General features: G+C 65.7%; 52 protein-coding genes, 1 tRNA gene and 1 pseudogene (2 of these 54 only partly in view). 28 read left to right on the forward strand and 26 right to left on the reverse strand.

All coding sequences use genetic code 11. The annotated features are described in order from the left end of the window. Positions 1–2,048, forward strand: partial view of a Tex family protein gene (locus ACYVD7_RS03640; RefSeq protein ID WP_460759174.1) — the 3' portion only. 361 nt of this gene lie to the left of the window's left edge; 2,048 of the gene's 2,409 nt are visible here — the last part of the coding sequence; the start codon falls outside the window, past its left edge; the stop codon is at positions 2,046–2,048. Positions 2,049–2,098: 50 nt separating this feature from the next. Here ACYVD7_RS03640 and ACYVD7_RS03645 read toward each other — a convergent pair. Then, positions 2,099–2,175: transfer RNA gene (locus ACYVD7_RS03645), tRNA-Met, on the reverse strand. A gap of 134 nt (positions 2,176–2,309) precedes the next feature. On the opposite strand from ACYVD7_RS03645, the gene ACYVD7_RS03650 reads away from it, so the two are divergent. The 3 genes from ACYVD7_RS03650 (at position 2,310) to bfr (ending at position 3,874) form a co-directional block, all read left to right on the forward strand. Then, entirely contained in the window at positions 2,310–2,936 is a 627-nt protein-coding gene (locus tag ACYVD7_RS03650; RefSeq protein ID WP_460759177.1) for an RNA pyrophosphohydrolase, read from the forward strand. Positions 2,937–3,031: 95 nt separating this feature from the next. Then, positions 3,032–3,229 carry a (2Fe-2S)-binding protein gene (locus tag ACYVD7_RS03655; RefSeq protein WP_460759179.1) on the forward strand — a complete coding sequence of 66 codons (198 nt, stop codon included), beginning with the start codon at positions 3,032–3,034 and terminating at the stop codon, positions 3,227–3,229. Between the two features lie 174 nt (positions 3,230–3,403). Next, positions 3,404–3,874: a bacterioferritin gene (bfr, locus tag ACYVD7_RS03660; RefSeq protein ID WP_460759182.1), complete on the forward strand. Its 471-nt coding sequence runs from the start codon at positions 3,404–3,406 to the stop codon at positions 3,872–3,874. A gap of 97 nt (positions 3,875–3,971) precedes the next feature. Here the strand turns inward: bfr and ACYVD7_RS03665 are convergent, their stop codons facing one another. Further along, on the reverse strand, positions 3,972–4,550 hold the full coding sequence (locus ACYVD7_RS03665; protein ID WP_460759185.1) for a DUF4126 domain-containing protein: 579 nt from the start codon (positions 4,548–4,550) through the stop codon (positions 3,972–3,974). Between the two features lie 170 nt (positions 4,551–4,720). On the opposite strand from ACYVD7_RS03665, the gene ACYVD7_RS03670 reads away from it, so the two are divergent. The 6 genes from ACYVD7_RS03670 to ACYVD7_RS03695 all read left to right on the forward strand — a co-directional run bounded on the left by ACYVD7_RS03670 (position 4,721) and on the right by ACYVD7_RS03695 (position 10,753). Then, entirely contained in the window at positions 4,721–5,149 is a 429-nt protein-coding gene (locus tag ACYVD7_RS03670; RefSeq protein WP_460759188.1) for a bactofilin family protein, read from the forward strand. Between the two features lie 62 nt (positions 5,150–5,211). Then, positions 5,212–5,931 (forward strand): DUF6776 family protein, encoded by a 720-nt coding sequence (locus tag ACYVD7_RS03675; RefSeq protein ID WP_460759191.1) that lies wholly within the window; start codon positions 5,212–5,214, stop codon positions 5,929–5,931. Between the two features lie 105 nt (positions 5,932–6,036). Continuing rightward, entirely contained in the window at positions 6,037–6,414 is a 378-nt protein-coding gene (gene erpA / locus ACYVD7_RS03680; protein WP_460759195.1) for an iron-sulfur cluster insertion protein ErpA, read from the forward strand. A gap of 367 nt (positions 6,415–6,781) precedes the next feature. Further along, positions 6,782–7,699: an NAD(+) diphosphatase gene (gene nudC / locus ACYVD7_RS03685; protein WP_460759197.1), complete on the forward strand. Its 918-nt coding sequence runs from the start codon at positions 6,782–6,784 to the stop codon at positions 7,697–7,699. 468 nt (positions 7,700–8,167) lie between these two features. After that, positions 8,168–9,097 carry a hypothetical protein gene (locus ACYVD7_RS03690; RefSeq protein WP_460759200.1) on the forward strand — a complete coding sequence of 310 codons (930 nt, stop codon included), beginning with the start codon at positions 8,168–8,170 and terminating at the stop codon, positions 9,095–9,097. A gap of 351 nt (positions 9,098–9,448) precedes the next feature. After that, positions 9,449–10,753, forward strand: a complete 1,305-nt coding sequence (locus ACYVD7_RS03695) for a hypothetical protein (RefSeq protein WP_460759203.1) — start codon at positions 9,449–9,451, stop codon at positions 10,751–10,753. A gap of 435 nt (positions 10,754–11,188) precedes the next feature. On the opposite strand, the gene ACYVD7_RS03700 is transcribed toward ACYVD7_RS03695, so the two are convergent. The 5 genes from ACYVD7_RS03700 to ACYVD7_RS03720 all read right to left on the reverse strand — a co-directional run bounded on the left by ACYVD7_RS03700 (position 11,189) and on the right by ACYVD7_RS03720 (position 19,364). After that, positions 11,189–13,087 (reverse strand): MFS transporter, encoded by a 1,899-nt coding sequence (locus tag ACYVD7_RS03700; RefSeq protein ID WP_460759797.1) that lies wholly within the window; start codon positions 13,085–13,087, stop codon positions 11,189–11,191. A 144-nt stretch (positions 13,088–13,231) separates the two neighbouring features. Continuing rightward, entirely contained in the window at positions 13,232–16,072 is a 2,841-nt protein-coding gene (locus ACYVD7_RS03705; RefSeq protein WP_460759206.1) for an RHS repeat domain-containing protein, read from the reverse strand. A gap of 205 nt (positions 16,073–16,277) precedes the next feature. Continuing rightward, positions 16,278–18,209, reverse strand: coding sequence for a hypothetical protein (locus tag ACYVD7_RS03710; protein WP_460759208.1), 1,932 nt, complete (start codon positions 18,207–18,209; stop codon positions 16,278–16,280). Positions 18,210–18,242: 33 nt separating this feature from the next. Beyond that, entirely contained in the window at positions 18,243–18,821 is a 579-nt protein-coding gene (locus ACYVD7_RS03715; RefSeq protein ID WP_460759211.1) for a hypothetical protein, read from the reverse strand. 60 nt (positions 18,822–18,881) lie between these two features. Beyond that, positions 18,882–19,364 carry a hypothetical protein gene (locus tag ACYVD7_RS03720; RefSeq protein WP_460759214.1) on the reverse strand — a complete coding sequence of 161 codons (483 nt, stop codon included), beginning with the start codon at positions 19,362–19,364 and terminating at the stop codon, positions 18,882–18,884. Between the two features lie 625 nt (positions 19,365–19,989). On the opposite strand from ACYVD7_RS03720, the gene ACYVD7_RS03725 reads away from it, so the two are divergent. The 8 genes from ACYVD7_RS03725 (at position 19,990) to ACYVD7_RS03760 (ending at position 29,213) form a co-directional block, all read left to right on the forward strand. Continuing rightward, a complete protein-coding gene (locus ACYVD7_RS03725; protein WP_460759216.1) occupies positions 19,990–20,265 on the forward strand; it encodes a hypothetical protein in 276 nt (91 codons plus the stop codon). 64 nt (positions 20,266–20,329) lie between these two features. After that, positions 20,330–21,244 carry an HNH endonuclease gene (locus tag ACYVD7_RS03730; protein WP_460759219.1) on the forward strand — a complete coding sequence of 305 codons (915 nt, stop codon included), beginning with the start codon at positions 20,330–20,332 and terminating at the stop codon, positions 21,242–21,244. A 7-nt stretch (positions 21,245–21,251) separates the two neighbouring features. After that, a complete protein-coding gene (locus ACYVD7_RS03735) occupies positions 21,252–21,596 on the forward strand; it encodes a nucleotide pyrophosphohydrolase (RefSeq protein ID WP_460759221.1) in 345 nt (114 codons plus the stop codon). A 33-nt stretch (positions 21,597–21,629) separates the two neighbouring features. Continuing rightward, entirely contained in the window at positions 21,630–24,068 is a 2,439-nt protein-coding gene (locus ACYVD7_RS03740) for a DNA/RNA helicase domain-containing protein (RefSeq protein ID WP_460759223.1), read from the forward strand. Positions 24,069–24,086: 18 nt separating this feature from the next. Further along, positions 24,087–25,685, forward strand: coding sequence for a hypothetical protein (locus tag ACYVD7_RS03745; RefSeq protein ID WP_460759226.1), 1,599 nt, complete (start codon positions 24,087–24,089; stop codon positions 25,683–25,685). A gap of 836 nt (positions 25,686–26,521) precedes the next feature. Then, positions 26,522–27,052: a MarR family transcriptional regulator gene (locus tag ACYVD7_RS03750; RefSeq protein WP_460759228.1), complete on the forward strand. Its 531-nt coding sequence runs from the start codon at positions 26,522–26,524 to the stop codon at positions 27,050–27,052. Between the two features lie 430 nt (positions 27,053–27,482). Then, positions 27,483–28,325, forward strand: a complete 843-nt coding sequence (locus ACYVD7_RS03755) for a class I SAM-dependent methyltransferase (protein ID WP_460759231.1) — start codon at positions 27,483–27,485, stop codon at positions 28,323–28,325. Positions 28,326–28,334: 9 nt separating this feature from the next. Continuing rightward, on the forward strand, positions 28,335–29,213 hold the full coding sequence (locus tag ACYVD7_RS03760; protein WP_460759234.1) for an RluA family pseudouridine synthase: 879 nt from the start codon (positions 28,335–28,337) through the stop codon (positions 29,211–29,213). A gap of 117 nt (positions 29,214–29,330) precedes the next feature. Here the strand turns inward: ACYVD7_RS03760 and ACYVD7_RS03765 are convergent, their stop codons facing one another. Both ACYVD7_RS03765 and ACYVD7_RS03770 read right to left on the reverse strand, forming a co-directional pair. Continuing rightward, on the reverse strand, positions 29,331–29,585 hold the full coding sequence (locus tag ACYVD7_RS03765) for a hypothetical protein (protein ID WP_460759237.1): 255 nt from the start codon (positions 29,583–29,585) through the stop codon (positions 29,331–29,333). Between the two features lie 229 nt (positions 29,586–29,814). Beyond that, positions 29,815–30,195 (reverse strand): hypothetical protein, encoded by a 381-nt coding sequence (locus tag ACYVD7_RS03770; protein WP_460759240.1) that lies wholly within the window; start codon positions 30,193–30,195, stop codon positions 29,815–29,817. A 204-nt stretch (positions 30,196–30,399) separates the two neighbouring features. Here ACYVD7_RS03770 and ACYVD7_RS03775 point away from each other — a divergent pair, with 204 nt between their 5' ends. The 7 genes from ACYVD7_RS03775 (at position 30,400) to ACYVD7_RS03805 (ending at position 37,974) form a co-directional block, all read left to right on the forward strand. Next, a complete protein-coding gene (locus ACYVD7_RS03775; RefSeq protein ID WP_460759242.1) occupies positions 30,400–30,873 on the forward strand; it encodes a hypothetical protein in 474 nt (157 codons plus the stop codon). A 28-nt stretch (positions 30,874–30,901) separates the two neighbouring features. Then, positions 30,902–32,572, forward strand: coding sequence for an XVIPCD domain-containing protein (locus ACYVD7_RS03780; protein ID WP_460759244.1), 1,671 nt, complete (start codon positions 30,902–30,904; stop codon positions 32,570–32,572). Between the two features lie 269 nt (positions 32,573–32,841). Next, positions 32,842–34,527, forward strand: a complete 1,686-nt coding sequence (locus ACYVD7_RS03785) for a type IV secretory system conjugative DNA transfer family protein (RefSeq protein ID WP_460759799.1) — start codon at positions 32,842–32,844, stop codon at positions 34,525–34,527. A 2-nt stretch (positions 34,528–34,529) separates the two neighbouring features. Beyond that, on the forward strand, positions 34,530–35,090 hold the full coding sequence (locus ACYVD7_RS03790) for a lysozyme inhibitor LprI family protein (RefSeq protein WP_460759247.1): 561 nt from the start codon (positions 34,530–34,532) through the stop codon (positions 35,088–35,090). After that, on the forward strand, positions 35,087–36,547 hold the full coding sequence (locus ACYVD7_RS03795; protein WP_460759249.1) for a hypothetical protein: 1,461 nt from the start codon (positions 35,087–35,089) through the stop codon (positions 36,545–36,547). Before ACYVD7_RS03790 ends, ACYVD7_RS03795 begins: the two co-directional genes overlap by 4 nt. Positions 36,548–36,675: 128 nt before the next feature. Beyond that, positions 36,676–36,966, forward strand: coding sequence for a hypothetical protein (locus ACYVD7_RS03800; RefSeq protein ID WP_460759252.1), 291 nt, complete (start codon positions 36,676–36,678; stop codon positions 36,964–36,966). A gap of 189 nt (positions 36,967–37,155) precedes the next feature. Next, positions 37,156–37,974: a COG4705 family protein gene (locus ACYVD7_RS03805; protein WP_460759254.1), complete on the forward strand. Its 819-nt coding sequence runs from the start codon at positions 37,156–37,158 to the stop codon at positions 37,972–37,974. A 98-nt stretch (positions 37,975–38,072) separates the two neighbouring features. On the opposite strand, the gene ACYVD7_RS03810 is transcribed toward ACYVD7_RS03805, so the two are convergent. The 8 genes from ACYVD7_RS03810 to ACYVD7_RS03845 form a co-directional block, all read right to left on the reverse strand. Beyond that, complete coding sequence (locus ACYVD7_RS03810) at positions 38,073–38,729, reverse strand: phosphatase PAP2 family protein (RefSeq protein ID WP_460759257.1); 657 nt, start codon at positions 38,727–38,729, stop codon at positions 38,073–38,075. 206 nt (positions 38,730–38,935) lie between these two features. Then, positions 38,936–40,225: a phosphoribosylamine--glycine ligase gene (gene purD, locus ACYVD7_RS03815; protein ID WP_460759260.1), complete on the reverse strand. Its 1,290-nt coding sequence runs from the start codon at positions 40,223–40,225 to the stop codon at positions 38,936–38,938. Between the two features lie 178 nt (positions 40,226–40,403). After that, a complete protein-coding gene (gene purH, locus ACYVD7_RS03820; protein ID WP_460759262.1) occupies positions 40,404–41,990 on the reverse strand; it encodes a bifunctional phosphoribosylaminoimidazolecarboxamide formyltransferase/IMP cyclohydrolase in 1,587 nt (528 codons plus the stop codon). Positions 41,991–42,484: 494 nt separating this feature from the next. Further along, positions 42,485–42,751 (reverse strand): DNA-binding transcriptional regulator Fis, encoded by a 267-nt coding sequence (gene fis / locus ACYVD7_RS03825; protein ID WP_460759265.1) that lies wholly within the window; start codon positions 42,749–42,751, stop codon positions 42,485–42,487. A gap of 98 nt (positions 42,752–42,849) precedes the next feature. Further along, positions 42,850–43,701: a DUF3426 domain-containing protein gene (locus tag ACYVD7_RS03830; protein ID WP_460759268.1), complete on the reverse strand. Its 852-nt coding sequence runs from the start codon at positions 43,699–43,701 to the stop codon at positions 42,850–42,852. A gap of 33 nt (positions 43,702–43,734) precedes the next feature. After that, positions 43,735–44,658, reverse strand: coding sequence for a 50S ribosomal protein L11 methyltransferase (gene prmA, locus ACYVD7_RS03835; protein WP_460759271.1), 924 nt, complete (start codon positions 44,656–44,658; stop codon positions 43,735–43,737). Between the two features lie 66 nt (positions 44,659–44,724). Beyond that, the gene (locus ACYVD7_RS03840) at positions 44,725–45,465 is read right to left on the reverse strand and encodes a hypothetical protein (RefSeq protein WP_460759273.1); all 741 of its coding nucleotides are present in this window, start codon (positions 45,463–45,465) and stop codon (positions 44,725–44,727) included. A gap of 166 nt (positions 45,466–45,631) precedes the next feature. After that, complete coding sequence (locus ACYVD7_RS03845; RefSeq protein ID WP_460759276.1) at positions 45,632–46,876, reverse strand: hypothetical protein; 1,245 nt, start codon at positions 46,874–46,876, stop codon at positions 45,632–45,634. Here ACYVD7_RS03845 and ACYVD7_RS03850 point away from each other — a divergent pair. Beyond that, positions 46,875–47,018 carry a hypothetical protein gene (locus ACYVD7_RS03850; protein ID WP_460759279.1) on the forward strand — a complete coding sequence of 48 codons (144 nt, stop codon included), beginning with the start codon at positions 46,875–46,877 and terminating at the stop codon, positions 47,016–47,018. The genes ACYVD7_RS03845 and ACYVD7_RS03850 overlap by 2 nt on opposite strands. On the opposite strand, the gene ACYVD7_RS03855 is transcribed toward ACYVD7_RS03850, so the two are convergent. The 9 genes and pseudogenes from ACYVD7_RS03855 to ACYVD7_RS03895 form a co-directional block, all read right to left on the reverse strand. Further along, positions 47,019–47,828, reverse strand: a complete 810-nt coding sequence (locus ACYVD7_RS03855) for a hypothetical protein (RefSeq protein ID WP_460759282.1) — start codon at positions 47,826–47,828, stop codon at positions 47,019–47,021. A 137-nt stretch (positions 47,829–47,965) separates the two neighbouring features. Then, positions 47,966–49,333 (reverse strand): acetyl-CoA carboxylase biotin carboxylase subunit, encoded by a 1,368-nt coding sequence (gene accC, locus ACYVD7_RS03860; protein ID WP_460759285.1) that lies wholly within the window; start codon positions 49,331–49,333, stop codon positions 47,966–47,968. 10 nt (positions 49,334–49,343) lie between these two features. Then, on the reverse strand, positions 49,344–49,817 hold the full coding sequence (gene accB / locus ACYVD7_RS03865) for an acetyl-CoA carboxylase biotin carboxyl carrier protein (RefSeq protein WP_460759288.1): 474 nt from the start codon (positions 49,815–49,817) through the stop codon (positions 49,344–49,346). Positions 49,818–49,927: 110 nt separating this feature from the next. Then, on the reverse strand, positions 49,928–50,374 hold the full coding sequence (gene aroQ, locus ACYVD7_RS03870; RefSeq protein WP_460759290.1) for a type II 3-dehydroquinate dehydratase: 447 nt from the start codon (positions 50,372–50,374) through the stop codon (positions 49,928–49,930). A 300-nt stretch (positions 50,375–50,674) separates the two neighbouring features. Continuing rightward, entirely contained in the window at positions 50,675–51,274 is a 600-nt protein-coding gene (locus ACYVD7_RS03875; protein WP_460759293.1) for a TlpA family protein disulfide reductase, read from the reverse strand. Beyond that, positions 51,271–53,682, reverse strand: coding sequence for a protein-disulfide reductase DsbD family protein (locus tag ACYVD7_RS03880; RefSeq protein ID WP_460759295.1), 2,412 nt, complete (start codon positions 53,680–53,682; stop codon positions 51,271–51,273). Before ACYVD7_RS03880 ends, ACYVD7_RS03875 begins: the two co-directional genes overlap by 4 nt. 58 nt (positions 53,683–53,740) lie before the next feature. After that, positions 53,741–54,067: a divalent-cation tolerance protein CutA gene (cutA, locus tag ACYVD7_RS03885; RefSeq protein WP_460759298.1), complete on the reverse strand. Its 327-nt coding sequence runs from the start codon at positions 54,065–54,067 to the stop codon at positions 53,741–53,743. A 149-nt stretch (positions 54,068–54,216) separates the two neighbouring features. Next, positions 54,217–54,499 (reverse strand): annotated as a pseudogene (locus ACYVD7_RS03890) (endonuclease); the annotation flags it as partial. 35 nt (positions 54,500–54,534) lie between these two features. Beyond that, positions 54,535–54,933: a helix-turn-helix domain-containing protein gene (locus tag ACYVD7_RS03895; RefSeq protein ID WP_460759300.1), complete on the reverse strand. Its 399-nt coding sequence runs from the start codon at positions 54,931–54,933 to the stop codon at positions 54,535–54,537. 638 nt (positions 54,934–55,571) lie between these two features. Here ACYVD7_RS03895 and groES point away from each other — a divergent pair. Together groES and groL are read left to right on the forward strand one after the other, a co-directional pair. Then, entirely contained in the window at positions 55,572–55,859 is a 288-nt protein-coding gene (gene groES, locus ACYVD7_RS03900) for a co-chaperone GroES (RefSeq protein ID WP_386746458.1), read from the forward strand. 76 nt (positions 55,860–55,935) lie between these two features. Further along, on the forward strand, positions 55,936–56,569 hold the 5' end (the start) of the coding sequence (gene groL, locus ACYVD7_RS03905) for a chaperonin GroEL (RefSeq protein ID WP_460759302.1). The gene runs 1,007 nt beyond the window's last position; only the first 634 of its 1,641 coding nucleotides appear in the window; it begins with the start codon at positions 55,936–55,938; the stop codon falls past the right edge of the window.

Genomic DNA, 56,569 nt, shown 5'->3' on the forward strand with positions numbered 1-56,569 from the left:
CGCAGATCGCGCGCGAAGCCGGACTGGAACCGCTCGCACTCGGCCTGCTCGCCGATCCATCGCAGGTACCGGAGGAGTTCGCGGCGACCTTCATCGATGCGGAAAAGGGCGTCGCCGACACCAAGGCCGCACTCGATGGTGCGCGCGCGATCCTGATGGAGCGCTGGGGCGAAGATGCGGCGCTGGTCGGCGACCTGCGCAACTGGCTGCACGATGTCGGCGTCATCCGCGCGCGCGTCGCCGAGGGCAAGGAAAACGAAGGCGCGAAATACCGCGACTACTTCGACCACAGCGAATCGCTGGCGAAGATTCCCTCGCATCGCCTGCTCGCACTGTTCCGCGCACGCCGCGAGGAGATCCTGTTCCTCGACCTCGATCCGGGCACCGATGCCGACGCCGGTCATCTGCTTGGCGAAGGCCGCGTCGCCCACCACGCCGGCGTGAAGGCACAGGGCCGACCCGCCGACAAGTGGCTGCAGGACACCTGCCGTCTCACCTGGAAGGCGAAGCTGCACCTGCACCTGCTGCTCGACCTGTTCGCGCAGGCGCGCGAGAAGGCCGAAGCCGAGGCGATCGACGTGTTCGGCAACAACCTCAAGGACCTGCTGCTGGCCGCACCCGCCGGCCCGAAGGCCGTACTCGGCCTCGACCCGGGCCTGCGTACCGGCGTGAAGGTCGCGGTGGTCGACAACACCGGCAAGTTCGTCGCGCACGACACCATCTATCCGCACGAACCCAAGCGCCAGTGGGACCAGTCGTTGCACACGCTGCGCGCGCTGTGCATCAAGCACGGCGTCGAACTGATCTCGATCGGCAACGGCACCGCTTCGCGCGAAACCGACAAGCTCGCCGCCGACCTGATCAAGCTCGCGCCGGAATTGAAGATGCAGAAGATCGTCGTCAGCGAGGCCGGCGCGTCGGTGTATTCCGCGTCCGAGTTCGCGGCGAAGGAATTCCCGAACCTCGACGTCAGCATCCGCGGCGCGGTGTCGATCGCGCGTCGCCTGCAGGATCCGCTGGCCGAGCTGGTGAAGATCGAACCCAAGGCGATTGGCGTGGGCCAGTACCAGCACGACGTCGACCAGTACCGCCTCGCGCGCGCGCTCGATGCGAAAGTCGAGGACTGCGTGAACGCGGTCGGTGTCGATGTGAACACCGCGTCGGCCGCGCTGCTCACGCGCGTGTCGGGCTTGTCGTCGACGGTGGCCGAGAACATCGTCGTCTACCGCGACAGCAACGGTGCCTTCAGGAGCCGCAAGGAACTGCTGAAAGTGCCGCGCCTGGGCGACAAGACCTTCGAGCAATGCGCCGGCTTCCTGCGCATCAACGAAGGCGACCAGCCGCTGGACGCGTCGTCGGTGCACCCCGAGGCCTATCCGGTGGTCGAGCGCATCCTCAAGCAGTGCGGTCGTGAGGTGAAGCAACTCATCGGTGACGCGCCGCTGCTGCGCGGGCTCAAGGCGGAGCAATTCACCGACGAAAAGTTTGGCGTGCCGACGGTGCGCGACATCCTGAAGGAACTCGAGAAGCCCGGACGCGACCCGCGCCCCGAGTTCAAGGCCGCGCGCTTCGCCGATGGCGTCGAGGACCTCAAGGACCTGCAGGTCGGGATGATCCTGGAGGGCGTGATCAGCAACGTCGCTGCGTTCGGCGCCTTCGTCGACATCGGCGTGCACCAGGACGGCCTGATTCACATCTCAGCGCTGTCGGACAAGTACGTGAAGGATCCGCGCGACGTGGTGAAGGCGGGCGACATCGTCAAGGTGAAGGTGCTGGAGGTCGACGTCGCCCGCAAGCGCATCGCGCTGACGCGACGCCTGGACGACGCCGTGCCGGTGCCGGGCGAGTCACGTACGTCGGCCCCGCCGCGTGGCGATCGCGACGTACGTCGCGATGCGCAACCCAACCGTGGCGGCGATCGTGCCAGTGGCGATCGTTCGGGTGGAAATCGTGCTGGTGGAGACCGCGGCGGCGCGAATCGCGGAGCATCGGCGGCACCGGCCAACAACGCGCTGGCGGCGGCGTTCGCGCGGGCCAAGCGGGACTGATGCGGACAACGAAAAAGCCCCGCTTTCGGCGGGGCTTTTCCTTGAATCGATGGTGGCTATGGGTGGACTCGAACCACCGACCCCAGCATTATGAGTGCTGTGCTCTAACCGGCTGAGCTACATAGCCATTCGGTGCGGTTTTGCCGCAGCGAGCCGCGAATTATTCCTGCCTCGGGACGTGGCGTCAATCGGCCGGGTCCTTGCTTGTCGGGCGCCGGGCGCCGTGGCAGAGTCGGGTCAGTGCATTCTGGAGTCCGCATCGTGATCGATCCGGACGGTTACCGACCCAATGTCGGCATTGTATTGATGCATCCGGACGGCCGGGTGTTCTGGGCCCGTCGTGTGCATCGCGATGGCTGGCAGTTCCCGCAGGGCGGGATGAACAGCGACGAGACGCCGCTGGAGGCCATGTATCGCGAGTTGCGCGAGGAAACCGGCCTGTTGCCCGAACATGTCGAGGTCCTGGCGGCGACGCCGGGCTGGCTGCGCTACCGGCTGCCGCCCCGGGCGGTCCGCCGCAGCGACCGCCTGGTCTGCATCGGCCAGAAACAGGTCTGGTTCCTGCTCCGGTTGACCGGGCAGGAGAGCGACCTGTGCCTGGACCTGACCGAGAAGCCCGAATTCGACCACTGGCGCTGGGTGGACTTCTGGTACCCGGTCGAGCACGTCGTCACCTTCAAGCGGGGCGTCTACAACAGCGCCCTGCGGCACCTGGCCCCGGTGGCGCGTGGGGTGGTGGGGGTGCTGGCAGTTCCGATGCCCGGCCCGGACCCCCGCGACCTGCACGATCCGCGGCGGTCGGCCGCGCGTAACCGGCAGCGCCCGCGGTCGTCGCGGCCGGATTCGGCGCGCGGCGGGAGCGGCTCGGAGCCCGGGTCGAGCTCCTGATCGGGCTTCCTGACGGTCTGTTAATTGACAATCATTCTCATTCGTGGCGGAATAGATCCGCAGCCAGTCCGGCTGCGTTTTCCGCCCCGACCTGCATGTACGTGTGCATCTGCAACGGCGTCACCGAACGCGACATCCGCCAGGCGGCCGAAGCCGGCTGCCGCAGCGTTCCGGAACTGACCATGCGTACCGGTGCCGGTGCCAACTGTGGCAGCTGCCTGGACATGGCGGCGGAACTGCTCAACCAGGCCCGCGCGACGATCGAACTTCCGGTACTGCAGCAGGCCGCGTGATTCGTCGTGACATCCCGCCGGGAACATCCGGCACTTCGCACCGCAGCTGATCGCACCATCGGGCCTGGCACTTCCGCCCAACCGACATCCGTTCGCAATCGCATTCGATTCGCGTTTCGTCACGCTACGTGGGCAAGGACTAGAGTCCGCGCATCGCAAGCACGGAGTCCCGCCATGAAAGGCGACGCCAAGGTCATCGAATTCCTCAACAAGGCGCTCTACAACGAGCTGACCGCCATCAACCAGTACTTCCTGCACGCCAAGATGCTGAAGAACTGGGGCCTGAAGGAACTCGCGGAACACGAGTACCACGAGTCCATCGACGAGATGAAGCACGCCGACAAACTGTCGGAACGCATCCTCTTCCTCGAAGGGCTGCCGAACTTCCAGGCGCTGGGCAAGCTGCGCATCGGCGAAGGCCCGCGCGAAGTGCTGACCTGCGACCTCGCGCTCGAGCTGGAAGCGCTCCCGATGCTGCGCGAAGCCATCATCTACTGCGAAAGCATCAAGGACATCGTCAGTCGCCAGCTGTTCGCCGACATCCTCGAGTCGGAAGAGGAGCACATCGACTGGATCGAGACGCAGCTGGCGCTGATGGATCGCGTGGGCGAGCAGAACTACCTGGCGACGAAGCTGGAAAGCTGATCGCAGTCAGCTGCAACAGTTCACGCGCGCCGGAGCATCAGCGCAAACGAAAAACGCCACCCGCAAGGTGGCGTTTTCGTTTGCATCCGGCTCGCGTCTAGGTCGCGGGCCGCGGCGTGCGCCGGAACACCTTCCGCCACACCCACCACAGCACCAGCGCGATGGTCAGCGAGATCACCACCACCGCCGACAGCGCGATCCACGGATGCGCGAACACCAGGGCCAGGCCGCCGATGGTCGCGACGTCTTCGGTCACGGAGGCCGTCCAGTTCGACAGCGGCTCCGGCGAGGTGTTGAGCAGCGCGCGCGAGCTGGCCTTCAGCACGTGGCTGGTCAGTGCCACGCCCGCGCCGGTCGCCAGCGCGCCCGCGCCCAGGTGGCCGTCGGGGGACAGCGTCGCGGCGGCCAGGAAGGCGCCGGCGGGCACGCGCAGCAGGGTGTGCAGCAGGTCCCAGCCCGAGTCCACGCCGGGGATCTTGTCGGCGAAGAATTCCGCCGCGGCCAATGCGCCGGATACCCCGATGACCCAGGGCGATTGGGTGACTTCCAGGGCGGGCGGCAGGTCCAGCCAGCCCAGAGCGCCGGCCAGGCCCACGCCGAAGACGGTCAGGTAGACGCGGATCCCGGCCAGCCAGGCCAGCACTACGCCAATTGCGAACAGGTGCGCATCCGACATGGCGGCTCCCCGGTAGACTTCGCGCCGAAGTATAGGGGAACGGGGCTTGTGTCCTTTCCGCCGGTCCTGGCCGTTGGCCGGGGTTCACCCGCTGGTGGCAGCACCGGCCGGGCGGTGGCCGTTCGCGCGTTGCTGCAAGGGAAAGCCGAATTCAGTTTGGGGACAATCCAGTGTTCAAGAAAGACAAGAAATCCGGTGTCCAGCCGGGCCAGGTCGACACCCTGATCGGGCCGCAGGTCGTCATCCGCGGGGACTTCCATTTCTCCGGCGGCCTGTATGTCGAAGGACGCATCGTCGGCAAGCTCATCGCCAACGGCGGTGAAGCCGCCGTGGTCACCATCGCCGAAACCGGCGTGGTCGAAGGCGAGCTGCGTGCACCGAACATCGTCATCAACGGCCAGCTGGTCGGCGACGCCTTCGGCGAGAACGTCGAACTGCAGCCCAAGGCGCGGGTTTCCGGCAACGTCCATTACAAGGTCGTGGAAATGATCGCCGGCGCCACGCTGACCGGCCGCCTGGTCCACACCGACGGCGCCACGGTCGCGCAGCTGGTGACCGACGCCAACCGGGACACCACGCCGGAAGCCGTCGCGGCCTGATCCGCGACGTGCGTTCATGGCCGGCACGGGTTGCCGGCCATCGATGCCGCTAATCTGACCGGATGCAAAGACAGCAACCCTCCTGGTTCCGCGAGCATTGGGGTGTCCTGGCCCTGATCGCGGTCTTCCTGGCGGCCCTCGCCTTCGGTGGCTGGGGCCTCTGGCAGGTCTACGGCCCGGTGTCGGGTGATCCGCGTGCGCAACTGGGCGCCAGCAAGCGCGAGAACGCCCGCCTGCAGTCCGAACAGGAGCAGCTGCGCCAGCGCATCGCCACCCTGACGCGCTCCGACCAGATCAGCCGTGATGCCAACCGCGACGTGCAGGGCGCGCTGGCCGACCGCGACGAGGAAATCGCCGGCCTCCGCGCCGACGTCGCCTTCTACGAGCGCCTCGTCGGCGCCACCGCGCAACGCCGCGGCCTCAGCGTGCACGCCATGAAGCTGCAGGCCCAACAGGGGCCCGCATGGCACTTCACCACCACGCTTACCCAGAACCTCAATCGCGGCGCCGTCAGCGACGGCACGCTGAGCCTGACGGTCGAAGGCACGCGCGCCGGCAAGCTGCAGAAGCTGAGCTGGAACGACCTGCGCCAGCAGCCGTCCGCGCAGGGCGTGGGGTACTCGTTCAAGTACTTCCAGCAGGTCGAGGGTGACGTGTTCCTGCCCGAAGGCCTCACCCCGGTGAAGGTGACCGTGCATCTGCAGCCCAGCGGCGGCTCCGCCATCGACCAGTCGTTCACCTGGGCCGAAGCCACCCGCGAAACCGGCGTCGATTCACCCTGACCGCCGCACGCCCGCTGCGTTCACCGTCGCTCCAGTGCTGGAAACCACGCCCCGCGTTCCATCGCCGGGGTTGAATGCGGCCACTCCGCGCCCCATCCTGCCTGCATGAGCCAGATCACCACCGAAGCCGCAGCGCCCGACTACCAGACGCTCGACCGTCCGCTGCAGTTCACCTCCGCCGCGGCCGCCAAGGTGCGCGAACTGATCGCGGAAGAAGGCAACGCGGCGCTCAAGCTGCGCGTCTACATCCAGGGCGGCGGTTGCTCGGGCTTCCAGTACGGCTTCGAGTTCGACGAACAGCAGGGCGAGGACGACCTGGCCGTGCAGACCGACGGCGTGACCCTGCTGGTCGACCCGCTGAGCCTGCAGTACCTGATGGGCGCGGAAGTCGACTACACCGAAAGCCTGCACGGCGCGCAGTTCGTGATCCGCAATCCGAACGCGAAGACGACCTGCGGTTGCGGATCGTCGTTCTCGGCGTAACGCCGCAGGTTCGCGTGACCACATCCGCAAGCGGAATTTCGCCAGGCAGGCGCAAGCGCAACCGCGCAAGCGAAACGCGAAGCACGCGCAAGCAGAACCGCAGGCGAAGAAAGCAAAGCAGCGAGTGAACACTCCCTCCCTCGCGAAGCGGGGGAGGGCTGGGGTGGGGGACGAGCGCCGCAGGCGCGAGTGCCGTTGCTCCCCCAACACCAGTAAGCAAGAACACCACGCCCTCCGACCCCGTATCGGCCTGAAGCCGCCCACCGGCCGCACCTCCGCCTCGCAATCGCGCCACGCCCGCGCACAAGGCAGAGAAAAGCTCTCGCATCGCCGATAATGCCGCCTTCGCCGCGCACTGGACTGCCTGATGGCCGCACCCCCGTTCGCCTTCGTCGAAGCCGACGCCAGTCGCGCATTGCTCGATCGTGCCGACCACCTGCGCAACGACCCCGACGCACTCGACCGCCTCTGGCCCACCGCGCGCGTGGTGCTGCTGGATGAAAACGGCCAGGCGCTGGCGGACGACGACCGGCGACTGCTCGCAGTGCGCGGCGCGCAACTGGAGCAGGGCGCGAACCACGCGGCGATCTTCCTCGGCATGGACGAAGCCGGCACCGGCTGGTTTTCCCTCGACGCCGAACGCACCGACATCGAAGCCCCGCGACGCAGCGACCTGCGCGGCGCCGCGACGCACTGGTCGCGCTTCGATGCCGCCGTCTTCGCGCAGGCACGCGCCGTGCAGCACTGGCGCCATCGCCACCGCTACTGCGGCGTGTGCGGCAGCACGCTCGCGTTCTCGCGTGGCGGCTGGCTGGGCAGCTGCGGCGAATGCGGCACCGAACACTACCCGCGCACCGACCCCGCCGTGATCGTGGCCGTCAGCGATGGCGAACGCATCCTCCTCGGCCGGCAGGCGAGCTGGCCGCCGCGCCGTTATTCGACCCTCGCCGGCTTCGTCGAACCCGGCGAATCGCTGGAGCACACCGTCGCACGCGAAGTGCTGGAGGAAACCGGCGTGCGGGTGACGTCATGCCGCTACCTGGCCTCGCAGCCGTGGCCGTTTCCCAGCTCGCTGATGCTCGGCTTCGTCGCCACCGCACATCCCGACGAACCCCAGGCCAGCGACGAACTCGAGGACGCCCGCTGGTTCACCCGCGAACAGGTGCGCCAGGCGCAGGCGCGCGAAGCCGATCCCGCACTCGATGACGGCGTCGGCCTGCTGGTGTCGCCGCGGCTGTCGATTGCGCGCTGGCTGATCGACAGCTGGGTCGAAGGCGCGCGCTAGCGACGGTCAGGACAACGCGGCCTTTGCTCGTCATTCCCGCCTTCGCGGGGATGACGGCATCATCCAGGCGCACGCTGGTCGCCTCGGGCATTAGGGAATCTCTGAACAATTCGGATGTCATTCCGAGCGCAGCGAGGGATCTGTTGTTAGCTGGAAAAAACAGATCCCTCGCTGCGCTCGGGATGACAAAACTGAGTTGTTCAGGCCTTCCTTAGGTCCCGGCAGGAATCCGCTCATCCTGAGCGTAAGCGCGCAGCGCTGAAGTCGAAGGACATGCATCCCACGCAACGCATGTCGTCGCGCACCATCGGCAGTGTCGACGGGACCCGCGCCGCTCCCGACCCGAACCGTGACCGCGACACCGCCGCAACGGCACAAACCGCTAGAATCAGGCCGCGGGGCGTTTCGTCCCACGTTGTTACCTGCAAACGGCAACCGCATCCCCGTACACGTTCGCAAGGATCCACCATGGCCGTCACCCTGATCGCCGTTGTCGCAGCGCTGGTCTTCGGCCACATGGCGCAGGCCATGGCCGCATCGGTGCGCCACTACGACTGGTACGGCAACTGGCTGGGCTGGCTGGACTCGCAATTCCCGGAAGGCAGTTTCTGGCGCGGCCGCTGGGGCATCGCCATCGCGCTGGTGCCGCCACTGCTCGCGGTCGGCCTGTTCCAGCTCGCCCTGCGCGAACCCATGTACGGACTGGTGGGCGTGGTGTTCGCGGCCTTCGTCCTGTTCTACGCCTGGGGCCCGCGCGACCTCGACCTCGATGTCGACGCCATCGCCAATGCCACCGACGCCAACGAGCGTCGCTTCGCGATGGCGACGCTGTGGCCCGATGACGCACCGGCCACTATCGATGGCGCCGCGCTGGTGTCGGCGGTATTCCAGAACGGGTTGCGCCGCTGGTTCGGCGTGCTGTTCTGGTTCCTGCTGCTCGGCCCGATCGGCGCGCTGCTCTATCGCCTCACCGTGGTTGCGTGCGAAGGCGAACTCGCCCGCCGCCTGCACGGCGAAACCGCACAAGGCGCACGCACGCTGCTGCAACTGCTCGACTGGCCGGTGGCGCAGCTGATGACGCTGGCGCTGGCGCTGGTCGGCAACTTCGACACCGTGCTCGGCGCGTGGCGTGAAGCCGACGGCGCATCGTTCAAGCTCGACCATCGTTTCCTCGACGCCGCCGCGCGCGCCAGCGTGCGCACCGAACTGGCCGAGGAAGCCGCCGACTACGCCGACGAACACGCGGCCGAAGGCGACCTCGATGACGCACCGCCCGCGCCCGCGGGCAGCGGATTGGACCTGCCCGAACTGCGCGATGCGATGAGTCTGGTCTGGCGCATCCTGCTGGTGTGGCTGGCAGTGCTGGCGCTGTTCGTGATCGCCGGCTTCGTGGCCTGACAGGTTCGCGTCCGTAGTGTCGAGCGTTGCCTGGCACGCCCTTCGTCTCCAATCCACGAACTGAGCAGACTCGGCTTTACAAGGCGCGAGGCCGCGCGTTCCAACCGGGTGCAACGCTCGGCTTTTGTAGTGCCGAACTAACTTTCGTCATTCCCGCCTTCGCGGGGATGACGACTTACAGCGCTACCGCGTCCATCCGTCCATCCGGATTTCCCCTGTTCAGCCCATCGCCGTCCGCGCGCCGCTGACCTGAAATCCGCCGCGTTCCCGTAATAGCCCCTTGGGTGTCCATGGTGGACGCCAGTACCGAGGGAATCCATGCGCAGGAACCAGCCAAAACTTCGCCCGACGATGCGCGCACTCGCGCTCGCGGCCTTGATGCTCACCGCCGGCGCCGCCAACGCCGACTACGTCTTCACCACCGTCAACTATCCCGGCGCCGTCATGACCGACGTGCGCGGCCTCAACAACGCCGGCGAGATCGTCGGCTACGCACGCGACGCCGCCGGCACCACCTTCTCCTTCCGCTATGCCGGCGGCGTGTTCACGCCATTGCCGCCGGCACCCGGTGGCATGGTAGTCACCGCGCACGGCATCAATGACGCCGGCGTCATCATCGGTAGCGCCAGCCCCGCCGACAATTCCTACAGCGTCGGCTTCATCCTCAACGGCACCACCTACACCTACTTCAGCTATCCCGGCCGCGTCTTCACCTACGGCCGCGCGATCGGCAACGATGGCCGCGTGACCGGTTACGCCGAGGACGATTCGGCGCTCAACAACCGCGGCTTCATCTACAACCCGGCGACCTCGTCGTTCACGCCGATCACGGTGGCCGGATCGCGCTTCATCATCGCCCAGGGCATCAACAATGCCGGGCAGGTGGTCGGCAGCGAAACCGGCGCGGTTCCCGGCGCCTATCGCGCCTTCCTGCGCTCGCCTTCCGGGGCGATGAACTTCTTCCAGATCGGCGGCAGCCACACCCGCGCACGCGGCATCAGCAACACCGGACTGATGACCGGCTTCCACTACGATGCCGCCGGTCGCGTCGCTGCCTTCGTCGGCACCTCCGCCGGCTACCAGTCGCTCTACGCCAACGCCACCGACGACACCTATGGCGAGGCCATCAACGACAGCGGCCAGATCAGCGGCCTGTTCTTCGGCACCGCGCCGGACGATCCGTGGCACGGCTTCATCGCCACCAACGCCGCCATGCCCACCGGTACCACCAGTGGCGGCGCGTACATCTTCGGCGTCGACGTGGTGGCCAACGTGCCGATCTACATCGATCCGGCAGTCGCGCTGGGCTATGAATACCGTACCGGCGCCGGCAACCCGACCATCGCCACCGCGCGCCTGCCGATCGGCATCGGCGACAACCGCTACACCGTGATCGTGCACGGCAAGCGCTACGACGTCGCCGCGGGCGAACTGTTCGACTTCCGCACGCATGGTTTTCCCGCAGGCGTCGAGCGTTTCCGCGTGAGCGGCATCGAAGGCGCCGCGGGACTCGACCCGACCGACCCCTACGCCTTCCCGACCCAGCTGAGCTTCACCGCCAGCGGCCGTTTCACCGGCACCATGCAGCCCCTGTGCGAACCGCCGTCGAAGGCAAGCCCGGCGCAGCGCCGCGCGTTGCTTCGCTGCACGAAGTAGGGCGGGTCTCGACCCGCCGCAGGCAATACGCAGCACCAAACAGAACGCCACGGCCAAAAGCCGTGGCGTTCTTGTCTTGCGGGACGCGGTTGCCGCTTTGCGACGCTGCTTCGTAGGGCGGGTTTTAACCCGCCATCGCCATCCCGTCGCTATTGCTACCTCATCGACGCACCGTGACCCACCGCAAGCATCATCGCGCGCGGTAGCGGGTTGAAACCCGCCCTACGCCGCACCCCCGCGCAACTCGCGCACCATCGCCTCCAGCTTCGTACGGCGGGTCTCGACCGCCGCCGCACCATCGCGCGCAACGACGGGTTGGCCTTAAGCAACAAACAGATGTCATCCCGAGCGCAGCGAGGGATCTGCTGTCTCGCCGCGAAAAACAGATCCCTCGCTGCGCTCGGGATGACAGAGACCGTAGGGTGTTGCCCCGCCCTACGCCGCACCCCCGCGCAACTCGCGCACCTTCGCCTCCAGCACCTCGGCCGTCGCCGCCTCGGGCGTCATCGGCGCATCCGCCATCACTTCCAGGTGCGCGCGGAAACGCCGCGGCACGCGCAGCCGACCCATGCGATTGTCACGATGGCTCCACATGCTCGCCCACATCCCGCGCAGCGCCATCGGAATCACCGGCACCGGCCTACGCTCCAGGATCTTCTCCACGCCCGACTTGAACTTCGCGATCTCGCCGTCCTTCGTCAGCGCGCCCTCGGGGAAGATGCCGACGATCTGCCCGTCGGCCAGCGCCGCGTCGATCTCGTCGAACGCGCGCTGCATCACCACCGGATCCTCCTTCGCCCCCGCGATCGGAATGGCCTTGGCCGTGCGGAAGATCCAGCTCATCACCGGGATCCGGAAGATCTTGTAATACATGACGAAGCGCACCGGCCGCGGAATGCTCGCCGACAGGATCAGCGCGTCCATGTAGCTGACGTGGTTGCACACCACCAGCGCCGGACCTTCGTCGGGAATGTGCTTCTCGATGCCGTGCAGCTTCAGCCGGTACATCGTGCGCACCAGCAGCCAGCTGACGAAGCGCATCGCGAACTCGGGCACGATCGTGAAGATCCAGATCGCCACCAGCGCATTGGCGATGGCGAGCGCCAGGAACAGCTGCGGGATCGTCCAGTGCAGCAGCTTCTGCGCCGCGATCCCCACGCCCGCCGCCAGCACGATGAAGAACGCATTCTGGATGTTCACGCCCGCGATCACCCGCGACAGCTCGCCCTTCGGTGTACGGCTCTGGATCAGCGCGAACAGCGGCACCAGGAAGAACCCCGCAAACAGACCAATGCCCACCAGATCCATCACGATTCGCCACGCCCCCGGCTCGCGCAGGAAGCCCATCGCATCCAGCCCCGACACCGGCGCCACGCCGCTGCGCGCGAAGTACAGGTCGAGCAGGAAGCCGGTCATGCCGATCGCGCCCATCGGCACCAGGCCGATTTCGACCGTGCGCGCCGACAACTTTTCGCACAGTAGCGAGCCCACGCCCGTACCGATCGAGAACAGCGCCAGTGCCAGGATGTAGATGGTGGCGTCGTCGCGCGGCGCGCCCAGGTTGAGCTCCGCGTACGTCGGCAGGTTGGAGGTGATCACCGTGCCGAAGAACCAGAACCACGACACCCCCAGCACCGAGTTGCGCACGCCCGGCTGGCGGCGCGTGAGCCGCATGATCGCCAGCGATTCGGGAATCGGATTCCAGTTGATCCGCAGGTCCGGCGCACCGGCTTCCGCACGCGGAATGAAACGACTGACGACATTGCCCGTGATCGCCAGCAGCACGATGGCAATGGCCGCCACCACCGGCCCATGCGCGCCCGCCACCTGGAAGATCAAACCGCCGAACAGCATCCCCGCCAGGATCGAAATGGACGTACCCATCTCCACCAGTCCATTGCCGCCGGTAAGTTCCTCCGGCTTGAGCACCGACGGCAGGATCGAATACTTCACCGGTCCGAACAGCGTCGACTGCACGCCCGTCGCGAACAGCGCGATCAGCAGCACGATCATGTTCTGGGTCAAAAAGCCGATCCCCGCGAACGACATGATCACGATTTCCATCGTGGTCGTGATGCGGATGAGTCGAGACTTCTCCAGCTTCTCCGCGATCTGCCCCGCCGTGGCCGAGAACAGGAAGTACGGCAGGATGAAGATCGCCGGCGCCAGGTTGGTGTAGAGCGTCTTGTCCGCCGGATCGACCGCCAGGTACCCCAGCAGGCCGATGATCGCCAGCCGATAGACGTTGTCGTTGAACGCACCCAGCGACTGGGTCAGGAAGAACGGCAGGAAGCGTCGCTGCCGCAGCAGGTCGAACTGCGAGTGATGGTCAATGCGTGGTGTGCCTGCGTCCATGGAGCCCCCGGTGTGTGCGCGAGGAGCCTAGCAAACGCCGCTTCGGATCGTCAGCGCACCTTGCGTCCCCAAAAAAGAAGGCCCCGCAATGCGGGGCCTCCAGGACTTCAACAAGGCTGCGACTTACCGCTCGCGCGGCCGCTTGATATGGAAATGCGTGTTGTGGATCGCGTTGTAGGTCAGCTGGGTCTGCGCGAACCCCCATGCCCCCAACCCGGTATCGAACGCATGCCCCGACGCACTCACCGTGCCGTTGACCAGCAGTCCCCGCGCCCAACCCTGCGGCAGCGCGATGCCCGAGGCCGTGTACGCCGTGCCGATGGCGTAGTAGATCGTCTGCGCATCGGTCGTCGACAGGATCGTCTGGAAGCGCGGACGCGTCTGCGAAACCCAGGCGGTGATCGCGGCGCGGTCGGCCTGGGTCTGGTCGGCCGGTTGCGAGAGCACGCGGATCACGGCATTGCGCAGGCGGTTGTAGTTGTCCTCGCCGCTGGTGGCGCCGGCGAACCGGTACACGTGGTACAGGTCGATGTCGGTGCCGACGTCGTGCGTGGCGTGGCCGATGTCGCGGCCGTGCTCGCCGGAGATGTCGTCGATCCGAGTCAACAGCGCACCGTGCTGGTCGATGAACTCCCAGGTGCGTGCCGCCAGCCAGTCGTCGCCGCCCGAATCGCGCTGTCCGTAGCGACGGGTGGGATCACGCCAGTACGCCTGCAACCGCCACAGCGCCCGCTTGGCCGAGCTGATGGCGTCGTCGGAGACTTCCGTCCCGTCCTGCAGGTTGGCGAACACCGTGAACTTGTAGGTGATGGCGTGTGCCGGCGGCGGAACCGTGTTGATGTTGCCTCCGGCGTGGTAGGTGACGCGCACGCGCAACGTCGTGTCGTTGACCACCTGCACGTTGGCGCCCGGGCCCTCCTCGAAGATCTGGCCCATCGTGCCGCTGCCATGCTGCAGCTCTGCGCGGACGCGCGTGACCTGCGCTCCATCGGGCTTGTCGATGGTGAGCGTGAACCAGCGTGCCAGCGTGTTGTTTTCACCCTGCAGCGGCACGCTGTAGGAATTGTGGTCGCCGTCGGTGCTGGCCAGGCGCTCGGCCGTGACCTCCTTGATGATCAACCGGTCCGGATCGTCGCTGAGGTCGGCATCGACGATCGTGGGCAGAAACTCATCGGCGACGTTGGTCGCGGTCGCCGCCAGCAGCAGTTCCGCCGGCGCCTGCGCCGTGAGCGCCGCCACGTCGAAGGTCTCCTCGATGTAGCCGGTGGACCCGTTGGCCAGCCAGATCGGCGCCTGCGTCAGCTGCGAGTTGACGTTGCGCGATGTGTTGAACAGCTGCTGCCCCGACTGGCGCGCGTGCACGCTCAGCGACCAGGTGTCGTTGTAGATGCTCTGCTGGCGGACGTAGACCGGATATTCCGCGGTCGTCACCAGGTAACGCAGCACCACGCGCTGTGTGCCCTGCGCGACGGTCAGCGTGCGACTGCCGCTCACCTGCGTGTCGGCGGCGCCCGCGCCGACGCGCAGGTTGACCGTGTCCAGCGTCGACAGGTTGCCGTCGGCGAAACCGCCGGCTGCGTGCAGGGCGCTACGCTGCGCGGCGGTCACCGGATCGATCGTCGGCGTGCCATTGCCGGCGTCCCCAGCCGCGTTGAACAACGGCAGCAGTTCGAACCGACGCACGCCGTTGGCGATGTCGTCGGCATGCGTCATCGTCACCCGCGCCAGGCTGGACCGCGTCAGGAAGAAGCTGGCCTGCCCGTAGTAGTAGCGGCCCGACTGCAGCGTGACGCTGTCCAGGTTGGCGTTGCCCAGCGGCACCGGACCAAACGACAGGTTGCCCGCGGCATCGCTGGTGCGCACCACGGTGAGGTCGGAGCCCATCAAACGATAGGTGACCTGGATCCCCGCCACCGGCAGCGACGGGTTCGACGGCGGCGCCACCAGGGTGACGTTGAGCGCGTGCTGGCCCAGGTACAGCGGCATCGTGCCCAGCAGCGTGAAGCCCAGCGCGTCCTCCGCCATCACCCGCAGCACCAGCGTGCGTCCGGGATAGCGAGCCACCGCATCGGCCACCGTCGCCAGCGTGACCGGTTCCAACCGGCCCAACGCATCGACCTGGAAGTCATCGGTGAGGCGCTCCAGCGTGTTGCCGATGTCATCCTCCAGCGTCACCTCCGCCACCGACACCGCCGCGCGCGGCGCACCGCCGTCGAGCAGGGTGACGGTGAAGCTGGTGAAGCCCGCCGGCAGCACGTTCTCGCTGACGCTGCTGACCGACAGTTGCACCGGCGAGGTCACTTCCTTGGAGTCGTCCAGCACCAGCTCCAGCGGTACCGTGGCGCCCGCCGCGGCCTGCACGCTCGCCTCGGCGATCGACGTCGACGGCACGATCGCCTGCACCGCGACCAGCCCCGCCGGCACCGTGACCGTCGCCTTGCCGTTGGCATCGGTAAGGGCCAGGTGCTTGCCGTCGACGAACACGTACACCCCTTCGCCCGCCGGCGCGCCCTTGCCGTCGGGCGTGGTCTCGTCAAAGCGGAACACGCTGATCGCCAGCGTCGACGTACCCACCGGCACTTCGCCATTGATGCAGCGGCGGAAGTCGGTGACCGCCTCGGCGACGAGGGTCTTGCTCTGCGCGCCCACGCCCTTGGTCGGGTTGCCGGCGAGCAACTGGCCGAGCGTGTCGAGATTGCCGTTGGCGATGGCCGGCAGCTTGTCTTTCCAGAACGCGCGCCACGCGTTGTCCAGCTTGGTCTGCAGCTTGTGCTGGTCGCCGTTGCTGGCGATCTCGGTGGCGATGATCAGGCTGGCCGCGTCGTACTGCGCCTCGCAACTGTGACCGGCGGGTGCCTGCGAAGAGTTGGCAGTGCTCGCGACCGTGGCCAGCGCTGCAACCGACAACAACAGCAGCGCCGCCTTGCTTCGCAAGCGGTGTAACAAAGATTTGCGACTGAACATGTGACCTCCGTGGTCATGGGGACTGCCTGTTTCCGTTGTCTTGCATGTCGTCGTGCGGGTTGTCCGTGGGTGTCATCTCCTGTGGCCAAGGGTGGGGCGAGCTGCATCTACTGGAACGGGCGAGCCAATGGTTGAGCAGGCGTTCGTGTTCGGCGTGGTGCGGCGGTGTCGTCACGAACCTGGTAGAGCGTGACACGGAAAAGCCTTACGCCATCCCCCTCGCACCGATGCCGGGCGTGGCCAGTGTTGGATGCCTTTCCATGCTGCGCGAGGCGTGCTGCTGGTCCAGCTGTTCGCATTGCCGCAGCGATTCGGTGAGCGGCGGTGCCGGCGCGGACAGGTCGACCTTGGCCCAGAAGCCTGGGGTCTTGCCCATCACGAAGGCGTTGCCGTCATGCACCGTGACTTTGTCCAGCCCGTTGACGGCGCGGACCCCTGCTTCCTTGACTAGCGCAAGAGCGTGCGCAGCTTGTGCATCGGGAGTACCTGCAGGCAACTGTCTGCGGATCGCGTCGAACAACGGATAGTCGCGATGGGTTTGCGGGAAGACCTGTGACGACTGCACGTGCGCGCCTTGCCCAAGCGGCGAAGCGGATGCCGCTGGCGGCGCGCCTGTGCGCACCGGCGTCGACTGGAGTGGCTGCCCTTCCCGCGTGGGTCCTGTGAGGTTGATCCCGAGCTGACCGCTCTGGAAGTCCTCGACAACGACACGCTCCCGAAGGGCAGGATCCGTAGCCAGGCTGTCGACAATAGAAAGGTTGCGGCCTTCCAATGTGTAGGTGAAGCGACCGTCTTCGCTGCGATAGATGTTTTCCGGATCGGCCGCTGTCCGGCAACCGCCAGTCAGCTGTTGACCTCCCCAACGCACCTCGCCTACGCCATCACTATCCAACACGGTGTCGCCCGCGCCGATGATGTAGGTGTCGCGTCCCTGGCCTCCCTCCAGACGGTCATGTCCCTGCCCACCGATCAGGATGTCGTCGCCGAGATGTGAGCGCAGGGTGTCGTTACCGCCTCGCCCGACGAGCACGTCATTGCCGGCAATCTCTCGCGGATTCTGTTCGCGCGACATCCGCTGCGAATCGATAGTGGCAGCGTGATTCGGGTCGACGTCCATCGTGGTGGAGTTTCCCTGCTCGCGTCTGAGTGCGAGGTTGCGACTGTTGGTGCGGCTACCATTGGTGTCCGTGGGGTACTGGCGGTCAACTTCGTCGCGGTTCCGCAAATCCCGCTCCGGGGCGACGTAGATGCGCCCAGCATTGAAGTTGGCGTCGGTCAGCCTGTCCGCCAGATCCGGGTACTCCCGTCGAAGCTCCCGCAGCAGCACGGTCCGCGCGGGTGCGAGCGCGTCGGCAATGTTCGGGACGTTCCCGTATTCATTGACAAGTGAGGGGTAGTCGCGATTTGCCTGCGCAATGCGATTGTGCCGGGCAATGTCACCCTCGGCCGTCACTCCGAAGCCACGCTCCACGCGATCGATTTCGTCGCGATGAAGTTGATACATGCGGTAGACGTTTCTGGCTTCGTCCGGCGTGACATTGTCCCGGTCGTCATAGAGGCCGAATACGTGAGCTTCGGCGAAGCGGCGTTTACGAAGGCCTGCCTCGGCGTCGTTGTTGCTGCCCCAGCAGTTGTAGCGCACCTGAAACCATGCTTCCGCGCGGTCTCCGTCGCGGATCGCATCCATGACCGGGTGCTCGGGAATACTGTTCCGCGGGATACCAGCCAGCATTCCTGTGCCGCGATTGTATGCAAGCGAAACCAGTGCAATCCGCTCATCCGACAGCGGCATGTGCAGGTCATCTGCGGGCCCGGCGAACTCTTCCAGTGAGGCTCGAAGCAACTGGTCGGAATCGGTCGCGTCCAGTTGCCGCGAGAACGTCAGGCCCACCCTGGTTTTGTCCGTGGCCGGAGCGGCATCGATCGCAGTCAGTGTCTGCCACTGCGCCGGCGTCAGTTCGATGCCGCTCTCCCTCCAGATCGCAACATTGTTGTTCCGGTTGAAGGTGTAGCCCCATCCGATCGTCGCGCGGTTGTCGCCTACATCCTGCACGTTTGCGTGCAGGCCCTCAGACTGGACTATCACCATCCGCAGCTTGCGATCGTATTCAGCCTGTTCCAGCTCCCTATAGTTCATTCGCACACCTCCGTTGTGTGGACTGGTCTTGCATCAGTCTCGTGCCCTTGTCGGAATGCCGCGACAGTCAACTTCTTTCTTGCCAGCAACTTTTCCCGAGGATTGCTTCTTCGTCAGCACGTCATCCATCGCAATGATGTCGATGTCCTGCTCAACCTGGTGCACCGTTTCCCGAATCTTCCAGCGCATGCACCGGCCATCGACGGTTGCCTGGATGAGATAGATTCCGCCGCTGCGCAGGCTTTCCACGGTGAGGACGGCGGTGTTTCCGACGGCGATGCCGTGGATGATTCCGCCTTCGTCGGTTTGTGCCAAGCGCACCCGCGCGCCGAAGGATTCGCCGCTGATCTTGTCGCCTGCCTGGGCCAGCGTTACGTCGAACCCGCCGCACTCCGCCGCTGGATCCGTCTTGTCGCACCATTGCACCGACCAGTCGCCAGTGAAATCAGGTTTGGCCGCTTGCGTGGGTTCTACTTCAACCGTCGCGCGCCGATCTGTGTCAGACGCGAGCGCTGTTTGGCTGGATGCGCAAGAAGCCAAGCCAATGCACAAGGCTGGCAGAAGACCGGCAAAGACCTGCCTTGCCCGGCCCGAGTAAGTGTTGATTGCCATGTAGGTGTCGTCCTCAGCAAAAAGAGGCCCCGCACCGCGGGGCCTCCGTCCTTGTCGTTATTACGCCGTAGCCGCCGGCACATTCCCCGCCGGCGCTTCCTGCGGCCCGCGCTCGAAACGCTTGCCCATCATCTTGCGCAGCGCTTCCACGCCCAGGCCTTCGGAGTTCTTGGTGTGGTGATAGACATCCAGCGCGCCGGACATCGCGTCGCTGCCGTGGGCGACCTCCGCGTTGTGCACCAGCTCCAGCACGCGCGTGAGTTCGATGCGCAGCGCGTGCAGGCGCTGGCGCGACTGCACGTCGCGCAGCAGCTCGTCCATGTCGAAATTGCGCGGCAGCATGCCGATGTTCCGCGCCCCGACCTCCACCGCCTGCTCGACGAAGGCGATCGACCCGTCGCCCATGCGCACCGCACGCTGCTTCTGGTCCTGCGTGATGGGCGAGAGCCCGTCCTGCAGCTCGGCGACAAACGCCTCGCACTTGGCGGTGACCAAGGCCCACTTCTCCGCGCTGACGTGGCGGTACCCGTAGTTCTGGCTCATGTAGCTCCTTGCGTCCTTCTGGTGTTGCGTTCCAAGGCCATCACGTCATGCGATGGCGGTCGCACTTTACCGTCGCGCGGGCGCACGCCGGAAGCCATGCGTTTCACTTCCCCCTGGGTAACTCCCTCCCCACCCCCTGCGCACCCGTGCGCATCGACCACGCCACCCTTGCGATTGCGGCTGAAAGCCTTGCGCGCAAACCTCGCCCGCCCCGCGCGAGGACCGGCGCACCTCCTGCCGACCCCCTGGCCAGCCCCGACCAACCCCCTCGCCAAGCCCCCCCCGACCCCCGGCGCACCCTTGCGCGCGGACCTGTCCGCCCTCGCCAAACCCCCAGGCCAGCCCCGCGCGACCCCTCCCCAAGGTCCAGCCGACCCCCTGGCGAGGCTCGGCATACCCCCGGCGGAGCCTTGCTCGCCCCCTCGCAACCCGCAGTTTTTGGGCGTGCAAGCGCAGTGGTGCACCGACAAAGCCCGTTGGATCAAGCGCTTGCGCGTACCTGGGCCCCGTGGGCGACCGGCGCCCCATCGCCAGGCCCCACCGGATGCCCCGCACCCGGCGCGACCTCAACGGCACCGTCTCGCCCCCTGCGACACCCCGCACGGATACTCCTTTCGGAGGCCCCATGCCCACCCAAGCCCACGACCCCGCGTCCGAAGACGCCCTCGACGGCACCCGCAACGCCGTCTTCCTCGCCGCCACCCACGCGACCCTGCTGGCGATGACGCCCCGCCAGCGCGACGTCTTCCGCCAGCTGTGCTGCCTGCAGATGGACGACGCCGGCCCGCACGCGCTGCTGCCCCACGTCGTTGCCGGCTTCCTCGCCGTGTCGAGCCGGCCGTGGTGGGACCACAACGTCGCCGGTTTGCCCGACGAGTCCGAAGCGCCTGCCCGCCGGTGAGCGCCGCACCCAGCGCCTATGATCCGAAGCAGTTGCAGGGCTGTTTATTTCCGGAAGAGGGGCTATGCGATTCTGGCTTGGTGTAACCGACAACCAATGGTTCAACTTTGTCTCATCGCATCAGTGTCCGGAGGTCAATTTCTGGCAACCGTCCGCACGGGCACCATTCGTGGATTTGCCGGAGGGGACGCCTTTTCTCTTCAAGTTGAAGCGCCCTAACCACCACATCGCGGGTGGTGGCCATTTCGTCCGCCATACCCGACTCCCCTTGTCTACGGCGTGGGATGTCTTTGGTCAGCAGAATGGAGCGGATTCGCTGCAGGAATTCATCCGCCTTATCTCCGGCAATCGCGCCGATCCAGCGACACTGGAGGCCGAGATTGGATGCACCGTCGTCACTGATGTTTTCTATCTGCCGCAACCGAGGTGGGTTTCGGCTGAAGGCCGATTTGAAAAGAACATCGTTGTCGGCCGCACCGCCGACACGTTGGCGCGCGCGGAGGACTTGGCGCTGTGGAATGAGCTGCAATTTGCGCGAAGCTCGAGCGCGGTGCTGGAGCAAGTGCCGGAGCAGGCGCGTTACGGGCGCGAATTTATCGCCAAATCCCGACTCGGGCAGGGGTCGTTCCGAACGCTAGTGATAGACGCCTATGGTCGTCGCTGTGCCATTACCGGCGAGAACACGCTTCCGGTGCTGGAAGCGGCACACATCCAGCCTTACGCTGAATCGGGTCCGCATCAGGTTAGCAATGGTCTGCTGTTGCGCTCGGATTTTCACAAGCTGTTCGACGCGGGCCTAGTGACGGTCGAGCCCGACTATCGCGTCCGTGTGAGCGGGAAGATTCGGGACCGGTATTTCAACGGCAAGGCCTACTACCGGCTGGACGGTCAGCAACTGGCATCATTGCCTGAGAACGCCGGTGATCAACCGGATCCCGGCTTCCTCGGCTGGCACAACAACCACCGCTTCGTCGCTTGAGGTCACCATGCTTTCCGAATCACTTCGCCAGCGTCTTCTCGACTTCAGGTCTGCGCGCGACTGGGAGCAATTCCACAACTTGAGGACGCTGTCGACCTCCATCGTGCTTGAGGCTGCCGAGCTTGCGGAAGTCACCCAGTGGGCTCGTGACAAGGAGTTGACGGACGTGGTCAGCAGTAGGCGCGTTCAAATAGAGCATGAGGTCGCGGACATCCTCATCTTGCTGACGTACCTCGTGAATGATCTTGGGATCGATATCGAGGCGGTTGTTGAAAGGAAGCTCAAGCTCAATGCGGAGAAGTATCCCGTTGATCTGGCGAAGGGCACCGCGCGAAAGTACGACGAGCTTTAACCGGTGCGCTTTTTTTAGAGGGGGTTGAGCCGCATGTTCCTGTATTCCGGAACCACACCGGACTTCATCAAAGAAACGACGCACAACGCCATCGCGCACCGGCTCGCGAAGGCGTTCGAAGTTCATTTCCGGTATCCGCCATCGCCTGCTGAGTACCAGTCTTGGCAGAACTCGCTGCGCTGCTTCTCGGATGTGTTGCGCGAAGGCAATCTGTTCGATCAGGGCATCTTCCTCGAATACCAGCTCCCACTCTCCTCCAAGCGCTTGGATGCGATGGTGACCGGACGGGATACTCATCGCGACCGTGCCGTGATCGTCGAGCTGAAGCAGTGGAGCGTCGCCGAGCTAGGGAGCGGAGACGACCTGTTGAAAACGTGGGTCGGTGGTAATCACCGCGATGTACTTCATCCATCGGTGCAGGCGAATCAGTACCGTAGGTATCTGGAGGACATGCACGCCGCTTTCCACTCCGACGATGACCGAGTGGGGCTGGAGGCCTGCGCTTACCTCCACAACTACCGTCCCGTTGATGCAGACCCCTTGTTCCACGGTCGTTCCGAAGCTGTGAGGAAGCTGGCCCCTGTGTTCACATCGAATGATGTTTCACGGCTGGCCGGGCATCTCTCAGAGCGCCTTGGTCATGGCGACGGCGAACGCGTCATGCAACGAATTGCCATCAGTCGCTATCGTCCGGCGAAGAAGTTGCTTTCGCATGTCTCCAAGGTGATCAAGGAGGAGCCGGCATTCGTCCTCCTGGATGAGCAGCAGGTGGTGTTCAGTCAGGTAATGGCGGCGGTGGAGTCCGCGATGAACGACGACCACAAGCACGTCTTCCTGGTGCATGGCGGCCCGGGCACAGGCAAATCGGTGCTGGCACTCAATCTGCTGGGCGCGCTTTCGGGCATGGGCCACAACGCGCAACATGCCACGGGATCAAAAGCTTTCACCAAGACGATGCAGAAGATCGTCGGTGGTCAGGCCGGCCAGCAGTTCCGCTACTTCAACAATTTCGGCCAGGCGCAGCCGAATGATGTTGACGTGCTCCTGTGCGACGAGGCACATCGCATTCGCAAGACGAGTAATAACCGGTTCACTCCTGTTGGCCGGATGTCTGAACGTCCCCAAGTGCAGGAACTCATCGAGGCAGCGCGGGTGTCTGTCTTTCTACTAGACGACCAGCAGATCGTGCGACCAAACGAGATCGGCTCGTCCGTGCTGATCAGAGAGGCTGCGGATGCCTACGGTTGCGTGTTGCACGAGAGCTGGCTGGAAACGCAATTCCGCTGCGCGGGGTCAGAGGGCTTCGTCAACTGGGTCGACAATACGCTGGAAGTGCGACGGACTGCCAACGTGCTGTTCGATCAGGCGCAGGAGACCTTCCAGTTCGGCATCGTCGAAAGTCCAGAGGCACTTGATGCGTTGATTCGCAAGAAGTCGGGCGACGGTCATTCCGCAAGGCTTGTGGCGGGATACTGCTGGCCATGGTCAAGGGAGCTGGGCGCAGATCGTCAGTTGCTGAAGGACGTACGCATCGGGGCATTCGAGCGAGCTTGGAATGCGCGACCTGACATGACGGGCTTACCTAGGGGTGTGCCTAAAGCGGACTACTGGGCATATGAGGAGGGTGGCCTAGATCAGGTCGGCTGCATCTATACCGCCCAAGGATTCGAGTTCGATTATGTCGGCGTCATTTGGGGGCGCGACCTGCGCTACGAGCCCGGTGTCGGCTGGGTTGGTGACAAGACCGTGTCGCATGACACGCCCGTTAGGCGATCCGGAGACCGTTTCCTTGCGCTGGTGAAGAACACATATCGTGTGCTGCTGTCGCGCGGAATGAAGGGTTGCTACGTCTATTTTGAAGACGCTGAAACGGAAAAGTTTGTTCGCAGCCGGACGGAGAGCCTCGGTTTCGCGCCCAAGCTAGCCGCAATTCCCACGCGGCCTATCAAGCCTGAAGCGCTGCCAGAGCCACTGGATGCACGGCCGTTTCAGTCCGTGCGCCTGCGAGACGTCCGCCCTTGGGAGAACTCTGTTCCCGTGCTTGACCTGAAGATCGCGGCCGGAAACTTCGGTGACGCGCAGGTCCTGGAGCAGGACGCGATTGAATGGGTTGCATTGCCCGACCATATCCGGATCGCCCCGGGTTACTTCGTTGCCAAGATTCATGGCGAATCAATGAACCGTCGCGTTCCAAATGGCACATGGGTACTGTTCTCGACCGACATGCGAGGCTCCAAGCAAGGGCGCATGGTGCTCGCTAGGCGCCACGATCTGGGCGATCCCGACGACAGCGGCAGGTACACGCTAAAAATCTACGATGCACGAAAGACCGAGACGGACGATGGTCCGCTTTATGAAAGCATCTTGTTGAGGCCCGACAGCACGGATCCGGACTTCAAGCCTATCGAGCTGGATCTTGCGAACGAAGATAGGCCCACCATTGCTGCCTTGGTTGTGGCGGTTCTGGTCTGATCAGGTTCGGAGCGTGGCATGAAAAAAATCGAAGAAGTCGTCGTAGCCCTCAACGCGCGACTCGCAGGAACATCGCTTGGGGATTTTTACGAGCGCCGATTCCGGTTGAACGGCGGTCGCCGCCGCGCAGGCGGTCTGTTCCAAGTAACCCATGGCAATGAGTTGCCGCTGTCCGGCTACTCGTTCCACCGGGGCGGACGGTCGGAGTTGCAGTTCAATATCGGCTTCGAGGAGGGCGGACACTTCCGATACGGCGTCGCCTTCAGCCTGGAGTCCAACCGGAACCTCACCGATCCTGTGTCGGTGCTGCGCCCCAAGATCCTCAGATTCAACGCCGCCTTGCCAGAGTTCCCGGTCCTGCAGAACCTGAGGATGTGGGCCTACCGCAAGAAAGTGCGCTCTGCGGATACGAACGTCGAAGTAGTGCCCGACGAATGGATCAGGCCAAGCACGTTTGTATTCGTCGGCGAGCGGGTGCAGGTAACACCTCGCGGAGTCACGCCGGAGATGGTCGAACGCGCGGCCTCGGTGCTGGTGTCGCTGCTGCCGGTGTACGAGCGCGTCGAGGGCGCGGAAGAGGGTCGGACGGTAGCGGTTGCCAGGCCGGAACGAGCAGCCGTGATTCCCGAGTACATCGCTCGGCTGGCATACAACAGTGCTCGTTGGCGTCGCCCGACGCACGCGGGGGAAGTGCACGAGTCCGGCGACACCTACCGTAGCGAACAAGGTTTCGGCCACGAGGATTGGCTGTTCCGCAACGAGTGGTTGTTGGATGGCTGGCGCTACGGGTTCGTGCAGGGAGTGAACAAGAGCAGGAAGAAGCTCTTGGCCGAGGGGCGACCGTTCCATCTTCGGCTCTTCACCATGCCGGCGCCGGGGGATCGTCGCGCCGTTGCAGAGATCCGTGAGGTCGAATGTTTGACTGATGCGATGGCCGCCGATGCGGTAGCGGCGTTCGAGGAAATGGGATGGCTCGACGCGATGCGTGCGGAAGTGAAGGCGGCAGGCGGTCGCGTTGAGGCGCTCGGGCAGACTGAGTACGCGCCCTTCATCCTCAACTTGCGCTATCGCGTCGACAACCTGCATTGGCTCGATGCCGAGGTCCCGCTGCCGGCAGACGACCCCATCCACAACATCAAGCGCTATAGCCTTTGCGAGGTCGGTGGCGCGATGGATTCGGCCGGTCCAGCGTGGCGCGGTCGCACGGGTAGCGCTGACGTGCCTTCAGCCGGTGAGCGGCGGCGCTTCGTGCAGGGCGGGTGGACGACGTACTCGCCCGAGCACAGCAGAATGCAGAACGCTTTGGTTGCGCAGCTTCGCGAGCGTTACCCGGGCGCGAAGGTCGAGTGCGAACGCGACTTCGTCGACGTGATGGTGCGGACCGACGAGGAAATCCTGTTGTTTGAAGTCAAATCGGACCTGCACCCGCTGTCGGTCGTGCGGCAGGCGCTGGGCCAAGTGTTGGAGTACGCCTTCCACCCGCGGCGTACGCACGACCTGCCCTTGCAATTGGTGCTGGTAGGACGGCGGGCCCTGGAGGGCGACGATCTTGCCTATTTTGAACAACTGAGGCAGCGGTTTGCGCTGCCGTTGTCGTATTGGACCGTGCCTATCTGATAGCTAGAAAACAGGGGTCAGAGGCGATTTAGACCAGGCCCGCAAAACGGGGGGCAGAACAGGGGTCGGTCAGGACGGGGGTCAGAGTGCGGATTCCAAGGAAGTACCCGACCCAATTCCCCCTTCGGTTACCTGCTCCAGCCTCGCTTCAAACGGAGACTCCCATGAGCCAGCCCTCACCTGGAAACAGGGGTCTGGAAACAGGGGTCAGAGAACTATTTCAGAATATGTACTCCGACCCCGTGCCCGAACAGGAAGTTAGGCCGCAATAAGCATCAGTGTCTTCCCACTCCTCGTCCACAACGCATAAGAGGTCACAAGAGATGAGTTCACGCCGCGAATCTTTTCGAGTCGTATTCGTTCTCGCCGCCTTTGGTCTCCTTAGCCTTTTCAGCATGCTCGGTCGCCCGACCCTCGCCAACATTCGCGCGGTGGATTTCGTGCATCTCATCGGCACAGGCATGTGTCTTGGCGGCGCCCTCGTGGCATTTGCCTGGGCACGTTCGCAGTAGTCAGAGACGCGGGCCGCAGCCAAGTCAAGGCTTGCAGCGGCCTAACAATTCGTTCAAGCCGAGCCCGCTTCGCGGCCTCGGCGCCAACCGGTTCCGCTCGGGCGGGCCGGCTTGACTCAGGCGTTGGGCGATAGGGGACATGGATAACAAGGCAGCGGAGACCAGCAGCCCAACAACCTGTTGAACCTGCCCGAATGCCCCTGACGAGGCATCGCCTGGAGTCAGCGGGCGCCGGCCGTGGGCCACCCGCTTCCGGAGGCTTGTGATACCCCGCCGAATCACCGATATTCGCAATTCGCGAATTGCGAATGCCGGGTCTCGTCGATGGAACTGAAGCCGCAAGATCTGCTGGTGTTGTTCAAAGCTGCCGCCCATCCGCAGCAGCGCTGGACGTACGCCGCTTTGGCGGAAGCGCTGTCCATGAGCACGTCGGAGGTCCACGCCAGCGTCAAACGGGCGATGGTGGCCGGGCTGGCACTGGTGCGCGGTCGTGGCGACTGGTCGCCGGTGCGGCCGGCCTTGCTGGAATTCGCGGTGCACGGCGCGCGCTATGTGTGGCCCGCCGTGCCCGGGCCGGTGAAGCGAGGGGTTCCGACGTCATTCGGCATCGAACCGCTGTCGGGACAGATCACGGCCGCGCCCGGCGAGGCCCCGGTCTGGGCACACCCAGGCGGCAGCGCCAAGGGACCAAGCCTTTCCCCTCTCTATCGCACCGCCCCCCAGGCCGCCCTGTCGGATCCGGCGCTGCATCGCCTGCTGGCCCTGCTGGATGCGCTGCGCGCCGGCCGCGCGCGCGAACGTGCGCTGGCCGCCGAATGGCTCCAAAAGGAGTTGGAGTCCACCGATGCGCCGTGACGATCCCAACCTGCCGTACCTGCGTGTCATCGCCAAGGCGCTTGCTTCGACCGTTAATTTCGGTTGGTAGCCGAAGTGAAATTAGCGCCCGACGTTGGGTTCACTTCTCCCCGGGGTCGTCTGTAGCTCGCAGCGAGGCTTCCGTCTGTAGCTGCCTCAGGTCTTCGTCCACCTCGTCCACATCACATGGCGAGGCGACCTGATGATTCATCCGCCCCCGGTTGAACATGGGCTCAGATCAGGCCTAGGCTGCGTTGACTATAGGTAGCGGCTTCCGCCTGTATTCAACCCAGCTTCGAACAAGGGAACCGGGACGCGAACGCACCACTGAGAAGGCGGCAAGAAGTCAGCAAATCGGTTGCTCGGGGAGCAGGGATCAGAACGAGTCCACCGCTTACCTCTTTCCGCCCCGTTTCAAACGGAGACTCCCATGGGCCAGCCGTCATCCGACACCCAATTCAGCGGTTCGATTCCCGAGCTGTACGAACGCTACCTGGTGCCGCTGATCTTCCAGCCCTATGCCGATGACCTGGCGGCGCGCGTGGCAGCACTGCCCGCGCGGCATGTGCTGGAAATCGCGGCGGGCACCGGGGTGGTGACGCGCGCGTTGGCCTCGCGGCTCGCGGCGGACGTGGCCATCGTCGCCACGGACCTCAACGCGCCGATGCTCGAGCACGCGGCGCGCATCGGTACGTCACGCCCGGTGGAATGGCGGCCGGCGGATGCGCAGCAGTTGCCCTTCGCGGACGCGACGTTCGACGTAGTCGTCTGCCAGTTCGGGGTGATGTTTTTTCCGGACAAGCCCAAGGCCTTCGCCGAGGCCCTGCGCGTGCTGCGGCCGGGCGGGTCGCTGCTGTTCAACGTGTGGGACCGCATCGAGGAAAACGCTTTCTCCGACACGGTGACCACCGCGCTGGTGGACGTATTCCCCGATGATCCGCCGCGGTTCCTGGCGCGCACGCCGCACGGGTACTGCGACAAGGTCGTCATCGCGCGTGACCTGGAAGCCGGCGGGTTCACGCAGCCGCCGCGCTTCGACACCGTCGCGGCGACCAGCCGTGCCGATCATCCGCGTATTCCCGCGGTCGCTTACTGCGAGGGAACGCCGCTGCGCAACGAGATCGAAGCGCGCGACGCCTCGTGCCTCGCGCAAGCCACCGACGCAGCCGAGGCCGCGCTGGCCCGTCGCTTCGGCAGTGGCGCGATTGAAGGAAAGATCCAGGCGCTCGTGGTGTCTGTCGGGAAGCCGCAACAGCCACAGCCCCGGGCATGACGGTCCCGCATGCCGATGCATGACGCGCACGGACTGGCTGCCAGCCGCCTGCAACTGCCGCCCGGGCCGTGGCACACGGTGCTCGATTGCCTGTGCGCGCGCTTCCCTTTGATCCCGCGCGAGGTGTGGCTTGATCGCTTCGCGCGTGGACGGGTGCTCGATGCCGGCGGCGCGGCGCTGGCGGTGGATGCGCCGTATCGGTTGGGCGCGGAGATCCGCTACTTCCGCGAGGTCGTGGACGAGGCGGCGATTCCCTTCGCGGAAACCGTGCTGCATGTCGATGCGCACCTGGTGGTGGCGGACAAGCCGCACTTCCTGCCGGTGACGCCGGCGGGCGGGCATGTCCGCGAGACGTTGCTGGCGCGGCTGGTGCAGCGGTTGGGCAATCCCGATCTGGTGCCGCTGCATCGCATCGATCGCGATACCGCGGGGCTGGTGTTGTTCTCGGCCAATCCCGCCACGCGTGATGCGTACCAGTCGCTGTTTCGCCAGCGTCGTATCCACAAGCGCTACGAGGCGATCGCGCCGGCGTTGCCGGGGCTGGCGTTTCCGTTGGTGCATGCGTCGCGGCTGGAGACGGGTGAGCCGTTCTTCCGCATGCGCGAGGTCGATGGCGTGGCCAACAGTGAGACGCGTATCGATGTCATCGAACGCGATGGCGAGTGGTGGCGTTACGCGTTGGAGCCGGTCACCGGGCGCAAGCATCAGTTGCGCGTGCACATGGCGGCGTTGGGTGCGCCGATCCGCAACGATCGGTTGTATCCGCAGCTGACGCCGGTCGCCGATGATGATTATTCGCGGCCGTTGAAATTGCTGGCGCGCGCGTTGGCCTTCGTCGATCCGCTCAGCGGGGTCGAGCGGTGCTTCGAGAGTGGGTTGCGGCTGTAGTCGTCAGGGTGTGTGAGCGACGACTCGTCTCGCGAGGGTGATCCAGCGGGGTGAGTCGTGCGGATGGCGGGTCGAGACCCGCCCTACGCAACCAATCACCGAACTCCCGAAAGCGTCTCAGTGATCCCATTCCAGCGGTCCGATCCGATCCAGCACGTCCATCTTCCAGTCCTCGCCTCGGGTTACCAGGTCCCTCACGGCGTAGCCGGCGGGGCCGCTGAAGGTAGCCAGGCGCCGGAATATCAGTTTGCCGGGCGCGCCGACCTCATCGATGGTGCGTTCTTCATCAAAGATCCCGATGGCGTCCAAGCCCGGGGCGTCGGTCGTCTTCGGGACGAGGCGGACGCTGTAACGGACCGTGCAGTGCGGCATGGCGGCATTCCTGCGTGCGGGGCACGTGAAGTAGGCCACGGCGCCAGTGGGGGTAGTGATTACCCGGATGGGGGATGGGTACGCCGCGGATGCATGGCCCGCGACCGCGCACAGCCGAAGTCAGAGGTCACCTGGCCTGCGCTTCCGGGCAGCTTCTGCTGCTGCCCGCACCCCAAGGAAAAAGAAGGCCCGCTTGCGCGGGCCTTCGGTATGCGTGCAGGAGGTGGGATTACTTCTTGGCTTCTTCAGCGGCCTTATCGGCCTTGTCCGCGACGTTTTGAGCGGCGTCGGCGGTCTTCTGCGCTGCGTCCGCAGTCGCGTCGGCAGCGGTGGCGGCGGCTTGCGTAGCGGCGGCCTTGGCGGCATCGGCCGCATCACCGACGGCAGCACTAGCTTCGCCAGCCGCTTCGCCGGTGGCGGCAGCGGCGGCTTCGACGCCTTGTTGCGCGGCGTCGCCGGCGGCCTGGGCCGCGTCGCTGGCCGCCTGGCCCGCCTGGTCTGCGGCGGCCTGGGCTTCAGCGGCTTCGTCCTGGGCCGTCGGGGTTTCGTTCTGGCAGGCCGACATCGCCAGCATGGTGGCCGCGAGGAAAACGGTGAGTTTGGTGTTCATGAGTCGTCTCCCATTGGGGTTGTTTGACGCTAACTGCGGCTGTGTAAAAGCAGGATCAACTGCGTCAGTAAAGTCAGTGCGCGTAGTGGTTTGGTTAAGGCTGGTATCCACTCAAGCTTCAGGTGGCCTGCGCTCGACAGCCCCAGGCGCCAACGCTAGAGTCCGCCAAGCTCTCCAAGGAACGCTCCCGTGCAAAGGAACTGCATGCAGGCCATCGGCCTGCTCTTCGTCGCCATCGCGACTTCTGCCTGCCAGTCATCTGCGCACCGTCCCGGCCCTTCGGCATCGTCCACTGATGGGGCGTTCGCGGGCAGCTGGCGCTATGCAAGTGGTTGCGAGAACGCGCACGGGGCCGGGTTCGAGATCAGGCAGACAGGCAATACCGCCGACGGCACGTGGGATGAGGGTACGTCGGTCCACGCGGAGAACGGACGGTTCACGGGGGAACTGCGCGGCCGCAAGTTGTTCCTGCGTTTTTGTACGGAGCGGCCCGACGCACCCGGCAAGGGCATCTGCCCCGACTACCGTGATGAGGATGCCTATGTCATCCGACGCGGCGACCACCTGGTCTGGTATCGAGCCTGGGGATCGGGATTCAGGAAATACATCGAGCTGACGCAGGGAAGTCCGGCACTGGGCAATCCGGCGGATTGTCCCAAGTCGAGTTCAGGGGACTGATGGCTGAAGGTCGCAAGGAGGCGATTGAATGACTTCACAAAATGCGGGAATTCCGGATGCGCGTCGTCGGGAGCTGACGGATGACGAACTTCGGGCGCTGGCGTACTTCGCCATCGGCGTGGCATCGGAGGGGAGCCGGGGCGGGATGGATGTCTCGAACAGCCTGTCCTTTGCCGGCAAAACGATCAACGGCCGACTCGACCCGGAGGGAAACAGCGGCTACTCGATCGGCACGTTGCAGGTCGACATGGGGGCGCACCCCGAAGTCGCGACGGCGTTGGTGGATGCGTACCAGGGCTGGACGCGCACCAACCACGCCGACTGGGTGCTGGACGAACGGCAACGCGCACGGACAACAGCGGACCTTGGACGTGACGGACACGCGATCACTGCGCAGGCGGGCCGCCCGCTGGATGCAGGGGTCAAAGCGCATCTGAACGCGTTCCTGCAGTCGCCAGAGGGAATCGAATTTGTCCATGCGCACGACAGCGCGCAGGTGCAGGAATTGATGGGTGGCGTGTTCCCACGTCTGCGCCAGACTGCGCTGTTTCGTGACGCGACGGAGGATGACCAGGTGCGGCTTGCCACCATGCTGGGCAAGCTCCAGAACCAGGGTGGCAACAACTACACGCCAGCCGTGCTCCGGGACATCGGCAACGGTACCCATCGCAGCGTTGCCGATGTAAGCGCCGCGATCGATCACCTGCTCCCGCGTGTCAGTGGAAGGGGCGATTACCTCGAAACCGGACGCGACAATGCGCTCAAGGGCGCCGAGGCTTTCATCGCCTTGCGCAACAGCAGTTCCGCCAATTCGATGCACGAGGCGTGGAGCAGCGTGCTGGCCAACCCGCTCGTCACGCCCACGCGGCTCGATCGCGATGCGGCCCATCCCGACCTGCCGGCGCAGTACGCGACTACGAAGACTCTGTTCATGCAGTACGAACAGGCGCCGGCATTCATCCATGCACTCGAACAGGGCGGCTCTTACAAGTGGGGGCGCCCGCAGCGCGACGCCAACGGTGCCGCGACGGCTGGCCTGTACGCGGCGGGCGACGACTTTGTGGTGTGGAATGCGGCAGGGCAGGGGCATTCGCGCGTCGCTGGTACATGGGCCGAGGTGGCGAGGGACGATCTCACCCGCAGGAACAACCCCGATCGCACTACTGATCTGCTGCTTGCGCAGGGAGGCGTCGAACGCCGACTGCTGCACGTCGATCCCGCCGCGCCGCCGATGCATGTCGGACAATCACGAAGGCGAGGCGAACACGCGCAGCCCGTACCCGTGGATGCCGCGCTGCCCGGCCGCGCGACGCAGGCGACCGTACATCCGCTGCACGAGCAGGCACGTGAAGCGGTGCGGCGACTGGACGCCGGGCTCGGCCGATGCTTCGACGAAACGAGCGAGCGACTCAGTGCCAGTGCGGCTCGCCTGGCGCAGGAGCATGGCTTCCAGCGGATCGACCACATCCTGCTCAACGAACGAACCGCCACCTTGCGCGCCGGTGAGAGCCTGTTCGTCGTACAGGGCCGGCTGGACGATCCTGCGCATCGCGTAGCGAGCATGCGGACGGACGTGGCGGTGCAGACGCCAGTGGCGGAGTCACAGGAGCGCTTGGTGCAGCACGATCGCATCCAGCTGCCGACGTCTGCTGCACAGGCGCCGCCGTTGACGCAGGAGCCGCATCGGCGGGTGGTGTAGCCGTTCGTGCTTGTGTTGGCTAGAAGCGGTTAAGGCGGGTCGAGACCCGCCCTGCCAAGTCACGCAGGAATGTGATGCGGTGATGTGACTCGTGCGGATGGCGGGTCAAGACCCGCCCTACCCAGCATTCGCGTAGGGCGGGTTTCAACCCGCCGCAAGAAACACGACAAGCCACAACCTTTCGCCCGCGCAGTAGACACTCCGCCCCGCGCTTGCCATCCTTCGCGCCGGCATGGAGCCGTCTGACAACCAGGGAGCAAGGTGACGTGATCGCGCGCAAGGGAATGGTGGCCTTCGGTACGGGGCTGGTGGCGGTGTGTGTGGGGATCTGGCTGTCGGGGTACCTGACCCTGCTGCTGCTCAAGCTCAACACCGGGCTGCTGGGGTGGGATACCTACTTCCGTTACGTGCGTGCGCTGGACCTGCCGCAGGTCGCGCCGCACGTGGGGCGGATCAAGGCCGGTGGTGCGCTTGGATTTGGCTTGCCGGTGCTGGCATGGCTCGGCGTGCTGGTGCTGATGTTCCGGTCGAAGGCGGTGGCGCTGCACGGTGATGCGCGCTTCGCGCACGGTGGTGACCTGGCCAGGCAGGGGCTGCTGAAGTCTTCGCCCGACGGCATTGTCGTAGGCCGTTACAACGGCAAGCTGGTGCGCCTGTCGGGCCAGCAGTTCGTGATCCTCGCGGCGCCCACGCGTTCGGGCAAGGGTGTGGGTGTCGTCATTCCCAACCTGCTCGAATACCAGGAGTCGGTCGTCGTCCTGGACATCAAGCAGGAGAACTTCGATCTCACTTCCGGTTGGCGCGCGAGCCAGGGGCACGACGTCTTCCTGTTCAATCCGTTTGCCGAAGACCGCCGCACGCATCGCTGGAATCCGCTCAGTTACGTCGCGCCCGATCCCGCCTTCCGTATCTCCGATCTGCAGGGCATCGCGGCGATGCTCTATCCCGACGGCAGCGACGAACAGAAGTTCTGGGTCAGCCAGGCCCGCAATGCGTTCACGGCGTTCGCGCTGTACCTGTTCGAGAACTTCGATCGCCAGCAGCGCGCCGGGTTCCCCTCGCCGCAGTTCCCCACGCTGGGCAACCTGTACCGGTTGTCCTCCGGCGATGGCAGCGACCTCAAGACTTACCTGCGCGGCCTGGCCGATCGCGACTTCCTCAGTGCGCACGCGCGCACCGCGTTCGCCAACCTGTTGTCGCAGGCGGATGAAACCTTCGCCTCCATCCTGGGCACGTTCAAGGAACCGCTGAACCCGTGGCTCAATCCGGTGCTCGATGCCGCCACCAGCGGCAACGACTTCCTGCTCACCGACGTGCGCCGCAAGAGGATGACGATCTACATCGGCATCCAGCCCAACAAGCTGGCCGAGAGCCGGTTGATCGTGAACCTGTTCTTCAGCCAATTGATCAACGTCAATACGCGCGAGCTGCCACAGAACAATCCCGCGTTGAAGCACCAGTGCCTGCTGCTGATGGACGAGTTCACCGCGATCGGGAAAGTCGACATCCTGGCCAAGGCGGTGTCGTACATGGCCGGCTACAACCTGCGCCTGCTGCCGATCATCCAGTCGATGGCGCAGCTCGACGCCACCTACGGCAAGGAAGTCTCGCGCACGCTGATCACCAACCACGCGCTGCAGATCCTCTACGCCCCGCGCGAGCAGCAGGACGCCAACGACTATTCCGAGATGCTGGGCTACACGACGTTGCGCAAGCGCAACCGCTCGCAGTCCCACGGCCAGCAGGGCAGCGTGAGCTTCAGCGAGTCCGAGGAACGCCGCGCGCTGATGCTGCCGCAGGAACTCAAGGCGATGGGCGCGGACAAGGAAGTGTTCCTGTACGAAGGCCTCGCGCACCCGGTGCTGTGCGAGAAGATCCGGTACTACCAGGACAGGCACTTCACCTCGAAGTTGTTGCCGAAGGTGGAGGTGCAAAAACTATGGCAGGGAGAATGAACATGAAAACCACGTTTGTGATGTCGCGCCTTTCGCTGCTGCTCTATCCGGCCTTCATCGTCGGCTGCGCCAGCCTGCCGACGCCAGGCCAGGCCAGTGAGGTCGCGCCGCTGGTTGACGAAGTATCCGAATCTGGTTGCCCGGCCACGGGGGACGTCCAGGTGATCGAAGCCTGCTACGGAAAGGCAGACGAAGTAGTCATTGGAGAATGCGAGCGGACGAAGCTGTTTTCCTGCAGGCCCTACAAGGAGGTGTATCTGGGAGAGCAGGCGTTGCTGGCGCTGAACAGAAAAATCGTCATGTCGTCCAAAGTGCAATACGCCAGCTACGTACAAGGCGACAGCTCGTATCTGGCCGACCTGGACGCCTATTTGAAGGCAGCTGACAAGGAATGGCGGGAATACCGTGACGCCCACTGCCAGGCTGAGCCATTCGTCCAGGGCATGTCGCGCATTGAGACGCCCGGACTGATTGAGGCCTGCCGCGCCCAGAAGACCAAGGAACGCATAGTCGAGGTGACCCGACTTGGCGAAGTCCTTGATGTGGAGGCCGGTAAGCCATGACGGGCGCGGATCCCTATCGCGCCCTGGATCGGAGAACGTTTGAGACGATCGCCTACAACGCCGTTGGGCGAGCAAGCGAAATAGGAACCTACCCGGCTTACTACCTGGCCCACAGCAAGGGAAATTCGGGCTGGTCCGTCGGAGCCGTGCAATGGGATTTTGGCCAGCCGGGACGTGGCGGTCGAGTGGATGACCTCTTGCTGGGCTACCAAGCGTGGGCTGCCCAAGGGGAAAGGTTCAACGACCGGGAACTTGCATCGCTAACAGGACGACTGCGTACCCCGGGCCAAACGGGTAACGCCTTGTCTTCCGGGGAACTGTCGCGGTTGAACGCATTCCTGAGGTCAGACCCGGGGCGAGCGTTCGTCGATGGGCTCAGTGCGGAACAGATAGAGCGAAAGTGGGAAAACGTGGGTCTGCCGCTATCCCAGACGCCGTGGCTGCAACAGCTTGATTCGCGCGATCCAGCCCAGGCCGCTGAGATAGTCACGATGGCAACCAAGCTCTTCAACCAGAATGAAAACAAGGGCGGCCAGTTGGTCGCGCACCTGCAGGATAACGAGCTGACAGCCGATCAGGTCTCTGAATGGATCGGTGGACGGGGTGTCGACAAACTTTCCGCCATCGCCAAAGAGGCAATTCTTTCAGGAAGGGATAACGCGCGTCTTGGGATCGGTGTGATGAACGCGTTGGAGCTCGGTGATGGGAGACTGAGTCGTGCATGGCGTCGCGAGATTCACGGGAATGGGAATGTGTCGTTGACGCATGGGTTCAATTCCGAGCCGGATGTGCAGCTCCTGGATGGAATGATGCGAAATCCGATTGCGGGCGCTCGCATTCGTGCCCATGTCGACGAGGGTGCAGCTTCGCCTGCGGTCGTCATCCAGGGGGTCAATTCCGACGCGCGGCGGGAAATGGCCCGGGTCGAGTTGGGCCGCGCCGGGGATGTATCGATCAGGAGCCCGGACGGAAATGCCTGGGACATGACTCCTTCTGGCTGGGACAGGAACAGGGGAGTAGCACTGCCACCAAGTTCCCGCGAAAGGGACATGCCTGACCATTCGACGCCGTTGCACATGCCTTCGCTGACGAGAACGAATGCCGATGGCAGCCAACAGTTTCCGACGGAGCACCGGGACTTCCACCTGCACGTAGCCATTCGTTCTTGTCTGCCCAGCGGCTTGTCTGAAGCCCACGTGGCGCACCTAACTGCCTGCGCCCGGGAGGGAGGGATTACATCGGCGAGCAAGCTCGACACCGTCAGCGTCGAGGACGATCAAGCCTTCGTTATCGGAAAGATCCCCGGATACTGGGTCAAAGTGGATTTGACCGCGCCGCCGCCGCCCATGCAGCAAACCCTGGCGCGACTGGAGTCGTTTGAATCCCCGCGTATTAGCGGAGCAGAGGAGCAAAGGGCGCAAACGCGGTCCCTTGAGCCACTTCGTCCACGAATCTGACCGCGTCTCTCCTGGTCGTGCAACAAGGGGGGCTGTTTCACGCGGCCTCCACGCTGTTTATCTGCGTTTCGCTTCCAGCCAGCTTCCCGCGCCTACCCTGCGGGCGACACCCGGCAAAGGAGGTCGCCATGTCTGCGGATACCAAGACCCCGTTCGAGCATGTGAACGACACGCTGGCGCAGCTCAAGGAGATGCGCCACTACTCGAAGAACAACGTCGAGCGCCTCACCGCGCAGTGGTTGTTGTTCGACGGCGAGCTGTCGAAGCTGAAGCAGTCTTCGCGGATCGAGGAGCTGATGACCCGCCAGGGCGAGTTGCATGACGCGCTGGAGGCGGAGATCGCGACGCTGGAAGAACTGTCGGTGACGCTGCAGCCGGCGCCTGAAGAAGTCGAAGGTAGCGAACGCGCCGTTCATTGAGGCAGTCGTTGCGTCGTGGGGCTTTCGGCGCTGCTGCAGGTCCAATGGCACGCGAGGGCCAGGCGCGGCGACTGCCGTGATTTCGGCTGAAGCGTCGCCGCAGTTCAGCCCCCGTTAGCCGCGACGACGTTTCTCCGACAGTCGGCGGCGGAGCATCGAGCGACCTTGCAGCCTGGATGGAAGTCCGCCATGTCTGGATCCGATGTCGCGCAGGACGCCGCCGCGCGCGTGCTCGCCACTGTCCCGCGGGCCGACGCCACGCCGGATGGGATGTTCGCCAAGGTGCCGCAGGTCACGCTGGTGTTCTGGCTGGTCAAGATCGCCGCCACCACGCTCGGCGAGACCGGTGGCGATGCGGTGACGATGTCGATGGGCCTGGGCTATCTGGTCGGCACAGGAATCTTCGCGGCGTTGTTCGTCGCGGCGGTCGCGCTGCAGATCGGTGCGAAGCGGTTCCACCCTTTCCTGTACTGGGCGACGATCATCGCCAGCACGACGGTGGGCACCACGCTCGCCGACTTCGCCGATCGTTCGCTGGGCATCGGGTACACGGGTGGCTCGACGCTGCTGCTCGTTCTGCTGCTGGCGTCGTTGTACGCATGGCATCGCACGCTGGGTTCGGTCGCGGTCGATACGGTCGGTGACACGCGCTCGGAGTTGTTCTACTGGGTCACGATCATGTTCTCGCAGACGCTGGGCACGGCGCTGGGCGACTGGGTCGCGGACTCGGCGGGGTTGGGGTACATGGGCGGAATGGCGATCTTCGCCGTGCTGCTCGCGGTCGTCGCTGCGTTCTACCTGTGGTCGAAGGTGTCGCACACGGCGCTGTTCTGGGCGGCCTTCATCCTGACGCGGCCGCTGGGCGCGGTGGTCGGGGATTTCCTCGACAAGCCGCTCGACCACGGCGGGTTGGCGCTGAGCCGCTACACCGCCTCGCTGGTGCTGCTGGTGGTGATCGCGGCCTGCGTGATGCTGTTCCCGCAGCGGGCGGCGCAACGGGCGCACTGAGGTGCGCTAGGGACTTCGCGCACCGCCTGCGTCGCCCATGCCGACTTGCGCGATGTGATCCGTGGCGCAGCACGGTTGGCGGCGATCAGGACTCGCCATCAGAACCGCTTGGCGTACCCGATCATCAGGCCGCCGTGCGGCGTCGCCCCCAGGAACAGCGGTGTCTTGCGATGGTGGGCGTACAGGCCGAATGCCACGCCCACCGCCGCGCCGACGATGACGTCGCTCTGCCAGTGTGCGCGCACCTTCACCCGCGCCACCGCGTCGTAGGCCGGCAACAAGGCCAGCAGGTACACGGCGGGATGGTCCTCGTGGTATTCGGCGATGAAGGGCGTCACCACCGCGCTGATCTCGGCCACCTCGCCGCTGGGGAAACTCTGTTGCCCGTGGCCATCGAAGAAGTCGCCCGGATCCGCGTTGTCGCGCGGACGCTCGCGGGAGAACACGTACTTCATCGCGGTCGTCGTGCCCGCGGTCAGCAGCATCGAATCGAAGGCCTGGTCGAAGGTGCGGCCCAGTCGGGTGTCGCTGTCGGTGAACAGCGCACCGCCGATCACCGTCAGCGCCGCGCCGGCGGAGAGCGCTTTCTGGTTGTTGCGACTCCAGATGCCGGAGTCGTCGTAGGTCACGCGGTGATCGATGCCACCGGCGAAGGCGGCGACCGGCGCGAGCGCGATGGCAAGGCAGGCGACCCAGCGCAGAGCATCGCGCGTCGTCGGTCCGGCGGCGTGGAACCGGGGTATGCACGGCATCATGGCGTTGCTCCCACGGCCGCGAGACGGCCTGGCGCCATGGTTGGTCGGGCGTTGTCGGAGGAACGTGGGAACTGTGTTGGCTTTTGGTGAAGCGGTGTGCCAGGCGCGCTGCCCGCAGTCGATCGGCGTGCTCTCGCGTTACGCGCGAGAGCCGGGGGCGCGAAGCACAGGAGCGCGTCGCGCCAGTAACGCAGGTGAGGGGCGGGTCAGCCCGCCTGTTCGCGCTCGATCGCGCGCCAGCCGATGTCGTGGCGATGGAATTCGCCGTGCCAGGAAATGCCGGCGACTTCGGCATAGGCACGCTGTTGCGCGTCGGCGACGGTGTCGCCCAGCGCGCACACGCACAGGACGCGGCCGCCGGTGGTGACGACGTGGTCGCCTTCGAGCTTCGTGCCGGCGTGGAAGACCTTGGTGCCGTCGATGTCGGGGACATCGAAGGTGTTGATTGCATCGCCGATGCGCGGGGTGCCGGGGTAGTTCTGCGCGGCCATCACCACACCGAGACTCGGACGTGGGTTCCATTGCGCCGTGGTGTCGTGCAGGCGTTCGTCGATGGCGGCTTCGACCAGGTCGAGCAGGTCGCTGTCCAGGCGCAGCATCACCGGCTGCGTTTCCGGGTCGCCGAAGCGCACGTTGAACTCGATCACCTTCGGCGCGCCGGCCTTGTCGATCATCAGCCCGGCGTAAAGAAAACCGGTGAACGGCACGCCGTCCTTGATCATGCCCTGCACGGTGGGATTCACGACGTCGCGCATGACGCGTGCATGCACCTCGGGCGTGACCACGGGAGCGGGCGAGTACGCGCCCATGCCGCCGGTGTTGGGGCCGGTGTCGCCGTCGCCGACGCGCTTGTGGTCCTGGCTGGTCGCCATCGGCAGGGCGGTCTTGCCGTCGACCATGGAGATGAAGCTGGCTTCCTCGCCGTCGAGGAATTCCTCGATCACCACGCGCGCGCCGGCGGCGCCGAAGGCGTATTCGCCGAGCATGTCGGTGATCGCGGCTTCGGCTTCGGCGAGCGTCATCGCGACGATCACGCCCTTGCCGGCGGCGAGGCCGTCGGCCTTGATGACGATGGGCGCGCCCTTCTCCCGCACGTACTCCAGCGCTTCGTTGACGTGCGTGTGCACGGCGTAGTGCGCGGTGGGAATGCCGTGGCGGGCGAGGAAGTCCTTGGCGAATGCCTTACTGCCTTCAAGCTGCGCGGCGGCGGCGGTCGGGCCAAAGATGCGCTGGCCGGCGGCGCGGAATGTGTCGACGACGCCGGCAACGAGCGGGCCTTCGGGACCGACGATGGTGACGGCGACATTCTCGTTGGTCGCCAGCGCGAGCAGGGCGTCGATGTCGGTGGGGTTGATGGCGACGTTGCGGCACTTGGTCTCGGTGGCGGTGCCGGCATTGCCAGGCGCGACGATGACTTCAGTGACGCGGGGGGATTGCGCGAGCTTCCAGGCCAGGGCGTGTTCGCGGCCGCCGGAACCGATGACAAGAACCTTCATGTTCGTCGCCTTGTAGGGCGGGTCTTGACCCGCCGTCGGGTGTATGGAACGGGTCAGACCCGCCGTCGGATTTCGGAACGACGGGTTGGATACGCCGTCGGTGTCGTAAAGGTGGCGGTCACGCCGCCACCGGATGCTGCGGAAGGCGGGTCGAGACCCGCCCTATTGAAAGAAACGCTTAGTGGCGGAAGTGTCGGACGCCGGTAAAGACCATGGCGATGCCGTGTTCATCGGCCGCGGCGATGACTTCGGCGTCGCGCATCGAGCCGCCCGGCTGGATCACCGCCTTGATGCCGGCTTCGGCCGCGGCGTCGATGCCGTCGCGGAACGGGAAGAAAGCATCGCTCGCCATCACCGAACCGGGCACCACCAGGCCCGCGTCGGTCGCCTTGATGCCGGCGATGCGCGCCGAATACACGCGGCTCATCTGTCCGGCACCGACACCGATGGTCTGGTGGTTCTTCGCATAGACAATCGCATTGGACTTCACGAACTTGGCCACGCGCCAGGCGAACAGCAGGTCGCCGAGCTGCTCCTCGGTCGGCGCGACCTTCGTCACTACCTTGAGCTCGTCGCGGGTGACTTCGCGGATGTCGGCGGTCTGCATCAGCAGACCCGAACCGACGCGCTTGATGTCCATGTTGTTCTTGCCGTCGCCGTGCGGAATGCGCAGCACGCGGACGTTCGCCTTCTTCTTCGCGTAGTCGAGCGCGCCGTCTTCGTAATCGGGTGCGATCAGCACTTCGACGAACTGGCGATCGAGGATGGTCTTCGCGGTCGCCGCATCGAGCTTCGTGTTGAAGGCGATGATGCCGCCGAACGCGGAGGTCGGATCGGTGGCGTAGGCGGCTTCGTAGGTGTCGTTGCAGCCGGCGCCTTCCGCTACACCACACGGGTTGGCGTGCTTGACGATCACGCAGGCCGGCTGGTCGAACTGGCGCACGCATTCCCACGCGGCATCGGCGTCGGCGAGGTTGTTGTAGCTCAGCTCCTTGCCCTGCAGCTGGGTGAAGGTGGCGAGCGTGCCCGGCACCGGCCACAGGTCGCGGTAGAACGCGCCGTGCTGGTGCGGGTTCTCGCCGTAGCGCAGGTCCATGACCTTGACGAAGTTGCTGTTCTGCTGCGCCGGGAACAGCGCGCGCGAGCCGTCGTCGTTGATCGACGAAAGGTAATCGCTGATGCAGGCGTCGTAGAAGGCGACATTGTTGAACGCGGCGACAGACAGCGCGAAACGGGTCTTGGCCGACAGCACGCCATCGTTGGCGTTGAGTTCGTCGACGATGCCGGCGTACTGCGCGGGATCGGTGGCGACGGCGACGCGGGCGAAGTTCTTCGCCGCGGACCGCAGCATCGCCGGGCCGCCGATGTCGATGTTCTCGATGATCTCGTCGAAGCTGCTGTTGGGGTTGGCCGACACCGCAGCGAACGGGTACAGGTTGAGCACCAGCAGGTCGATCTTGGCGATGCCGTGCTGCGCCATCACCGTTTCATCCAGGCCTTCGCGGCCGAGGAGGCCGCCGTGCACCAGCGGGTGCAGGGTCTTGACCCGGCCGTCCATCATTTCCGGGAAACCGGTGACGTCGCTGACGTCCTTGACCGGCAGGCCGGCGTCGCGGATCGCCTTGGCGGTACCGCCGGTGGAGAGCAGTTCGACGTTGCGCGCGGCGAGCGCGCGGGCCAGGTCGATCAGGCCGGTCTTGTCGGAAACGGAGAGCAGGGCCCGGGTGATTTTCACGGGCGTGCCAGGCTGGCGGTCGGAGGTCATGGGGGGTGGGGTGGGGGAGAAAGACCCGGAATTATACGGGGTGGGGGTGGGCGGGCCTTTCCTGTGGGTCGCCGCTGGCGTGGGGGCTTTTGTCGCTGCGGTCAGAAAACCACGGCAGGAGCACCCCTCCCCAGCCCTCCCCTTGCCTGCGGCAAAGGGAGGGAGCGGATGTACGGCAAGGGAGGGAGATGACGCCCTTCGGCAAGGGGAGGGGGCTGACGCGAGCTGGCAATCCTCCTCCTCATTACGCACAGCGCGGGGATGGGTGGGGCGCTACTCGCAGTCGCGGCATTGCGCGCAAAGCGACGGACGCGTGTTATGCGCGAAGGGTCGACGTTTGTCGCGCGCATGCGCGAAGCCAAGAGGACCAACCAGCTCCTCCCTTTGCCGCAGGCAAGGGGAGGGTTGGGAGGGGTGCTTCGGCCGTTACTTGTTGCCACCTTCGACACGCATCGCGCCTGGCGCGATTGCGGTTGCGGCGTGCCGCGAAGGACTTACTGCTCCAGCCCGTACTCGCGCAGCTTCTTGCGCAGCGTGGCGCGGTGGATGCCCAGCATGGTCGCGGCGCGGCTCTGGTTGCCGTCGCAATGCCTGAGTACTTCGACGAACAGCGGAATCTCCAGCTCGCGCAACGCGATCTCGTAGAGGTTCTCGGTGTCGCTGCCGTTGAGGTCGCCGAGGTAACGACGGATCGACGTGGCGACATGATCACGCAGCGGCGGGCGCGACCTGGTGCGGGCGTCTTGGCGTTCGGCGTTCAAGCGGTTCCCCCGGGGAGATGCACACCGCCGGGAGCGCCGACGGGAGGGGGAGTCTATCGCGCCGGGGTCGCTGGCAACAACGCGATTTCGGTCACGTTTCAGTGAAAATCAAATGTGAACGCGACGACCTGACGAGCGGGCTCGACGACATCGAACTGGATGGTCGCGCTCTGCCCCGGTTCGATGCGTTTTTCGCCGCCATCGGCGCTGTATTCCTTCGGAGTGAAGGCGCGCATGCCGACCTGGCGGCCGTCCATGTCGGACAGGGTGAGCAGCACGGTCGGCCAGGGTTGCGGCCAGCGTGCGTCGTTGCGGAAGCTGGCGCTGACGTTCAACACGCCGGCATTGCCGCGCTTGGGTTGCACGCTGCGCTGGAGCATGGTGAACGCGGCGGGTTCGCGCCATGCGGGAACCTGGCAGCGCAGCACGGTGCACAGGCCGGTGATCGCCGGCCGCCAGCGCGCGCTCGCCGCGAGCGTCTCGCGTTGCGCCAGTGCGAGCTGGAGGACGAGCAGCACGCCCAGGCCGCCGACCAGCGACCACCAACGCCAGCCGCTGGAGCGCTCGGGCGCGGGCGCGTGCAGGCGCACGAAGCTGGGGGCGTGGTGGCGTGCGCGTGGAGTGCGGGAGCGTGGTGCGCGCGGCGCGGCGGGTGTCGGCGTGGTCGCGACTTCGGCGGACGCGTCGGCTTCGTCGGCGCTGGCGTCATCGTCGCCGGGCGTGGAAGTGGCTTCGGCCACGCTGTCGCCGATCTCGTTGTCGACGACGTCCTGGGTCGCGCCGTCGGCACCGTCATCGACCGCAGGCGCGGTCGCCGCGTCGTCCTGGTCGGTCGCAGGTTCGTACGGCTTGGCCGTGCGCGTATCGACCAGGCTGCCGCAACGCGGACAGCGCGGCGCGCTGCTGGACGTGGCGACGAGGAAGCCGCATTGCGGGCAGGCGACGAACATGGGCCCTATTCAACCATGCCGACGCGACCGCGGTCAGCCGCGGCGGCGCGTGCCCGTGACGCGCATCCAGTCCTCGAGGCGGTCGGCGCGCAGATCCTCGAAGGCTTGCGCGTAGCGCGCGATCACTTCCTCTTCCTGGCCGGCCAGGATGCCGGACATCGCCAGCTTCCCGCCCGGCGCGACGCGCGCGGTGAGCGTATCGGCCAGGCTGACCAGCGCGGAGGCGAGGATGTTCGCGACCACGACGGGATACGCCTGCACCGGTTCGTCGGCGGGCAGGAACACCGCGAGGCGATCGGCGACGTCATTGCGTTCGGCGTTGTCGTGGGTGGCGATCAGCGCCTGCGGGTCGTTGTCGACGCCGATCGTGTGCGCGGCACCGAGTTTGAGCGCGGCGAGCGCGAGGATGCCGCTGCCGCAACCGAAATCGAGCACGCGCTGGTCGCGCAGTGCGCCATCGTCGGCGAGCGTGTCCAGCCACTGCAGGCACAACGCGGTGGTGGGATGCGTGCCCGAACCGAAGGCGAGGCCCGGATCCAGCCGCACGATCGCGGCATCGTCGGCCTGCGCGCCTTCGGGCAGTTCGCTGTTCCACGGCACGATCCAGGTGCGGCGGCCGAACTGCAGCGGCACGTACTGGTCCATCCACGCGCGTTCCCAGTCCTGGTCCTCGACCTTGCGGAAGCGCGCCTGGGTCCAGTCGAGTTCGTCGTCGAAGGCTTCCAGCGCCGCGAGCAGGATCAGCCCGTCGGTCTCGTCCGGAAACAGCGCGGTGAGGGTCAGTTCGCCCCACAACGGTTGTTCGCCGACGCCAGGTTCGAAGATCGCCTGCTCGTCGGGTGCATCGGCGTGCGCGTCGGCCAGCGTGACCGCCAGCGCGCCCACGTCTTCCAGCGCGCGCTCATAGCGCGGCTGCTGGGCTTCGGTGCAGGGGAGGGTGAGTTCGAGGAAGGGCATCGCCGTCGCCGCGGAAAACGGCGGCCATTATCCCATCGCCGCCGCATCGCGCGGGGGGGCCGGCGTTCATGCGTCGGCGGCCTCGATCCGCTCGCGCACGTTGCGCTCCAGGATCCACTGTTGCCGGCGCTGGAGCAGGCGCACGCCGCCGTACAGGTAATTGAGGCTGAAAAGCAGGGTCGCGCCGATCAGCAGCAAGTGCCAGCGGCCCTGCAGCATCGCCTGCGGATGCGCGTGCACCAGCCACGCGCACAGGCCCTGGAAGGCGACGGCGGCCGGCATCATCACGGTGATGTTGATGCGCTGGTCGCGCAGGATGTCGTCGAGCAGCGCGCGTTCGGCGGGCGTGCCGAAGTCCGCTGACTGTCGCTTCACCACGCGCAGGTCCCACCCGTACAGCACCCACACCGCCGCGGCGTAGAGCGCGTTGAGCGCGAACCACGCGCGCGGGTCGGTGACCTGGCTGAGCGCGGCGGCTTCGATGAGCGTCGCACCGAAATAGAGGAAGGTGTGGCCGAATTCCAGTGGCCAGCCGATGAACGACAACGTGTGGATCAGCGAGCGCGACCAGAAGATCAGGATCACCAGCAGCCCGGTCAGGATGTAGGGCCAGCTTTCCCATTGCAGCTGCAGGATCGGTTGCACCGAACTGGCCGCGAGGACGCCTAGCGCGAGGCCCTGGATGATGCTGATGAGCGTGAGCTCGATGCCGACGACGGTGGTGTCGAGCTGGGTCTTGGCTTCGCGGCGGATGCGGGCGGAAGCGGCCGCGTGCGGCGGCGGTGTTGACGCGGTCGGCTGCGACATCGGTTGACCCCTGCATCGGTGTTGCGGCCACGGTAACCGCGCCGCGGCTGTCATTGGAAGGCGACGCGGCTACCCGCGTCGCTGCGCGCGAAGCCGGGAGTTCGGTAACGCGACCGTGCCCGGCTTCGTTGCGCCAGACGAGTGCCTACGCATCGCCCACTGGACGTCAGTGCCCGAGAATGCCCTTGAGCAGTTTGCGAAGCGGCTTCTTTTCCTTGGGTCGGTCGCCTTGGGCGGCATCGGTCGCATCGATGTCCATGCCCAGCATCGCGGTGGTCGTGGATTTGTTGCGCACCCGCACGGTCCATTCCGGATTCCATGCGGCCTTGGCATTGGCCGGTTTCGGCGGCCAGGCGAAGCTGGTTTCGGGGCCGAAGGCGATCATGCGCAACATGCCGCCACCGCTGCGTTCGCCACCGGCAAAGATGCCCGCGGGCATGGCGCAACTGGTCGAGGTGGGTGCGAGCAGCACCTTCTCCTTGATCCACTTGTCGACCGTCGCCGGCGGCAGGTAGTCGAGCACGCCCATGCCGGCGTCGGCGGTTTCCGAACTGCTCCACAGCACGATCGCGTCGTCCTTCATGCCGAAGGCGTGCAGGAAATAGCCGCGCGCCAGCGGCATCGACTGCCAGGTCCAGGTCTGTCCGGCGTCGAGGCTACCGTGTCCTGCGAGCGCGATCTTCGGCATGAAGTCCTGCGCCTGCTCCATCGTGAACTTGAGCGATTCGGGCAGGCCTGCGCCGGTGATGTGGTGTTCGCCCAGCAGCGAGGCGTCGTCAGGCACGGAAGGATGATTGCGATCGTTGGGCCACAGCACGTAGGAGGGATTCACCTTCGCGCTGCGGTCGGGGACATAGCGGCCCTGCATCGCGCCGGACATCTGCACCTGTCCGTTCTTCACGTCGATGCGGATTTCCTTCGGTTGCCCGGGACGCACCGTGGTGCCGCAGCCCCAGTAGATGAGGATGCGCGATTTCATGTCGTGCATCGGCGGGGTTTGCGGATCGCCGGGTTCGTGCACCTCGGCCCTGGGCGGCAGCAGCGGCAGCGACGCGCCCAGCTGCAGGCCATCGGGGATCAGCTGCTGCGCTTCGCTACCGGGATGCGCCGGATTGAACACGGCGATGTCGACGTACTTGCCCGGCATCGCACCGTAGCGCGTGGCGCCGTAGTGGTTCTGCCCCGCGCCGCCACCGAACATGCCCATCGCCGCACGGCCCAGCCCGCCCATCTGCGGCATGCCGGCCATGTCCTGCGTGGCGATGTCGATCCAGACCTGGGGTCGGCTGGATTTCGGGCTGTTGGCGGCGCTCGCCGTGAACATTCCGGTGGAGAGCAGCCCGGTGGCAAACAACCCGGCAGCGACCGCAACGGCCAGGCCGCTGCGCAGGAGGGGGCGGGACGGCGTCATGGCGAACCTCGCATCGGAAGGTTGCCGTGACTATGCCGTGTGCCGGTTCGACGTGCCTGTTGCGTTGCAGCGTGGCGCGGAGCCCGGGTTCGAATCAGGCAACAAAAAAGAGGGAGCGACCGGCCGCTGGCGGATCGCGTGATCAGTCGGGCGCGGCGAAGACCACTTCGAAGTCGTCGCTGATCACGTAGTCGCAAGCCGGGAAGTCGCGACGCAGGAATGCGTCCATCTGCGTGGCGACATCGCGCAGGTTGCGCACCTTGAAGGAGATGTCGAGGCTGCCCGCGCCGATCGAGCGGCCGTCGCTACGGCCCAGCTCGTGTTGAGCGACGAAGGCTTCGATGCGATCGAGAAGTTCGTTCACGCCCGCTTCGTCCAGCTCGCCGGGCTGGCGCAGCATCAGCCACAGCGTGCCGCGCCGGCGGGTGAGTGGCTGCAGCTGGCGTACGCGGCCGTCGGCGTCCGCGGCCAGCGTCACGCTGGGCGCGAGCTCACCGCCCCAGCCTTCGAGCCACGCGCGTCGCTTCGCCAACGCCGCGTCGAGGTCGAACAACGGGCGGAAGGCGCGGCAGGCATCGGCGAGCGTACGTTGCTGCTTGGCCTCCAGCGCGGTGGCGATCGCCACAAGCACGTGCTCGACGACGTAGGCGGCCTGGTCGACGGCTGGTCGATCGAGCCAGGGCCGCCAATCGATGGTCAGTTCCAGTTCCAACTGCTCGCCCTGCCGGCGCAGGCGCGCGCGCGGCGCGGTGGTGTCGGTGCGCTCGTACAGGCCGCAGGTCGCATGCAGTTGGCGCAGCGGCGATCCGTGCGCGACCACGGTCGGCCACAGGTGTTGCGCCAGTTGCGCGGAAGCCTCGTCGAGCAGGGCTTCAAGCGCTTCGGACGCGGGTTCGCGACCGTCGAACAAGGTCGCGTCGAGGCTCAATCCGATGAAGACTTGCAAGTCCATCCGCAGGACTCCGGTGTCGGCTTGCTTCTCCGCATCCCACCCCGCGGACGCGGGACGGGGATGCGATGTGCCATCGATGATGGCGGGGTCACGTCGTCGTGAAGAAAAATCTCACGCCATCGAATCACGCCATCGAATCACGCCATTGAGATCGACTTTTCCTTCTGTTCCTTCAGTCGCTTCTCGAGGTAGTGGATGTTCTGTCCACCCTGCTGGAACCCGATGTCGGACAGGATGCGCTGCTGCAGGGGGATGTTGGTCTTGATGCCATCCACGACCATTTCGCTCAGCGCCACGCGCATGCGGGCGATCGCCGTAGCGCGGTCGGGGCCGTGCACGATGAGCTTGCCGATCATCGAGTCGTAGTTCGGCGGTACGCGATAGCCTTCGTAGATGTGGCTGTCGACGCGCACGCCGGGGCCACCCGGCGCGTGGAAGTGCGCGATCAGGCCCGGGCACGGCATGAAGGTGTCGGGATCTTCCGCATTGATGCGGCACTCGATCGCGTGGCCTTCGAGCACGATGTCGCTCTGCTTGATCGACAGCTTGTGGCCGGCGGCGATGTTGAGCTGCTCGCGCACCAGGTCGATGCCGGTGACCAGTTCGGTGACCGGATGTTCCACCTGGATGCGGGTGTTCATCTCGATGAAGTAGAAGTGGCCGTTTTCGAACAGGAATTCGAACGTGCCCGCGCCGCGGTAGCCGATGCGGATGCACGCTTCCACGCAGACCTTGCCGATTTCCGCGCGCATCTGCGGCGTGATGCCCGGCGCCGGCGCTTCTTCCACGACCTTCTGGTGGCGACGCTGCATCGAGCAGTCGCGTTCGCCCAGGTGGATCGCGTTGCCCTGGCCGTCGGCGAGCACCTGGATCTCCACGTGGCGCGGGTTCTCCAGGAATTTCTCCATGTAGACCATGTCGTTGCCGAAGGCGGCCTTGGCCTCGGTCTTGGTGGTCTGGATCGCGGAGTTGAGATGCGCCTCGGTATGCACGACGCGCATGCCGCGTCCGCCGCCGCCGCCCGCCGCCTTCACGATCACCGGGTAGCCGATTTCGCGCGCGATCTTGACGTTGGTCGCGGCATCGTCGCCGAGCGGTCCGCCACTGCCGGGCACGCACGGCACGCCGGCGGCCTTCATCGCGCGGATGGCTTCGACCTTGTCGCCCATCAGGCGGATCGTGTCGGCCTTGGGCCCGATGAAGATGAAGCCCGACTGCTCGACGCGTTCGGCGAAGTCGGCGTTCTCCGACAGGAAGCCGTAGCCCGGATGGATCGCCTGCGCGTCGGTCACCTCGGCGGCGGCAATAATCTGCGCCATGTTGAGGTAGCTGTCCGTCGACGGCGCGGGGCCGATGCAGACCGACTCGTCGGCCATGGCGACGTGCTTGAGGTTGCGGTCGACGGTGGAATGCACCGCGACCGTTCGGATGCCCAGCGCGTGGCACGCGCGCAGGATGCGCAGCGCGATTTCACCACGGTTGGCGATGACGACTTTGTCCAGCATCGGTACGACCTCAGCCGATCACGAACAGCGGCTGATCGAACTCGATCGGCTGCCCGCTTTCCACCAGCACCTTGACCACGGTGCCGGCGACGTCGGCTTCGATCGGGTTGAACATCTTCATCGCTTCAATGATGCCCAGCGTTTCGCCGGCCTTGACCGCCTGGCCGACGCTGACGAACGCCGGCTTGTCCGGAGCCGGCGAGGCGTAGAAGGTGCCGACCATCGGCGCGCGCACGACGTGGCCCGGGGGCAGGTCGCTGGCCTTGGGCGTGCCACCGCTGGCGGCTTCGGTCGGGCCCGCCATCGGCATCACCGGTGCGGGCGCGGCGGCCGGAGCGGCCTGGTACATCGGTGCCGCGGCCATCGCGATGCCCTTGGGCGTGCGGGCCAGGCGGACGGATTCTTCGCCTTCCTTGATCTCGATTTCGGCGAGGTTCGACTCTTCCAGCAGGTCGATGAGTTTCTTGATCTTGCGCAGGTCCATGGAGCGGGCCTCTGGTCGGAATGGAAAATTCGGATGCCGGCGCGTCGCGCGCCCGGCGCTTGGAAAGGGTCAGGTGCGGCGGCGTGCCGCGACGGCTGCGAATGGGCGGGTCATGCGGCGCGCCCCAGTCGGGACAGCGCGGCGTCCAGCGCATAGCGGTAGCTGTCGGCGCCGAAACCGGCGACCACGCCGACCGCGAGGTCGCTGAAGTAGCTGGTGTGGCGGAACGCTTCGCGGGTGTGCGGGTTGGACAGGTGCACTTCGATGAAGGGAATGGCGACCGCTGCCAGCGCATCGCGGATGGCGACGCTGGTGTGGGTGAAGGCAGCGGGGTTGATCACGATGAAGCGGGTTCCGTCCGTTCGCGCGGCCTGGATGCGGTCGACCAGCTCGTGCTCGGCGTTGCTCTGCAGCGTGTCGAAGTCGAAGCCTGCGGCGCGGGTGCGCGACTCCAGATCGCCGTCGATCTGCTCGAGCGTGGTGTGGCCATAAACCTCCGGCTCGCGGGTGCCGAGCAGGTTGAGGTTCGGGCCATGCAGGACCAGCAGCTTCGCCATGTCGGACCGGGACACCCGGAAGTCGGAAGGCCGGCAGTGTGGCCGATGCCGGGATGGGTGTCCAGACGTTCGGCGCCGTATCGGCGAAGTTGTGAGGAGTTAAGCAGTTGTTGGAGTGGTCGCTCTAAAAATCAGGCCATTGGGGTCCAAGGACGGGGCTCTGCCCCGGTTCGCCTTGTTGAAATAGGGTGGGCCTTGGCCCGCGGTCGGGTGGGCGGGAGGGCTCGGCGTGAACTACCCACGCAATGAAACCGCGTTCGAAGGCAATTGCCGCGTTCGGGCGGCGGGCCAAGGCCCGCCCTACGGCCGCGTCCAGTCTTCGATCTCGCCGGGCTGGAACGGGCCGATCTTCTGCTTCAGGACCCGGCCGTCGGGGCCCAGCAGCACGCTGTAGGGCAGCACGCCCTTGGGGTTGCCCAGGCGCACGCCGGCATCGGCCGGGCCGGGGGCGTCGATGAGAAGGGGGTAGGCGACCGGCGTGCGCTGCAGGAAGGCCAGGACGGCTCCGCGCTCATCCAGGGCGATACCTACCACTTGCGTGCCGTTCGCCGACGATTGCGCGCGGGCGTAGCGGTCCAGTTCGGGCATCTCGCGGACGCAGGGGCCGCACCAGCTGGCCCACAGGTTGATCAGGACCGGACGGCCGGCGTAGGCCTTCGGTACCTCGGTCCGCGTCCCGTCGAGCGAGGCGATGGAGAAAGCCGGCACGATCCCGCCACGTTCGGCGATCTTTACTCCCGCCGGTGGCTCCGGCGCGGACGCCGACATCACGCCCTGCAGCGCGCGCTGGCCCAGCTCGGTGCGCAGCAGCGGGCCGGGTCCGTTGAGCCTCAGGCCGAGCCCGGCGCCCAGTCCGGCGGCGGCCAGCGCCACCAGCAGCAGGCGCGCGGTCGGACTCACGGCGTCGCGGTGATGGGTGCGGTGCCGGCGGCTTCGAGCAGGGCCGAACGCACGGTGTCGGTGGTCAGTACCACCGGCAACACGCGACCCTCGCCGCCGCCGCGCGGAAACACCACGTACAACGGCACGCCCACGGCCTTGTAGTGCTGGAGGAACGCCGTCAGTGCCGGATCGACGTCGGTCCAGTCGCCGACCATGTAGACGGCGTTGGTCTGCGTCATCGCATCGCGGAAGCCATCTCCGCGGAACACGGCGCGCTCGTTCGCCTTGCAGGTCACGCACCAGTCGGCGGTCATGTTGACGAAGACCACGCGGTTGGCGGCGCGCAGGTCGGCCAGCTTTTGTTCGGTAAAGGGCACCGCGACGATGCCTTCGCTGGGCGCGGCCAGCGGGGCGTTCGCCTGCGGGCGCGGCATCGTGTGGATCACGCTCAGCGGCCAGATGAGTGCGAGCGCCGCGAGCACCGCGGCAACGGTCGCCCAGCGATGGCCGGTGGTGCGCGCGCGGGTCCAGGCCCAGGCGGCGAACGCGAGCAGCACCGCCGCCGCCATCCACCAGCCGATCGCATCGGCACCGCGCTGGCGCGCCAGCACCCACGCCAGCCACGCGGCGGTGAGATACAGCGGGAAGGCGAGGACCTGCTTGAAGGTTTCCATCCACGCGCCCGGTCGCGGCAGGCGGTGCGCCAGCGCCGGGATGAAGCCGATCAGCAGGAATGGCAGCGCCAGGCCCAGGCCCAGCGCGAGGAATACCGCCAGCGCGAGCACCACCGGCGCGGTGAACGCCCACGCCAGCGCGGCGCCCATGAACGGCGCGGTGCACGGCGTCGCCACCACTACCGCGAGCACGCCGGTGAAGAAGTCGCCCATCGGGCCGGTTTTCGTCGTCAGCGCGTGGCCCATGCCGGTCCAGCGACCGCCGACGTGCCAGACGCCGGACATGCTCAGGCCCAGGCCGAACATCAGCAGGGCCAGCAGCGCGACCACCAGCGGCTGCTGCAACTGGAAGCCCCAGCCCAGCGCCAGTCCGGCCTGGCGCAACACCAGCGCCAGCGCACCCAGCAGCACGAAGCTGAGCATCACGCCCGTGGTGTACCAGAGCGCGTGGCGACGGGCGCGGGCGGGATCTTCGCCGTTGCCCGCCAGCGACAGCGCCTTCAGCGACAGCACCGGCAGCACGCACGGCATCAGGTTGAGCACCAGTCCGCCCAGCAGCGCGAGCGCGAGCGCGGAGAACAAGGTGAGGTTGGCGCCGCGCGGCGCGACGGACGAGGGCGCGACCGTCGCGGGCGAGGTGCTGGCGACAGTCGATGGCGTCGGCGTCGGGCCGGAAGCGGCGTCGGCCGTTGCTCCCGCCTGGGTCGCGGAAGCGCCGGCAAGCGTCGCATCAGGCGCGGCGGCGGTTGTCGTGGCAGTTGTCGTCGCGGCATCGATCGCCGACGTCGTCGAGACGACGCCCTTCGGAACATCCAGCGTCACCGCCCGCGTCATCGGCGGATAGCAGATGCCATTGGTCTGGCAGCCCTGGAAGGTCGCGGTGAGCGTCAGTTTCGCGGCATCGGTACGCGTGCGCAGCAGTGGCAGCGGGACATCGATCTGGTCGAAGAACACCGTGACGTTGCCGAAGTGTTCGTCGCGATGCGCCTGTCCCTGTGGCCATTTCGGCGCGCCCGGACGGATGCCGGCCTTGCTGGCGTTCGCATCGAGCTTCAGCGCGGTCTTGTCGCGATACAGGTAATAGCCGCGCGCCGGGGTGAAGCGCAGCAGCAGGGTGTTGCCGTCGCCGACGATGGCCTCGAAGCCGAACGCCTGCTCCGGCGGTAGCGGCGCGCCATCGACCGGACCGGAAGCGGCATTGCCGAGCAGACCACCGCCGAGCGGCGCACCGGCGCTGCGCCCGGCGTTGTTGCCAAAGGTCACCAGCGGCGTGTCGTCGCCCGCTTCGCCCGACAGCGCCACGGTCACGTTGCGCGTCTGCGGCGGATAGCACACGCCGGCATCGGCGCAGCCCTGGTAGCGCACTTTCAGCGTCGTCGATGCGGCGCGCGCCGTGCCCGGCACGATCACGGTCAGTGCGTCGCGGTAGGTCTCCACGCGGCCGAAGTATTCGTCCTGGTGCGGCGCGCCTGCGGGAATCCGCGGCGGTTGCGCGGCGAAGCCCGCGTCGGCCTGCACCTTCAGCTGGTGTCGATAGAGGTAGCAGCCTGGCGCGATCTTCCAGCGCAGTTCGATCCGATCCGGCGCGGTTGCCTGCGCGTCCAGCACGAAGGCCTCTTCGACCGGCAGCAGGTTGTCTTCGTCGGTGCATGAAGGCGCGGCGGCCGACGCGGGAGCGGCGATGCCCGACAGGAGCAGGACGACGATGGAGATGGCGAATGCGCGCCAGGCCGACGGGGAAGTGGAGGTCATCAAGGCGGAGTCGGCGGGTCGGTAGTTGATGGATGGGCGAACGTGCGCAGTCGGGAAATCAGGTGTCGCTTTGCGAGGTTTCCGCGATCACCCAGTCCAGGTAGGCGGGGAGGCCAGCGCGGACTTCGACCGCAATGAGTTCCGGCAGTTCGTACGGATGCAGGGCCTGCACCCGGGCGGTCAGCGCAGGCAGATGATCGGTCGTGGTCTTGACCAGGAGCAGGACTTCGCTGGCGGTTTCGAGCTGGCCCTGCCAACGGTAGGTCGACTGCACGCCGGGAAGCCGGTTCACGCAGGCCGCCAGGCGCTCGGTGACGAGCGCGGCAGCGATCCGCTCGGCGCTGGCGTCATCGGGGCAGGTGCAATAGACGAGCAGGACCGGCATAGGCCGATTGTACCGGCCCCCCATGAACTCAAAGAGCCGGCACGGGTAGTGCCGCGCCCGCGGCCGAAAATCGCCGGCTGCGGGCTTCACCAATGCCGGCAAAGCTGGGCAGTAACCAAGGAAGGTCTGAGCAACTCCGCTTTTGCTCGTCATTCCCGCGAAGGCGGGAAACCAGTGTCTTTGCTTTCAATGGCTTGAAGACACTGGATCCCCGCCCTCCGCGGGGATGACGGCAGTTGCTCAGAGATTCCCGAGGAAAAGCCCCGGTCGCCCAGGGCTTTTTCGTCTCGCGGCTGCCGCTGTCTCGGGTGGTCGATGAAGGGATTACGGTTGCCCTGGAAGCTGTAGATCCCTTCGTTGCGCTCGCGCGCGGCCGCATCCGGCGGATCGGCCTTGCCAGGCGAGTAGCGTCGACATCAGGCCCATGTACCCGGCGACGCGGAGGTGGTGACGATCCCGCCATGCCGCTAGGGTTTCGCCAGCCCGGCCTTGCGTCCGGTCCGCAGCGCCGCCAGCTGTTCGATGACCTCGACCAGCGGCGCGCGCGAGCGCGTGGGTGCGTCGCGGAAGGCGAGGATCAGGCGCAGCTCGATCGGATCCTCGATCAGCAACGCGTCTGCGGCGGCGACCGAATCCAGCTCGGTATCGTGGGACAGGCTCATCTTGCCGCGCCCGGTCGCCAGCCACTCGAACTGCACGCCGCAGGCCAGCGCCAGCTCGCGCATGTGGGTCACGCTGGGATGCTTGCCGTTGTTGGCTTCCCAGTGGCTCACCGCGCTGCGTTGCACGCCCACGGCGGCGGCGAGGACGGCCTGGGACAGTCCGGCGTGACGCCGGGCGAGGCGGATGCGTTGCTGCGAAGTCATGGATCCGGTCCTTCGTGAGGTCAAAAATGGAGCCGAAGTCGCTACTTGTTACCGATAGTCACGTCGATATCAATAGACACCCTACGCTGTGCGCTTATGGTAGCCACTCGTGACATCGAATCGAACAAAAGCCCATAAATTGCAAGATATTTTCGATGGACGTGTTACCGATAGTAACTAAATGACTACGATTTCATAGTGGACATCCGTCGCAGAAGTGGGGAAATTGGACCCGTCCGGCAAGGAGCGCTGGCGTCGACAAGAGGTCAGGTACGGAGACGGGGCGCGGGATTGCGCATTGCTGAGGACGGCCATCTCCAAACCGGAACGAGCGCGAACCCCTGTCCGCGCTCGTTCTTTTTTTGACGGTCTGCCACGCCCCCCGGCCTGGCGGACCTTTTTTTGCCTGTGTAGTGAGGGCTGGCCTCCGCGTCCCGGCCTCCGCCCGGATCCGACGGCGCCGGCACTACCGGTTGGCGGCCTCAGCGGCCGCCCTTGAAACCAATTCCCATGGCCCCATTTACCGGCAGTCCCGGTTCGCCGGGTCTTTCTACGTCCCGGATCTGGCACTCACCACGGGTGATTGCTAATGCCGGGATTCTTTCCCCACTCATTCAATCACTTACGTGAGGATTGCCATGAACATCAAGCCGCTGTTCGACCGCGTGGTCATCAAGCGCATGGAAGAAGAAAAGCTGTCCGCGGGCGGCATCGTGATCCCGGATTCGGCCACCGAGAAGCCGATCAAGGGTGAAGTCGTCGCCGTCGGCGACGGCAAGGTCTTCGACAACGGCAACGTCCGCGCGCCGAAGGTCAAGGTCGGCGACAAGGTCCTGTTCGGCAAGTACAGCGGCACCGAAGTGAAGCTCGACGGCACCGAATACCTGGTGGTGAAGGAAGACGACATCTTCGCCGTGATCGCCTGATCGCGCGTTGCGTCTGCTGTTTCGACTCCAGCTTCAACCACTTCTTCTCCACTGAATACTTTTTGAGGTAATCGCAATGGCTGCGAAGGAAATCCGCTTCGGCGAAGACGCGCGCGCAAAGATGCTGCGCGGCGTGAACGTGCTCGCCAATGCCGTCAAGGCAACGCTCGGCCCGAAGGGGCGCAATGTCGTGCTCGAGAAGAGCTACGGCGCCCCGACGATCACCAAGGACGGCGTCTCCGTCGCCAAGGAAATCGAACTGTCCGACAAGTTCGAGAACATGGGCGCGCAGATGGTCAAGGAAGTCGCTTCCCGGACCTCCGACAACGCCGGTGACGGCACCACCACCGCCACCGTGCTGGCGCAGGCGCTGATCCGCGAAGGCATGAAGGCGGTCGCCGCCGGCATGAACCCGATGGACCTCAAGCGCGGCATCGACAAGGCCGTGACCGAAGCCGTCGTCGAGCTGAAGAAGATCTCCAAGCCGTCGTCGACCAACAAGGAAATCGCCCAGGTCGGCACCATCTCCGCGAACAGCGACGCCAACATCGGCGACCTGATCGCGCAGGCGATGGACAAGGTCGGCAAGGAAGGCGTGATCACCGTTGAAGACGGTTCGGGCCTGGAAAATGAACTCGACGTCGTCGAGGGCATGCAGTTCGACCGCGGCTACCTGTCGCCGTACTTCATCAACAACCAGCAGTCGATGC

Source organism: Lysobacter fragariae, from assembly GCF_054779775.1.

What these genes read in the sequence shown, in the direction of transcription:
- nudC (WP_460759197.1), top strand. Translation starts at nt 6,782, where the DNA reads ATGGCCGCACCCCCGTTCGCCTTCGTCGAAGCCGACGCCAGTCGCGCA.
- ACYVD7_RS03705 (WP_460759206.1), bottom strand. Translation starts at nt 16,072, where the DNA reads ATGTTCAGTCGCAAATCTTTGTTACACCGCTTGCGAAGCAAGGCGGCG.
- ACYVD7_RS03750 (WP_460759228.1), top strand. Translation starts at nt 26,522, where the DNA reads ATGGAACTGAAGCCGCAAGATCTGCTGGTGTTGTTCAAAGCTGCCGCC.
- erpA (WP_460759195.1), top strand. Translation starts at nt 6,037, where the DNA reads ATGAGCCAGATCACCACCGAAGCCGCAGCGCCCGACTACCAGACGCTC.
- ACYVD7_RS03740 (WP_460759223.1), top strand. Translation starts at nt 21,630, where the DNA reads ATGTTCCTGTATTCCGGAACCACACCGGACTTCATCAAAGAAACGACG.
- ACYVD7_RS03665 (WP_460759185.1), bottom strand. Translation starts at nt 4,550, where the DNA reads ATGTCGGATGCGCACCTGTTCGCAATTGGCGTAGTGCTGGCCTGGCTG.
- prmA (WP_460759271.1), bottom strand. Translation starts at nt 44,658, where the DNA reads ATGCCCTTCCTCGAACTCACCCTCCCCTGCACCGAAGCCCAGCAGCCG.
- ACYVD7_RS03745 (WP_460759226.1), top strand. Translation starts at nt 24,087, where the DNA reads ATGAAAAAAATCGAAGAAGTCGTCGTAGCCCTCAACGCGCGACTCGCA.
- ACYVD7_RS03775 (WP_460759242.1), top strand. Translation starts at nt 30,400, where the DNA reads ATGCAGGCCATCGGCCTGCTCTTCGTCGCCATCGCGACTTCTGCCTGC.
- ACYVD7_RS03800 (WP_460759252.1), top strand. Translation starts at nt 36,676, where the DNA reads ATGTCTGCGGATACCAAGACCCCGTTCGAGCATGTGAACGACACGCTG.
- ACYVD7_RS03735 (WP_460759221.1), top strand. Translation starts at nt 21,252, where the DNA reads ATGCTTTCCGAATCACTTCGCCAGCGTCTTCTCGACTTCAGGTCTGCG.
- ACYVD7_RS03840 (WP_460759273.1), bottom strand. Translation starts at nt 45,465, where the DNA reads ATGTCGCAGCCGACCGCGTCAACACCGCCGCCGCACGCGGCCGCTTCC.
- ACYVD7_RS03725 (WP_460759216.1), top strand. Translation starts at nt 19,990, where the DNA reads ATGCCCACCCAAGCCCACGACCCCGCGTCCGAAGACGCCCTCGACGGC.
- cutA (WP_460759298.1), bottom strand. Translation starts at nt 54,067, where the DNA reads ATGCCGGTCCTGCTCGTCTATTGCACCTGCCCCGATGACGCCAGCGCC.
- ACYVD7_RS03755 (WP_460759231.1), top strand. Translation starts at nt 27,483, where the DNA reads ATGGGCCAGCCGTCATCCGACACCCAATTCAGCGGTTCGATTCCCGAG.
- ACYVD7_RS03655 (WP_460759179.1), top strand. Translation starts at nt 3,032, where the DNA reads ATGTACGTGTGCATCTGCAACGGCGTCACCGAACGCGACATCCGCCAG.
- ACYVD7_RS03795 (WP_460759249.1), top strand. Translation starts at nt 35,087, where the DNA reads ATGACGGGCGCGGATCCCTATCGCGCCCTGGATCGGAGAACGTTTGAG.
- groES (WP_386746458.1), top strand. Translation starts at nt 55,572, where the DNA reads ATGAACATCAAGCCGCTGTTCGACCGCGTGGTCATCAAGCGCATGGAA.
- ACYVD7_RS03850 (WP_460759279.1), top strand. Translation starts at nt 46,875, where the DNA reads ATGGCGAACCTCGCATCGGAAGGTTGCCGTGACTATGCCGTGTGCCGG.
- ACYVD7_RS03780 (WP_460759244.1), top strand. Translation starts at nt 30,902, where the DNA reads ATGACTTCACAAAATGCGGGAATTCCGGATGCGCGTCGTCGGGAGCTG.
- ACYVD7_RS03790 (WP_460759247.1), top strand. Translation starts at nt 34,530, where the DNA reads ATGAAAACCACGTTTGTGATGTCGCGCCTTTCGCTGCTGCTCTATCCG.
- ACYVD7_RS03675 (WP_460759191.1), top strand. Translation starts at nt 5,212, where the DNA reads ATGCAAAGACAGCAACCCTCCTGGTTCCGCGAGCATTGGGGTGTCCTG.
- ACYVD7_RS03845 (WP_460759276.1), bottom strand. Translation starts at nt 46,876, where the DNA reads ATGACGCCGTCCCGCCCCCTCCTGCGCAGCGGCCTGGCCGTTGCGGTC.
- aroQ (WP_460759290.1), bottom strand. Translation starts at nt 50,374, where the DNA reads ATGGCGAAGCTGCTGGTCCTGCATGGCCCGAACCTCAACCTGCTCGGC.
- ACYVD7_RS03880 (WP_460759295.1), bottom strand. Translation starts at nt 53,682, where the DNA reads ATGACCTCCACTTCCCCGTCGGCCTGGCGCGCATTCGCCATCTCCATC.
- ACYVD7_RS03805 (WP_460759254.1), top strand. Translation starts at nt 37,156, where the DNA reads ATGTCTGGATCCGATGTCGCGCAGGACGCCGCCGCGCGCGTGCTCGCC.
- ACYVD7_RS03765 (WP_460759237.1), bottom strand. Translation starts at nt 29,585, where the DNA reads ATGCCGCACTGCACGGTCCGTTACAGCGTCCGCCTCGTCCCGAAGACG.
- ACYVD7_RS03720 (WP_460759214.1), bottom strand. Translation starts at nt 19,364, where the DNA reads ATGAGCCAGAACTACGGGTACCGCCACGTCAGCGCGGAGAAGTGGGCC.
- purH (WP_460759262.1), bottom strand. Translation starts at nt 41,990, where the DNA reads ATGACCTCCGACCGCCAGCCTGGCACGCCCGTGAAAATCACCCGGGCC.
- ACYVD7_RS03715 (WP_460759211.1), bottom strand. Translation starts at nt 18,821, where the DNA reads ATGGCAATCAACACTTACTCGGGCCGGGCAAGGCAGGTCTTTGCCGGT.
- ACYVD7_RS03895 (WP_460759300.1), bottom strand. Translation starts at nt 54,933, where the DNA reads ATGACTTCGCAGCAACGCATCCGCCTCGCCCGGCGTCACGCCGGACTG.
- ACYVD7_RS03830 (WP_460759268.1), bottom strand. Translation starts at nt 43,701, where the DNA reads ATGTTCGTCGCCTGCCCGCAATGCGGCTTCCTCGTCGCCACGTCCAGC.
- ACYVD7_RS03760 (WP_460759234.1), top strand. Translation starts at nt 28,335, where the DNA reads ATGCCGATGCATGACGCGCACGGACTGGCTGCCAGCCGCCTGCAACTG.
- bfr (WP_460759182.1), top strand. Translation starts at nt 3,404, where the DNA reads ATGAAAGGCGACGCCAAGGTCATCGAATTCCTCAACAAGGCGCTCTAC.
- purD (WP_460759260.1), bottom strand. Translation starts at nt 40,225, where the DNA reads ATGAAGGTTCTTGTCATCGGTTCCGGCGGCCGCGAACACGCCCTGGCC.
- ACYVD7_RS03710 (WP_460759208.1), bottom strand. Translation starts at nt 18,209, where the DNA reads ATGAACTATAGGGAGCTGGAACAGGCTGAATACGATCGCAAGCTGCGG.
- accB (WP_460759288.1), bottom strand. Translation starts at nt 49,817, where the DNA reads ATGGACCTGCGCAAGATCAAGAAACTCATCGACCTGCTGGAAGAGTCG.
- ACYVD7_RS03730 (WP_460759219.1), top strand. Translation starts at nt 20,330, where the DNA reads ATGCGATTCTGGCTTGGTGTAACCGACAACCAATGGTTCAACTTTGTC.
- ACYVD7_RS03690 (WP_460759200.1), top strand. Translation starts at nt 8,168, where the DNA reads ATGGCCGTCACCCTGATCGCCGTTGTCGCAGCGCTGGTCTTCGGCCAC.
- ACYVD7_RS03810 (WP_460759257.1), bottom strand. Translation starts at nt 38,729, where the DNA reads ATGATGCCGTGCATACCCCGGTTCCACGCCGCCGGACCGACGACGCGC.
- accC (WP_460759285.1), bottom strand. Translation starts at nt 49,333, where the DNA reads ATGCTGGACAAAGTCGTCATCGCCAACCGTGGTGAAATCGCGCTGCGC.
- ACYVD7_RS03770 (WP_460759240.1), bottom strand. Translation starts at nt 30,195, where the DNA reads ATGAACACCAAACTCACCGTTTTCCTCGCGGCCACCATGCTGGCGATG.
- ACYVD7_RS03855 (WP_460759282.1), bottom strand. Translation starts at nt 47,828, where the DNA reads ATGGACTTGCAAGTCTTCATCGGATTGAGCCTCGACGCGACCTTGTTC.
- ACYVD7_RS03695 (WP_460759203.1), top strand. Translation starts at nt 9,449, where the DNA reads ATGCGCGCACTCGCGCTCGCGGCCTTGATGCTCACCGCCGGCGCCGCC.